The organism is Aquidulcibacter sp., assembly GCF_044346625.1.
Taxonomy (GTDB): domain Bacteria; phylum Pseudomonadota; class Alphaproteobacteria; order Caulobacterales; family Aquidulcibacteraceae; genus Aquidulcibacter.
In genome coordinates this window covers 1-55857 of the sequence record NZ_JBIIYV010000002.1, presented here as the reverse complement: position 1 = coordinate 55857, position 55857 = coordinate 1, and the positions used below count along the sequence as shown (strand labels likewise).

The following is a 55857-nucleotide window of genomic DNA, read 5'->3' as shown; positions in this document are numbered from 1 at the left end:
CGGGCAGCGGCCTCAATGCCCAATTTCGCCCAAGCCAAGGCTTCATCTGCATCATCAAAGGCAGTCTCGGGCATCGCCCGATACGACATCGTCATGATCTCTCCAGTCCCTTTGTCATAGTGAAAGGGCGGGCAGTCATGGGCATTGAACTTCGGATCATTGATCCGGTCGGCCTTTAAATAAATTTCATTGTCAGCTAGCAAAGCAAACATGCGGCCGTCATAATAGACCCCGGCCCCCCCAAACATCTTGCGCACACGAATATCGCCTAAGCCGCTGAACAAGTCCTGTGCGGTGGCGATAAGGGCATCGAGTTCTGGGTTGGCTTTTGCCTTCTTAGCCAAAATCAGGCCTCAGCAGCGGCCGGTACGATGGTCACGCTCTCACCACAGCCACAGGCATCGGTTTCATTGGGGTTTTTGAAAACGAACTTTGAGTGCAACTTCGTGTTCTCCACGTCGACGACCGAGCCGACCAAGAACAAAATTGCATTGGAAGCGACCAAGATTTTGACGCCCTTATCTTCTACCATTTCATCGAGCGGGTCAGGGGCGTCGGCATACGCCATGACATATTCCATGCCTGCGCAGCCGCCGTTCTTGATGCCAACACGCAGGTATGGCTTCTCAGACTTGGCCATCACATCGCGCACGCGCTCTGCGGCAGCGTCTGTCAGGCTCACCACTTGCGGGCGCGGGCGGCGGGTGCGGGTTGGGACGAGCTCAGGCGTATTCATCATGGCCACCTATAACATATTCAAAGCCAAACGGGCTTCATCGCTCATGCGCGCTTGGGTCCAAGGCGGATCAAAAGTAACAATCGCCTTGGCCGAATTGATCCCATTCACCGTCTTAGCAGCATCTTCTACCATAATTGGGAGTTCGCCGGCCACAGGGCAAGCAGGAGCAGTCAAAGTCATGTCGATATCGACATGGCCGCCAGCCTTTAGATCAACTTTGTAGATCAAGCCCAATTCATAGACATCGACCGGAATTTCTGGGTCATAGACCGTTTTAAACGCGTCGATCAGATCGTCCGTCAAGCGGGCGATCTCTTCAGACGGCAAATCGGACGGCTCCCGATCGGGCTGGACGATGGGTGGACTGGACACATCCAGCATATCTCGTGAGGTGGTGGTTTCATCGCTCATGGGGTGACCTTACAGCAAAAAATCGCGCGCTTTTGCAAGCGCTTCAACAAAGGCGTCGACATCTTCGAAACTGGTATAGGCGGCAAAGCTCGCCCGTGCGGTGGCGGTTACGCCGAGAACCTTCATTAGGGGTTGGGCGCAGTGATGACCCGCCCGGACGGCGACACCATAACGGTCCAAAACTTGGGCGACATCATGGGGGTGGGCCCCATCGACGTTGAAGGCGATGATGCCACCCTTGCCCGGCGCGGTGCCATAAAGACTAATGCCATTGATGCCGCGCAAGGACGCTAACGCATGGTCTAACAAGGCTTGTTCATGAGCATGCATTGCCGCTTGGTCCTGCGCCATCATCCAGTCGACCGCAGCACCTAAGCCCACAGCTTCAGTGATGGCAGGCGTGCCCGCTTCAAACCGGAATGGCGGCACATTATAGGTGATCAGCTCTTTCGAAACGATCTCAATCATCTCACCGCCACCTTGCCAAGGCGGCAAGCGGTCGAGGGCCTCTGGTGTACCGTGCAGCACGCCAATGCCCGTTGGCCCATAAATCTTATGCGCGGAGAAGGCGTAGAAATCGGCACCAATGGCTTGAACATCGACACTTTGGTGCACAACGCCCTGGCAGCCATCAATCAGAACTTGCGCCCCGGCTTGATGGGCAAGCGCAACGACGGTCGCAACATCCTGCACGCTGCCCAGCACATTCGACATATGACTGATGGCAACCATTTTCGTACGCGGACCGATCAGGGCTGCAAGTGAGTCCATATCCAGTGCGCCTTGCGGCGTGATCGCAGCCCATTTCAGGACCGCGCCAGAACGCTGGGCCGCCATATGCCAAGGCACGATATTGGCATGATGTTCCATCTCGGAGATCACAATCTCGTTGCCCGGCTTTAGGCTTTGACTGATCCCGGCGGCCACCAGATTGATGGCTTCGGTCGCGCTCTTGGTAAAGACAATCTCATCCGCACTACCAGCATGGATGAAGCGCGCGACTTTGGCGCGGGCATCTTCAAATGCTTGGGTGGCTTCGTTCGCTAAGGTGTGCAGGCCGCGGTGCACATTGGCGTAAGAGGTGCGCTGGAAGTCGGCCATGGCCGAGATGACGCTTTCAGGCTTTTGCGCACTGGCCGCGCTATCAAGATAAACCAAGGGCTTGCCATGGATTGTGCGGGTCAGGATCGGGAATTCCGCGCGCACTTTGGCGACATCAAACGCTGAAGGGGTGGTAGAGGTTTGCGCGTTCATGACGAACTTGCCTCCAACCACGACCGCGCCAGACCCGAAAACCAGTCGCGTACGCCCTCATGATCAATCGCATCAAACACGTCCGTTACAAAGGCTTCTACCAGCAAAGCTTTAGCTTGGGCCTCAGGTATGCCGCGCTGGCGCATGTAAAACAGGGCCTGATCATCCAGCGCCCCAATCGTATTGCCATGGGCGCATTGAACATCGTCAGCATAGATTTCAAGCTCAGGCTTGGCATCAATCTCTGCCCCCTCACTCAACATCAGAGCGTGGTGGTTCTGTCGGGCATCGGTCTTTTGGGCGGCGCGCTCAACCAGGATTTTGCCTTGGAAAACACCGCGCGCACGGTCCTGAACGGCCCCTTTGAACAATTCTCGTGTTTGCCCGTTTGGACCGGCATGGACCACCTTGGTGGTCATGTCCGCATGGGTGCTGCCAGACAGCAGATAGGCACCATGGATCAGACAGCTTGCCCCTTCGCCCGCCAGCAGCACTTGGGTCTCAGCTCGAGCAAGTTTGCCGCCAAACATCAGGGCGATGGCGTGGTAGCGCCCAGTATCTGCGACAGTTACTGATGTGTGGGTCAGGTCAATCGCGCCAGTGCCACCATTTTGCAGATCATAGCGGACCAGTTCAGCGTCTTCGGCAATCTCGATTTCCAAGAGGCCCGTCGACAGACCAGAAGTCGCTAGCCCCGTATCGATCAAGGTAAGCTGTGTGCCTGCTTCCAACTCCAAACGCACGCGCATTGGCGCACCGGGATGACGGCGCAATACGACGGGGCGGGTTTGGCTTTGTGTAACCCGCAACACTACTGCCCTTGGCGCAAAGCCTGCTGCTAGCATGGCGACGGGACCAGCCCCTTCAATCTCTAGGCTATCTTCAGTCTCAATGATCAGACCCTGATCTTTCTCACCCTCAAGGCCAAATCCTTCAGGCGCGAAGTCCAAAACCAATGCATCTTGCAGACATGCAGGGAACAAACCAGCCGACCCATCCGCTTCAGGAATGCCGTCAGCGAGCGCTGCGCGCACATCCGTCCACTTAAACGCTTCAACCCGGCGATTGGGCAGGCCTGCAGCAGCCAATTGCGCCTTTGCCGCTTGCCCAGCCTCTGTGTGCGGCAGGGCGTTCAACAAAGCCTCTTCACCTACCGAAAGTCTCAGTTCAGCCAAGGCCATTAAGCGGCATCCTTGTAGCGATCATAGCCGTCTGCTTCGAGCGCGAGCGCCAATTCCGGCCCGCCGCTATCGACGATGCGACCACCAGCCAGCACATGCACCCGGTCTGGCTTAATATGGTCCAGCAAGCGCTGATAATGAGTGATAACCAGCATGCCTTTATCCGGTCCACGCAGAGCATTCACGCCTTCGGAAACGACTTTGAGGGCGTCAATGTCAAGGCCAGAGTCGGTCTCGTCCAAGATCATGAAGCGGGGGTCAAGTAGCGCCATCTGATAGATTTCCATCCGCTTCTTTTCGCCACCCGAAAAGCCGACGTTCAAAGGCCGCTTCATCATCTCAGGCGTAACGCCCAGCTTCTTGGCGACATCGCGCGACAGCTTCATAAAGTCAGGCACGCTGACTTCGCCCTCGCCACGCGCCTTGCGCTGGGCGTTCAGCGCGGTGCGCAGGAAAGTCAGGGTGGGAACGCCTGGAATCTCGAGTGGGTATTGAAACGACAGGAACAGCCCTTTTGCCGCACGCTCCTCTGGGGCGAGGTCCAATAAGTCTTCGCCATTGAGGGTCGCGGTCCCACCGACGACTTCATACCCGTCACGGCCCGTCAGCGCATAGGACAAGGTCGACTTGCCCGCTCCATTGGGGCCCATAATGGCGTGCACTTCACCTGCAGGCACCTGAAGGGTGAGGCCTTTGATGATGGGCGTGCCGCCGACTTCGACTTGCAGATTGCTGATGTTCAACATGACAGGGTCTTTCAAAGTTTTTTTGGGCCGGAGGCCACAGATAGGAGGAAGGATGGATGGGGTTTTTGACGGCTAAAAAGATTGGGAACCGTCTTCACACGCCCTCCCCGATCGGCTTTAGAATTTCGATCCGATTGCCAAATGGGTCATAGATAAATGCCCGCACATGACCGGGTAATTCGTCATCGTGTTTGACCTTAAACCCGTGTGCGTGGGCCTTGTCGGCAAGGCCTGCAACGTCTGAAACGCGGAAAGCCACATGGGCCTTGTCATTGGCGCGAAAATCTTGCTCGACGCCTAAATGAACCTTGACCCCGCCCGTCTGGTACCAAGCGCCACCGCGTGCGGCCATCGACGCAGGCTTCGGCACTTCGGTGAGGCCTAAGAGGTCGGCATAAAACGCACGCGCGACCGCCTCACCACCCGGCGGGATGGCGATTTGAACATGGTCGATGGCGGCGATGGTGGTCACCCCACACTCCCCTCAAGGCTAATGGCGACGAGCTTTTGCGCTTCCACGGCAAACTCCATCGGCAATTCCTGCAGGACTTCCCGCACAAAGCCATTCACCAGAAGAGCGACCGCGTCTTCAGTCGGGAGGCCACGTTGGCGGCAATAGAATAGCTGATCCTCGCTTAAACGCGTGGTCGTCGCCTCATGCTCAAAGGTGGCATAAGGCGTCTTGGCTTCAACATAGGGCACCGTATGGGCCCCGCATTGGTCGCCGATCAGAAGGCTGTCGCATTGGGTGAAATTGCGTGCGCCTTTTGCTTTGGCATGCGCACTTACCAGCCCGCGATAGGTGTTGTTGCTTTTACCTGCCGAGATACCCTTCGAGACGATGCGTGAGCGCGTATTTTTGCCCAAATGGATCATCTTCGTGCCCGTATCGGCTTGTTGATGGCCATTGGTGATCGCGATGGAGTAAAACGCTCCTTGGCTGTCGTCGCCGCGCAAGATGCAGGACGGATACTTCCAAGTGACAGCAGAGCCTGTCTCCACTTGCGTCCAACTGACCTTGGAACGAGCGCCCCGGCAGTCTGCCCGCTTGGTCACGAAATTATAGATCCCGCCAACGCCATTCTTGTCGCCGGGATACCAATTCTGGACCGTCGAATATTTGATCTCCGCATCGTCGAGCACAACCAGTTCCACCACCGCCGCATGGAGTTGGTTTTCATCACGCATCGGGGCGGTACAGCCCTCAAGATAAGAGACATAAGCGCCCTTATCGGCGATGATCAACGTACGCTCAAACTGACCGGTGTCTGCCGCATTGATGCGGAAATAGGTCGACAGTTCCATCGGACAGCGCACGCCGGGTGGGATGTAGACAAAGGTGCCGTCCGAAAACACGGCACTATTGAGCGTGGCGTAAAAATTGTCGGTCACCGGGACTACTGTGCCCAGATATTGCCGCACAAGGTCTGGATATTCCTTGATCGCCTCGGACATCGAGCAGAAGATCACACCTGACTTGGCCAATTCTGCGCGGAAGGTGGTGGCCACCGAAACGCTGTCGAAGACCGCGTCTACCGCAATGCGGGGTGCGCCTTTGACGCCGGCCAAAACCTCTTGCTCCCGCAAAGGGATACCCAGCTTTTTATAGGTCTCCAAAATCTCTGGATCGAGATCGTCGAGGCTGTCGAGTTCTATTTTGGCTTTTGGGGCAGCGTAATAATAGGAATCCTGGAAGTCGATGGTCGGATACTTGACCATCGCCCAGCTTGGCTCTTGCATGGTCAGCCAACGCTCATAGGCCGCTAATCGCCAGTCTAGCATCCATTGCGGCTCACCCTTTTTCGCCGAAATATAGCGCACAATATCGGTATTGAGGCCCTTGGGGGCCATTTCCATTTCGATATCTGTGACAAAGCCATGCTCATAGTCAGCAATGCTTTCAACGGTTTCGATGGTTTCTTTTACTGCGGGCATTACGTTTTGGTGCCTTTCAGGCGACTTGGGTGGTGACTTTGCGGCCGGCGCGGGCTGCGGCTTCTAGATAGAGCTCGGCCAGTCGCGCCCCATCTTCGATACGGCTAGACCAACCAAAACTGGCGCGGAGTGATGAGGACGCGGCGCTATCGGTATAACCGCAAGCTTTCAGAATTCGGGACATTTTGACTTTGCCAGACGAACAGGCGGAACCCGCAGAAACCGCTGCACCTGCTAGATCCATCGCCATAACTTGGCGGGCCCCTTCCCAGCCATCCACCAGCAAACACGACGTATTGCTGAGACGCCGGACGGTGTGGCTGACAAATTCGACCCCTGACAGTGCTGTTGCCACCGGCAACTCAAAGGCGTGACGGGCTTGGGAAGTCAGATCCTGAAAGGTTTGAACGGCATCATCTGGGCAGGCGACCGTGGCGGCAGCGGCAAAACCTGCAACAGCGGCAACGTTCTCGGTTCCACTGCGCGCACCGCGTTCTTGACCACCCCCAGCGCGACCATTGAAAACATCAATCCCGGGGGCTGCGATCAAAGCTCCTGCTCCCATTGGACCCCCGATCTTATGGGACGAAACAACCAGCCAATCTGCTAGCCCGGCAAATTGAGCGACTGAAACTTTACCCAATAGCTGAACCGCGTCGCATAACAACGCACCGCCTGCCGCGCGAACACGCGTCGAAATCGCATTTAGAGGCTGGGTCGCCCCTGTTTCATTATTGGCCCCCTGCGCAATCACAAGCGGTTGGCCGCCTTGGTTATCTAGTTCTTGGCCTAACCAAGCAGCATCAAGAAGAGCGCCTTGATTGACAGGGATTAGCTGGGCTTCTGGCCATAATTTGACGGCATAGGACCATACGGCATCATGTTCGACAGATGACACATAGACAGGTCCAAAGCCCATCGCTTTCGCGCTTTCCATAGCAAGATGCAGCGCCTCGGTTGCCCCACTGGTGAAGGTCACGGCATCGGCCCCGCATTCAAGGATATGGGCTAGGCTTTCTCGCGCATCTTCTAGGGCGCGCTTAGCCGCACGGCCTTCGCCATGCACCGAGGAAGGGTTGCCGCCAAGATCAATTGCACGCAGCATCGCTTCGCGCGCCTCGGGTCGAAGCGGCGAAGTTGCATTATGATCTGCGTAAAGCCGACCCATTATTCAGCGGCCGCACTTCTATAGCGTGCGATCTCGTCGGCTTTGCCTTGCATTTGGCGCGCTAACACATCGGCCAAAGTCACGGCACCCAAGAATTGGCTGATATGGCGCGACAGCTCGTCCCACAAATCATGTGTCATACAGCGCCGATTGCCACTCAGGCAGCCCGCCCGGGTATGGGCGTCACAGCGCGTTACTTTCAAAGGCTCTTCCACCGCCTGCATGATCGCACCAATCGAGATTTCCTCAGGCAATGAGGCCAAGCGATACCCGCCGCCTGGGCCACGCGCGCTTTCCACCAGGCCGCGACGGCGGAGGCGGGCAAACAATTGCTCGAGATAGGACTGGCTGATTTCTTGTCGCTCAGCAATTTCGCCAAGATTAACAGATCGCGCCGAAGAGCCGGTTTCTGGGCTGTTGAGCGCCAAATCTACCATAGCCATTACGGCATAACGTCCCTTGGTCGACAATTCCATTTCGACGGTCCTTTCAGCGCTTTCTGGACACTTTACAGCGCCATTGCGGAAAATCTTGGCTTTTTGATATAGGCCTATGTTACGAGCCCGTTCCGGTCCTTCACTGGACCTAGTATTCCCGACCCCATAGGTCAAGAATTAAACTGAGCATCATGGCAGAACTTATCCTTACTGGCGCCGCTGGGCGTCTTGAAGCCCGTTACAATCAAGCTGAATCGGAAAATGCGCCGATCGCGCTGATCCTTCACAACCACCCCAAAGCCGGTGGGTCGATGCAAGACCGCGTCACCGTCATGCTGCACAAATTGTTTGTTGAGCGTGGCTTTTCCACGCTTCGCTTCAATTTCCGTGGCGTGGGCCGAAGCCAGGGCAATTTCGATAATGGCCAAGGTGAGTTGTCTGATGCGGCCAGTGCGCTGGATTGGTTGCAAGGCCAGAATCCGGTGGCCCCGGTTACGTGGGTAGCCGGCTATTCTTTTGGGTCTTACATTGCCCTGCAGCTCTTGATGCGTCGTCCTGAAATTGATGGCTTCATCACCGTTGCAACCCCTGCCAACCACTATGACCTCTCGTTCTTGGCACCCTGCCCTTCATCGGGCATGATGTTCTACGGCTCCAACGACCAAGTTTCGCCACCAGCAGACCTTGAACGCTCTGCCTCCAAGATTCGCACCCAAAAGGGCGAATTGGTTGAGTGGGAAATGATCGAAGGGGCTGACCATTTCTACCGCAATGAACTCGATATCTTGCGCGATCGGGCAGCCACCTATCTCGACCGCCGCTTGGCAGAGCCGCGCAAAATTGCGCCTCCCCCTCGCCGCTAAGAAAAAACTTTCCGATGGATTGGAGACCTGAGCACCCATCGCTCAGGTCTTTATTCTTCGCGGTCCAGAAGCAATGGACCCCCAGCTAGCGCCGCCGTTTCTGGACGCTCATCACGAGCCCACGGCCCTTGCCTTGGTGGCGCGGGATAAAAGTAAAGCCGCCAGCCATCGCGCATTAAAAGGGCGCCACTGGGAATATCGCCCCGTCCAAAGGCGTGCGAGTGACCATCAAAGCTCACGGCTAGAACACCGCGCCCCCGGCCTGAATAGACATAGCGCCCCTGCCAATCGCCAGCACCTACGGCGCAAGTTCGTGCGAGACGATGCTCACCCTCGGGCAATAAGCGCGCTGCTTCAGCGGGGCTGACGCCAGCTTTATCCAATAGGCGCGTGGCATCAAATCGCCCGCCTGATGTGCGGCAAAGGCCAGCTGCTTCGCCAGCGGATGTGGCCAGAATGGCTCGCCCTTCTGGACCGATCCACGCAATCGGTTTTGGACTTAAAGCCCAGATAGACAGTCCAACTAAGATGGCAGCAATCGAAAGAAGTCGCAGCCACGAACGCCAAAGTGTCAGCCACAAGATCGCGACAATCAAGATCAAGGGCGCAGTTGAATCGGTCCAAGCAACACGCGCATCTGCTCCGGGTAGGTCCGCAATAAAGTGCGCGATCTTGAGCGTGATACTCAATCCTTCTGCCGCTGCCTGCCAAGACCAGTCATCCAGACTAAACGGCGCAAGGCCTGCCGCGAGGAGTGAAAAGGGCGCGACCCAGAAATCAAGGATCGGTGCGGCCAACACATTGGCAGGCAGCGACCAGACTGACACGCGCCCAAAGGTGGCAGCTGAAATGGGCGCGGTAGCAAGGCCTGCGACCACACTGGTAGCTGCCGCCCCGCCAAGCCACATGGCCCCATGTTGGAATAGGCCAATCTCCGGCATGCCGTCGCGCCGTCGCTCCCAAATCTCCCAGAGGGCCACCAAAGCTGCTGTCGCCAGAAAGCTCATCTGGAAGCCGGGGTCTATCGCGCTTTCGGGCAGAGCGACCAAGACGCAGATTGCGGCGATGGCGAGCCCGCGCATCGAAATGGCTTTGCGGTTCAACAAGATCGCCCCGAAAGCAATTCCCGACATAATGAAGGCTCGCACAGCCGGTGCCTCAGATCCCGTGAACACACAATAAGCCCCGGTGCCACACAAGGCGAACACCGCGGCGATCTTGCGGGCATCTAGCCGTAGGGCGAACACCGGGACCAAAGCGGCAAGCTTCCAAATCGCCAGATAGACCAGACCGCCGAGCAATCCGACATGTAGGCCAGAGACCGAAATCACATGTGACAAGCCAGAAGCCTGCAAAGCTTCAACATCTGCCTCACTCAGCCAAGCCCGGTCACCGGTGGTAACTGCCGCCAAAAATCCAGCACCATCGCTGTCTGTTGCCTCCACAATCGAGCGGGCCGCTTGGGCACGCCAGAGGGCCAAGCGAAATCGGATCGATTGGGTTAAAGGCGGAGACGTATCGAGTAGGCTGCAGGGGCGAAGCGCGTAGCCGACCCCGCCCAAGCCTTGAAACCAAGCCCGTCTCGCGTGGTCATAGGCACCGGGGACAACTGGCCCTGGCGGCGGTCTCAAGATCGCTTGGCACCTGATCTTTTGACCAGGTTTTGGTGGTTCGTCTTGGGCCAAAGCAATGCGAACAGATTTTGGCTGTGCTTCAAACCGCGTCTGGGACAGTGTTTCAACCACAATCTTCGCCCGCCAAGTCCCCCGTTGCGTGCGATCAATTTGCTCCACATAGCCTATGACGACAAAGGGCGCTTTGACATCGGAAACGCGGGGTGCTTTGGCCGCTTCTGCTCGCAACAGACCCGACGCACCACCACCCAGACAAGCCGCAGCAAAGAGACTGAAAAGTCCCAACGAATAGATTGCCGTGGCAAGACGCTGGTCAATACTCCGCTGCGCTATCAGGCTACAAACAAGCCAAATGCCCAAAGCCAGAAATGTGAGGATTACCCAGACCAGGGCGGGATCGTCTGCGCGCACCGAACAGGTGGCGCCAGCACCAAACGCAAAGCCGACAGGCAGCCACAAAACCAGTCGATCACGGTCGTGATCGCGGATTTCCTGTAACCGATCCTGCATCCATCTGCGTAGACACCTTTCACCTTCACAATGGCGTGTTATGAGGCGGCGGAGGCCACGTTTCTTGGCCTGTTTCGTTTCTTGATTTGCCTCTTTTTCAAAAGCCCAAGCCATCATGCATGCTCCTACCGAAACGACAGTCCACACACACGAAGCCACTGGCGCGGATGTTGTGACGCGGTTTGCGCCATCGCCAACGGGCTTCCTCCACATTGGAGGGGCAAGAACGGCATTATTCAACTGGCTTTACGCACGAAAAGCAGGTGGCAAGTTCCTGTTGCGGATTGAAGATACCGACCGGGAGCGTTCGACCGACGCAGCCGTCGAAGCGATTCTCCAAGGTCTTGCATGGCTTGAGTTAGACGCAGACGGCGAGCCCTTCTTTCAGTTTGCCCGCGCCAGCCGTCACCGGGAAGCTGCCGAAAGCCTTGTCGAAGCGGGCAAGGCCTTCCGTTGTTATCTGAGCGGCGAAGAAGAAACAGCCCTGAAAGAAGCGGCACGGGCCCAAGGCCTCGCCTTCCGGTCGCCTTGGCGCAATCCAGATCGGGCAGCGCCTCCTGCAGGTGCACCCTATGTGACCCGTTTGCGCGCACCCAGCGAGAATGAGTTCATTCGCGTGCACGATAAGGTGCAAGGCACGGTCGTGACCGCAGGACGTGAGATTGACGATTTCATCCTCCTCCGCTCCGACCACACACCAACCTACATGCTGGCCGTCGTAGTGGATGACCACGATATGGGCGTCACCCATGTGATCCGGGGCGACGACCATTTGACCAATGCCGCGCGCCAAACGGCGCTGATCCATGCCTTTGGCTGGCAGGTTCCAACCTATGCCCACATTCCCCTGATCCATGGCGATGATGGCAAGAAGCTGTCAAAGCGCCATGGGGCCCTAGGCGTCGAAGAATATCGCGACATGGGCTATTTGCCAGAAGCGATGCGGGCCTATCTGTTACGCCTTGGCTGGTCCAAGGGTGATTTGGATATTGTCAGCACGGAAGAAGCCTTGGAGCTGTTTGACCTTGAAGGCTTGGGCAAGAGCCCTTCGCGTCTCGACTTTGCCAAAATGGGCAGCGTGAACGCCCATTTCATGCGCCTTGCTGATGACCAGCGCTTGGTGACCCTCCTACGTGAGCAAGCCGCGCGGGCTGGCCAGCCAGACATCGACAAGTCGGACGAAGTACTTGCTGCCGCCGTGGCCTATCTCAAAGACCGGGCAAAAACGCTACCAGAGCTTCACGACCAGTTTGCCTTCATCCTAGCGCAGCGGCCGTTGCCCCGTGATGAAAAGACACAAAAGACACTCTCTGAAGAAGCTGTCGCACGGATCGGTCGCATGCACCCGGTGTTGGCGGATTTAGAGACTTGGCATCATACCGACATCAAAGCCGCGTTGGATAAGTTTGCTGAGTCCGAAGGCTTCGGCTTTGGCAAAATCGGCCCACCGCTGCGCGCTGCGCTGACCGGTGGCCTTCCAGCACCAGATTTGGCAATCGCCTTAGAGCTATTGGGCAGAGTTGAAAGCTTAGCGCGTCTTGGAGACGTAATGTAAACTTCTGTCGTGGAAACTGTGGTTACGAGTAAAATACAAGAGGGCATAAACATGGAAAGCAAAGCTGAACCAAAGGGTACCGCTAAACTTGATTTCGAAGGCAAGATGATTGACTTGCCAATTTATGGCGGTGCGACCGGCCCCGATGTGATCGATATCCGTAAACTCTATGCAGAGACGGGTGCCTTTACTTATGACCCAGGTTTCACTTCTACCGCTTCTTGCGAAAGCCAAATCACCTTCATCGATGGCGATGAAGGCATTTTGCTGCACCGCGGCTATCCAATCGACCAATTGGCAGAGCGCTCAAACTTCCTCGAAGTGGCCTATTTGTTGTTGGAAGGCCATCTGCCGAACCAAGGTGAGTTTGATAAGTTCAAGCACGACATCACCTATCACACGATGCTGCACGCACAGTTTGACCGCTTCTTTGAAGGCTTCCGCCGTGACGCGCACCCAATGGCCGTTATGGTCGGCACCGTGGGGGCCTTGTCGGCCTTCTACCACGACAGCTTGAACATTGATGACCCTGTCCAGCGCAAGATCACCCAGCATCGCTTGATCGCCAAGATCCCAACCATCGCAGCACGCGCTTACAAATACTGGCTGGGCCAGCCATTTGTGACCCCGCGCAATGAGTTGAGCTATGCGGCAAACTTCCTGCGCATGTGCTTTGCCGTGCCGGCCGAAGATTATGTCGTGAACCCCGTTCTGGCCAAGGCGATGGAGAAAATCTTCATCCTCCATGCCGACCACGAGCAAAATGCTTCGACGTCAACCGTCCGCTTGGCGGGCTCATCGGGCGCTAACCCATTTGCCTGTATCGCCGCCGGTATTGCCTGCTTGTGGGGCCCTGCCCATGGTGGTGCCAACGAAGCAGCCTTGAACATGCTGAAGGAAATTGGCCATGTGGACAATATCCCAGCCTTCGTCGCGCAGGTGAAAGACAAAAACTCCAGCGTACGCCTTATGGGCTTTGGCCACCGCGTGTACAAAAACTACGACCCCCGCGCGAAAGTGATGCAGCAAGCCTGCCACGAAGTGCTGGCCGAAGTTGGCGTGAAGGACGATCCATTGCTGAAGGTCGCCATGGAGCTCGAAAAAATCGCGCTGAATGATGAGTATTTCGTCAGCCGTAAGCTCTATCCTAACATCGACTTCTATTCGGGCATCACCTTGAAGGCGATGGGCTTCCCAGTTGAAATGTTCACCGTATTGTTTGCTCTGGCCCGCACCACTGGCTGGATCGCACAATGGGACGAAATGAACAGCGACCCTGCCCAAAAGATTGGTCGCCCACGTCAGCTCTACACGGGTGCCGTACATCGCGATTACGTGCCCATTATCAATCGCTAAACTCAACGACAAACTGATCGAACGCGCGGGCCAAAAGCTCGCGCGTTTTTGTTTGTGCGCGAAGCTTCTGATTGACAGAGTCTAATTGCTGCTTAGAGTAGTGGGATAGATTCTTCTGAATTTGGAGCCAATATTGAAAAAGTCTGTGGTTTCCGTCTGTGCGCTGCTACTTGCAAGCGCCGCCCCAACATTTTCGGCAGCCCAAAGCCAGCGGCCAATGATGCCGCATTGGGAGGACTACATTCAATCGGCCAGCTCAATTGCCCGGCCGACCAAGCTTGATAAAGATAAACTAAATCAAGACTTGGAGAAGCAGGGCCGCTGCGCCGCTGCGGCAGTTAAAAACTTGCCTGCATCTGAAGCCGATGGCCGCGCGATGAAGTTGATTGCGGCTTACGACGGTGATTGCAGCACCGGTGTGGGTGCAATTGTCATGACCGTTTGGAAACAGTCGGGCAATGGAGTTTGGGTGCAGCATAATCAGTGGGTGACCTCTGGCGCCGACGTTAATCTTGTGATTGTGCCGAGAGAATTTGCCCCTCAAGTGGATCAAATTGGTCGGTTTGAGTCTCTCTTTCAACTGGAACCGTTTAACGCATCAAAACTTCCAGTTTGGACATCTGGGAAAATCATGCCCAACTTGGCGGCGGGACTGGAGTGGCGTGGCGGCATGGAGCGCGAGCTCTATGAAGCAGTGCGCAGCGGCGATTATCAAATCTTCTGCTCTTACCTTTACACAATGGCCTGCTTCGCGGATCTTCCTGGACGGAGCACGCGCCAGATTCCAATCCTAATCACCCGCGGTTATGCGGACATGTATGAAGCCAAAACGCCAGCCGCAGCCTTGGATGTCCTGCTAGGTAAAACGCCCAGCCTCACGCCCAGCGAAGTGGCTGAAAAACAAAAGGCCGTGGAAGAGATGGTTGATAAAGCGGCCAGGGACGCTGTATCGGCCGCGATCAACCAAGGAACAATGCCAGAATCCCCCACCGCAATTGAAAAGGCGGCTTCTCAGGCAACACCCCCTCCACATAAAAAGCGCTAATCAGAACCCTTCCAAGCATTCCAATCACCACAAGCTTCAGAGTTGCTTCAAACACTAGCACCACAAGTAAAGTTCGCCTAAAGTGACACGCATGCTTGATCATCTCAAATCTTTTGGCGAAGGTGCCGCCCAAGTTCATTATGGGACGCCAGAGCTCACCATTCTGCGACCCGGGAAGTTCGTGCGCTGTGCGGTGACGGGGAAGCCCATCACGCTTGAGGATTTACGCTATTGGTCAGTCGAACTGCAGGAAGCCTATGTGGATGCAGCAGCAGCGACGACGCGCTGGAAGCAAGTGAACGCGCGCGCCTAAATTTCTCGACCAATCTCGCTAGGCGGACCCTTGTATTCGGGGGCCTATTTGGCCTGACGGGCTTAAGCAGCGGATGCGACCGCGCCTTAGCTCGATCCCCTGAATCCCAGCATTCACCCCTTCCCTTCAGCTTTAACGGTACCCCGCAACAATCGGGTTTAGTGATTGGCACCACAGTGCCCGGTGCCCAAATTGATGCCAGTGGCATTACGACCAACGCTGATAGCGACGGCCGCTTTGTTATGGGTTTTGACCGCGACGCCCCTTTACAAGCCATGATTACCATCTCGATGGGTAGCACGATCGCCCGGTTCGGCCTTGATGTTGCGCCACGCGCCTATAAAATTACCAGCGTCAGTGGCCTGCCCTCTGCCACCATCGACCCCCCTGCTGAAGCCCTTGCCAGGATTGAAGCCGATGCAGCCTTGAAGCGGGCAGCGTTTGACAGCAACAACCCCATTGCCCGCGGCTTTGAAGAAGCCTTCCGCTGGCCCTTAGACGACGTGAGGATCACCAGTCCTTGGGGGGCGACGCGCATGTTAAACGGCAAGAGCCAAAGACCGCATTTCGGCATTGACCTTGGCGCGCCCCGAGGTACGCCCATCTATGCCCCCGCCAGCGGTTTTGTTGTGTTGGCAGAGCCCGACATGCATTTTGAAGGCGGCATGGTAGCCATTGATCACGGCCAAGGCCTGATCACGACCTATCTGCATCAAAGTGCGTTGGCGGTTGAGGTGGGACAACGTGTCACACCAGGTACCTTGATCGGTTATGTCGGCTCTAAGGGCCGTGCCACCGGCCCGCATTTATGCTGGCGAATGCGCTGGCGTGGCCGCAATCTGGACCCGAGCTTACGGGTTAGATCCGCCTGATCTCCTGGCCTTCCAACGTCACTGTTGAGTGCCAATCGGGCTGGACATTTTGCGCTGGCCTGCCTAGCGAGACCCGATGCATCGCGCCTCTGCTCCTCTGTCGTGGCTGAAGAAACTCCATCTGTTGGTGGGGCTGCTGGCGATTGCAATCAAGGTCGCCATCCCCGTCGGTTATATGGTGGCACCCCAAGCTTTGGCGGCTGGCCTCACGCCCATCGTGCTGTGTACCTCTGATGGCAATGTTACGGCCTTTATGGATGAGGGTGGACAGATTGTTACCCACGGCGAGGAAGCCCTCGCCAACGACCATCAAGGCCTGCCGTCGGACCATGAAGGCTCTAAGTGCGCCTTTGCAGGCCAAGGGGTGCCATTGGCCGCCCCGCAAGCGGCCAGCATGCCGGTGCTATTTGAAGACGTTGTCTCGGTTGCCACCATTCAACAAAGCTTTGTGGCCCCGGGCTTAGGCCTTGCCGCCCCTCCCCCGCCCAAGACAGGGCCACCTATCCAAGTTTGAGATCACTTAAGCCGCGCTGATGGTTCCCCATCGGCTTGCCTAATCCTCGACTTGGAAACCTAGTATGACCTCCCTTAAAGAAGCGCCACGTGGGCGCAATATGTTCTTCTTGCAGGCCCTGTTGGCGGCAACTTCCCTATCTGCCCCCAGCGCACTCTTAGCCCAGAATTCTCCGGCCTCAGATTCTGAAAAGCCAACCGAAACCATCATCGTAGTCGGTCAACGAGATACCCCGATAACAGTCGTGCCGCGAGGCTTGTCTGTCTCGCTCGGCAAGGCAGACTTTGAAGCCGTCAATGCTATCAATGTCGAAGACTTGATGAAATATGCGCCGAACTTCTTTGTCCGCAAACGTTTTGCGGGCGATGATAATGCGGTAGTGGCCCTGCGCGGGGCCAATACAGTCCAAAGCGCACGGACCATCGTGATGGTCGATGGCTTTCTGGTCTCCAACTTCCTTGGCAATTCCTTCTCGTTCTCACCTAAGTGGAATGTGGTTGGCCCAGCCGATGTGCGCCAGTTCGACATCGTCTATGGCCCCTATTCAGCGCGTTATGGCGGCAATTCGATGGGGGGCGTGGTCTCAGTCACCACAGAGGAGCCCAAGAAGACCGGGGCCTATCTCAACGCCCAAACCATGCTTATGCCATTTGAGGAGTATGGCTTCGACGAGACCTTCACAGGCTATAGTGTTGAGGGCGGTGGCACTTATGTGACGAAAGACGGCAAGCTGCGGCTTCGTGCTGGTTTCCGCCGGTTCGATAATGTCGGCCAGTCCATGACATACAATCTCCTCACCCCCGCAACCGGCACAGCTGCGGCAACGACTGTTACCGGGGCCTTTGTGGACCCAGAGCTTGCAACGCCCGTTTTTGGCGCAGCCTCGCCGGTTGACGTCGTCCAAAATCAAGCCCGCCTTCGGGTTGCCTATGACTTTGCACCCGGCTGGACGGCGGATGCCATGCTGTTTGGCTGGACGACAGACCAAACCTTGCGCGACACCCGCAGCTTCTTGAAAGATGCTAATGGGGCACCTGTCGGGCAAGGCCGCGTGCGCTTTAACAACCAAGTTTGGAATGCCACGGGCCTTACCTCCTCAGAATTTGAGCGTACCGAATATCTTGCAGGCCTTAAGCTTACAGGTGCTTTGGCGGGGTGGGATATCCGGACCAATCTCTCGCGTTATTGGATGCCGATTTGGAATACCAAGACCTCGCGCGACTATCTAACAGGCCAGTCAAATGGTGCGGGCACGTATCAAGTGCAGGACAATCCCGGCTGGTATGCTGCTGACATCACGTTTGACCAGAGCTTTGGCAATCACAATGTCGGCTTTGGCTTCAATGCCAATCGCTATGAGACGGCGCAGGACACCTTCAACGTCACCAATTGGAGCGCGGCGACGGGGCGGACCTTTGCGTCCTCAACCGCTGGCAAGACGGAGTCGCTTGGCCTGTGGGTCGAGGATGCTATTGATCTAACCGACACAGTCACTCTCACACTTGGCGGCCGTTATGACCGTTGGCGTGCTTTTGACGGCTCAATTGCGCGCCAGTCCGGTACCATTCTGCTTGCCGACGCCTATCCAACCCGGACAGACAGTGCTTTCAGCCCAAAAGCTTCGATCCAAGCTGAAGTCACCGAGGGCATCATGGTGCAACTTTCGCTCGGTAGCGCGACCCGCTTCCCGACTGTAGGTGAGTTGTTCCAAGGCCGAATTGACGACATCACGCGTGAGATCGACCCTCAAAGCTTTGATCCCAATCTGCGGCCTGAACGCTCCACTGACATCACTTTGATGGGGCGAGGCAAGATTGGTCCTGTGCAGATTACCGCGAGTGCTTTCTACCAAGATATTGAAGATGCCATTTTCTCCTTCAGTGGCCTCAATCAATTCGGGACCGTCGTTTCTAGCTTCAAGAATGTTGATCTGGTCACGCAATCTGGCGTGGAGCTTATCTTTGAGGCCAAGGACCTTTGGATCAATGGGCTCGATCTGAACGCGAGCGTTAGCAAGATGGACGCCACGACGGTTCGCAATCTGTCCAATCCAGAGACTGTCGGAAACCGCTTCCCGCGTATTCCAGAATGGCGGTCGAGTGGTAACGTGCGCTACAAATTAAGCCCGAAACTGCGCGCCTCATTAGGTTGGCGGCAGGCTACGACGCCAACCTCTGATTTGTTTGGCCGCGAAGGCAGCGTCTATGGGTTCCAGACCGAGTATTTCTTTGTCGATACGCGTCTAACCTATGACATGAATGACAGGGTCCAACTCAATTTAGGCGTGGACAATCTCAATAATGACCAAGCCTATGTCTCGCACCCCCTGCCACAACGAACCTTTGTGTTCGACGTGAAGCTGAAACTGTAGGAGCCTCAAATGACAGACGCTTCAGCCCCAATTCAAACGGCTCAATCCGTACCAGAAAAGCGAGCCCGTCTCTATCGCATGCTATGGCGCTGGCATTTTTATGCAGGCCTGTTCTGCATTCCTTTCATCATCCTGTTGTCGATCACCGGCAGCCTCTATCTGTTCAAGCCCCAGATCGAGGCCGCTTTAGATCGGCCCTATACCAATCTTGTGATGACCGGGCCGAGTGCCCCGGTTAGCCAGCAAGTGCAGGTGGCCCTCAAGCACGTGGAGGACTCCAGCTTTAAATCCTATCGCCTCCCCGATGGACCCAAGGATGCCGCCCAAGTCCTCGTTACCAAAGGCGGCGAGGACACCATCGTCTATGTTCACCCGACGAGCCTAGAAGTTCTCAAGGCGCTTCCCCGAGAAGCGCGCTTGATGGCCGTGGTGCGTACCATACACGGAGAATTGCTGATGGGGGATAACGGCTCGCTTATTGTGGAGCTCGCTGCCTCTTGGGCGATTGTGATGGTGGTAACCGGGCTCTATTTGTGGTGGCCTCGAACGGCACAGGGGCTGCAAGGCGTCCTGATCCCGCGCCTCCAGTCCGGTCCGAAAGTCTTTTGGCGCGACTTGCATGCGGTGACCGGCATGTGGGTATCCTTCTTCGCGATCTTCCTGCTTCTCACTGGCCTGCCTTGGACCAATGTTTGGGGTAAGGGCTTTGATATGGTGCGCGATCTCACAGGCACTGCTGCTGTTTCCAAGGACTGGACCCAAAGCCGGAAAGCTGAGCGCGAAGCGACTGAGCAGGCCTTCTCTCACCACGGGCATGATGCGCCTTATTATGTCGCCAATGTCGACGATATTGCCGCGAGTGCGCGGGCAGCCCGATTGGCCCCACCTGTCACCATCACGCCGCCGAACGCCAGAAATCCCAATTGGATGGCGCGCTCCTCAGCTGGAGACCGCATCAGCCGTGTCGAGATTGCCTATAGCGCGGCAGATGGCAGCGAAATCCGTCGTGAGGCCTTTGGCGACAAGCATGTGATTGATCAGGCGTTGGGTGTCGGCATTGCGGCGCACGAGGGCCAATTGTTTGGTGTGCTCAATCAGCTCCTAGGTGTCCTCACTGCCTTGGGCTTGGTCCTGTTATCGGTGTCCGCCTTTGTGATGTGGCGCAAGCGTGCGCCTGACGGTGTTCTCGGTGCACCACCGCCCATTCCAGATCAGAGGATTGGTGTGGGCCTTGGCCTTCTGATCTTCGTCTTTGCTTTGTTTCTGCCTGTACTGGGGGCCTGTCTGATCCTTGTCGCGATCGCAGAGCGGCTGATCCTAAGCCGTGTCCCCAGCCTGCGCCAGTTTCTCGGCCTTGCCCAACCTGCCCCACTTTAGGAGTTTCTCATGACCTTATCCGTTCGAACCCTACCCCTGATCCTGATCGCTCTTGCAGGATTGGCCGCGTGCGAGCCTGCCAAGACGCCCCCCGCCCCAATGCTGGCTGTTGCCACAATTGATGGGGTGGAGATTAGCGAGCCCCGCTTGCGCGTGCCGCCGAATGGCCGCGACGTCACCGCTGGCTATCTGACGCTGACCAATGGCAGCGATAAGGCGCAGAAATTGGTTGGGGCCAGCAGTCCAAAGGCCGAGCGTATCGAGCTGCACGCCCACCTAAAAGGGGCTGATGGTATGGCGCAGATGCGCCAAGTCCAACAGGTTGAGATTCCCGCCAAAGGAACAGCCGTACTGGCCCCGGGTGGGCTCCATCTAATGGTGTTTGGGATTAAGGACCCTCTGCAACCGGGCGACAGCTTCCCAGTCGAATTGACCTTTGCAGGCAACCGCAAAGTCGGCTTTGCCATGCCTGTCGTCGAGAACCCAAGCCAAAAGACCGAGGGCGACACGGGTCATGGCGGCCATCCGCATTAAGGCAGCCTGAAGCAGCAGGGTAAGGAATTAAAGCCCTGCTGCTGCCAAGCGCCGTTGCTGGCGACCTTCCCGCAGGCCATTGGCGATGGTGAAAGCCAGTTCAATGGCTTGATCCGCATTCAAGCGCGGGTCGCAATGGGTGCGATAGCGGCTCGACAAGGCATCTTCGGTCACAGGGGTTGCGCCACCTGTGCATTCGGTCACGTCATCACCTGTCATTTCCAGATGCACGCCGCCGGGATAGGCCCCTTCCGCGCGCACAATATCCATGAAGTCATTGACCTCACTCGCCACCCGCTCAAAAGGCCGGGTCTTATAGCCAGAAGCCGTCTTCAGCGTATTGCCATGCATGGGGTCAGATGACCAAACCACGCTACGACCTGCATCGGTGACTTTACGGACCAGCTTGGGCAGGCCTGCGGCAATCTTGTCAGAGCCAAAGCGCGCGATCAGCACAATACGGCCAGCCTCATTCTTAGGGTTCAGCTTGTCGAGCAGCGCCAATAATTCATCCGCGTCCAAGCTCGGTCCGCACTTCACACCAATCGGATTGGCGATGCCACGGCAGAATTCGACATGGGCGTGATCGAGCTGGCGGGTGCGATCGCCGATCCACACCATATGGGCAGACGTGTCATAATAGGCCCCTGAACCAAACAATTGGTCTTGCCGCGTCATGGCTTCTTCATAGCCCAACAATAGGGCCTCGTGGCTCGTAAAGAAGTCGACTGTGTCGGTCGCAATGCCAGCTGGTCCGGTTAGACCCAGACCATCCATGAACTCAAGGCTTTCTTCGATCCGGTGGCACAATTTCACATATTCAGCCGAAGCTTTGCCCTGCTTCTTGGCGAATTTCAGGTTCCAGCGATTGACGTTTTCAAGGTCGGCATAGCCCCCAGTCGCCAGCGCGCGAAGTAGGTTCAAGCTTGCCGTGCTTTGATTATAGGCTGCGACCAAGCGCTCTGGGTCGGGAATCCGGCTTTCTGGGGTAAAGGCTGAACCATTGATATTATCGCCGCGATAAGAAGGCAGGGTCACGCCATCAATCACTTCGGTCGGCTCTGAGCGCGGCTTGGCAAACTGGCCTGCCACACGGCCAACTTTCACCACATGCTTGCCACCGGCAAAGGTCAAAGCGACTGCCATTTGCAAGAACACACGGAAATAGCGGGTGATGCGGTCAGCCTCAAACTCCGCAAAGCTCTCGGCGCAATCGCCGCCCTGCAGCAAAAAGGCTTCGCCCTTAGAGACGCGCGCCAATTCTGCTTTCAGCTTCTCAATCTCGGACGCCACCACCAAAGGCGGCTTCTTGGCCAAGCGCTGTTCCACCGCCAGCACGGCGGCTGGATCGGGGTAATCGGTCGGAATGTGGCGGGCGGGCAATGCGCGCCAGGATGAAGGCGTCCAAGTCATGTTTAATTTCCAGTGGAAAGGTTCAAGCTGTCATAGCCTTAGCAAGACCTTTTGTCGAACTTGGGCACCAGTTTGGATGCAGGATTTCAACAAACCTTACCAAGCTTTAACTTGACCGAACAAACCCACGAGTTAGGGGTCGCGGGCTGGATGACGATGAGGGGTTGAATCCACATGACCATTGAACTGACAAAGCGCGAGCTTTCCTTTGGCCTGGCTGGCCTCATGGCGGGCACCATGGCGACGGCCACCCAAGCACAAAACGCTGCACCGCTTTGGCAAAAGCTGATCACCGAGCCCTATCGCGGCAAGCAGGATGATTTGGTGGTGCTCGCCGATGGACGAACGGCCTGGTATGGCAATGGGGCGGGCAAATTGTACCAAAGCCTCGATGGCGGCGATGTCTGGACCAAGATTTGGGATCAGCCGGGCACCTTCATTCGCGCGATGGGTTTTGTCGATACGCAAATTGGCTTTCTAGGCAATGTCGGCACGGACTATTATCCGGGCGTCACCAACCCCCACCCCCTCTATCGCACGACAGATGGCGGCAAGAGCTGGAAGAAGGTGATGGCTGACGGCATTGAGCGGGTGAAGGGCATTTGTGGCATTGATATTCTGCCCACCCGCCGCATCTATCAGGGCGAAGCCAAGGTGAGCAACCTTATCCATGCCGCAGGCCGTGTGGGTGGCCCGGCTTTCATCTTGCGTTCGCAAGACAGTGGCGAAAGCTGGAAAGTCATCGATCTGACCGCCCAAGCCGGCATGATTTTGGACGTCAAATTCCTTAGCCCAACCACGGGCTTTATCTGCGCCGCAAGTTCCAGCGATCTGGAGCAAGCCCAAGCCCTGATCTTGCGTACCGAGGATGGCGGCCAGACGTGGCAAGAGGCTTATCGGGGCACGCGCAATTTCGAGAATTGCTGGAAAATGTGCTTTCCAACCAAGGACATTGGCTATGCGACGGTACAAACCTATGACGATAAAAATGCCAACCAAGTTTTCATCAAGACGACGAATGGCGGCAAAAGCTGGGCCGAAATGCCCTTGATCCAAGATGCCGCTGCCCGCCAATTCGGCATTGGCTTTGTCGATGCCAATCGCGGCTTTATCGGCACCCGCCAACAAGGCTTTGAGACCCAAGATGGTGGCAAGAGTTGGACCCCTGCCCCCAGCATGGGCCCTGCCGTCAATAAGGTTCGCGTGGCCGCTAACGGGAAGACCGCCTTTGCCATTGGCGTGCAGGTCAGCCGTTTAAATCTTTAAGCGCTTAAGGCCCCGCTATGACACAGGCACATAGCGGGGACCTTTAGAGCGATGGCCAGCTATTTCTTCGAGGCCGCGACAGTCTGGCCATCCCGCAACACGGGTGCCCAGCTTGTGACCATGGCTTGAAGTTTCTGAACTTCCGGCCCGGCAAGATTGACGGTGTTTGCCCGACCAAAATGATAGACCATAGCCGCCCGACGTGACGGCGCGACATTGTCGGTCGAGCGGTGGATTAAGTAAGAGTGAAACACGAGGAGATCGCCGGGCTTCATGGTGACGGGAACCGAACGCTCCTCACTCAGCCCCATGATTTCAAGGTAACCTTGATTGGCACCGGGGCGCAGATCAGGCTCATGGCGTTGCAGGGGCCGCTTATGGGACCCCGGGATCACATGCAGACATCCATTTTCTAAAGTGGCTTCTGTGAGTGCCAACCACAGCCCAACTTGAGGCTGCTGGTCAAAGTTGAAGTAGTGGCTATCTTGATGCCACGGCTGGCCCCAAGCGCCCGGATTCTTCAGAATGAACTGTGTTTGAAACACATCCAAATCAGGCCCCAATATGTCACCGACAAGCTCACCCACGGCAGGTGAATGGGCAAAATCGCGGGTATTTCCGACCAAATGTGCGTTAAAAACCTTGGCTACAAAGTCTTCTGGGTTGACGGCATGGGGCGGGGTTTTTGCTTCTGGCTGCACATATAAAGCGCCATCAATGAGGTAGCCGGGATGGCCAGAGTGTGCACTGGGCGGATCAGCGCGGATCAGATCAACCAGTTCATCGCACATGGCTTGAACATTTTCAGCACTGTCAAAACCCCGGCGAATGAAATAGCCATCGGTTTCCCACGCTTCCTGTTCGGCTTTTGTTATAGAGGCCACTTCGAGTTCTCCCGCTTGGTATGTATTCGTCCAAAAATGCTGCGTTTGGCGCAGGGTGTCACGGTTCAATTATCAGAGATACAAACAGGATAAGTGTCCCATTTCGTAGATTAATTGTTTTGTTACCAAGGGTCAATAATGCTTATGAGGCACGATAAGCGCCCTTGCGTAGCAAGATCGCTCAAAGTCGTTTTTGTCTAAAAAGCGCCAATGCAAGCGTCGGCATCACAAAGCGGATGAAATTGATGAAGCACCCAAAGCCGTTTCTGCGTCGCGATCTGAACAGTGTCACTGGGATGGGTTTACCCGACTGGTCTGCAGGGCCGAAGGGCGATTTTGGTGCTATTATCGAGGCTGCCAAAACGGCAGGCTATGCAGGGGTGCAGCACTATTTTCCAGAGCACGTTTTGGCCGCTGGGCTGAAGGCAACCGGCATGGGGCGGGTTTTGACGCCCGAAAACGCGGCTTCCATCGCCAGACAGCACCATGAATTAGGCCTAGACGCGACCACCTTACATGTCGGCACCGGCCTTGAGACAGATTTAGAAATGGATCGATTGGTTGGCGCCGTTCTAGAGGCCTCGGCGCAGCATGATTATCCTCTCTATATTGAGACCCATCGCGCGACGATAACCCAAGACATCCGTCGGACGGTCGATATGGTTGGGCGCTTTCCAGAGGTCAGGTTCAACGCGGACTTGTCGCACTATTATTGCGGCCATGAGATGACCTATGGGGACATTGAAGCCAAGTTTGACTTCCTCATGCCAATTTTTGAGCGGGTTCGCTTCCTTCACGGCAGGATCGCAGACGCGTGCCATGCCCAAGTTAGCATCGCCCCAGGCGATCAGCGCCCCTTTGTTGTCCATTTTCGCGAGATGTGGCGACGCTGTTTTACCGCGTTCAAAGCGGCTTCTGACCACAAGAATGTTCTGATCTTTGCGATTGAGCTTTTGCCTTACAAAGTGCCCTTCGGCGGTCAAACCCATTGGCTCTATTATGCGCATCAAGCACAGAGTGATGGCACAGGTGGCGATGCCTATGACCGCTGGACCCAAGCAGATTTACTCTGGCAAATTGCTTCAGAAGAATTTGAGGCCGCTTGAGCATAGTGCGGGGTAAGAACGCGACCTAGGCATAGTCGGCCTCCCTTCCTTCGGCAGCATCGGCGCAGGCGGCGAAGCGGCAGGGGCCAGCCCTCACGCTGCCCGCACCGCGCGGACATCCTTCGCCACCACTTCTTCCCCGCACGCAGCACAAGCGACATAAGGCGTCAGCACGTGGCCGCAGGTTTGGTGGCGATGGCGGATTTGGGTTTCGGGTTGGCCGTCAACGGCGGTTCGGCCCCATTCGCTCAGCATCAGCATCACGCCATTGAGCGCTTTGCCTTTCGCCGACAAAACATAATCATAGCGAACGGGACGGTCCTGATAGGGCCGCTGCACCAAGATACCTGCCTGAACCAAATGCGCCAGTCGGTCGCGCAAAATCGTGCGTGAGATGCCGAGATTGGCTTGAAAGGCTTCAAACCGATGGACGCCAAAGAAGCAGTCGCGTAGGATCATAAAGGTCCAGCGGTCGCCCAATATGCTCAAGGCCCGGGCGATGGGACAATCGGCTTGGTCAAGCTCGCTCCAACGCATGTGCAAATTCTCTCTCGGTTTCCGTTGCGGAGGCGATTGACGCCAGAAGCGCGCACCGGTTAAGTGAGTTTAGTTTATAAACTGACTATAGTCGTTGAACCGTGGAAAAGGCAAGCATGACCCAAGAGCGCACGAAAGTTTGTCTGGTTGTCGGTGCTGGCGATGGCCTAGGCGGAGCCATTGCGCGCGCCTTTGCCGCCCAAGGCATGATTGTGTGCATGACCAGACGACCCCGAAACCTCGACAGCCTAGAGGCTTTGGCCCAGTCCATCCGCGATCAAGGTGGTCAGGCCCATGCCTTTGGCATTGATGCGCGCGAGGAAGAGCCGATGGTGGCACTGATCAACACGATCGAAGCCGAGATTGGTGATCTGGAAGTTGTCGCGTTCAACATCGGGGCCAATGTGCGCTTTTCCATCACCGACACTACGTCGCGCGTGTATCAAAAGGTTTGGGAGATGGCAGCCTTTGCAGGCTTTGTCGCAGGCCGCGAGGCGGCCCGTGTGATGAGCCCGCGCGGTCGGGGCACCATTATCTTTACCGGCGCGACGGCGAGCTTTAGGGGCCGCGAGGGCTTTTCCGCCTTTGCCGGGGCCAAGCACGCGCTGCGGGCGCTGGCCCAAAGCATGGCGCGCGAGCTGGGGCCGAAAGGCCTGCATGTCGCCCATGTGATCCTGGACGGCATGGTTGAAGGCAATTTTATCAAGAGCCTTCTGCCCGATTATGAAACCCGCTTGGCCAAAGGTGACATAATCCAAGTCGATGAAGCCGCTAAGAATTGGGTCTGGCTGTGGAGCCAAAACAAATGCGCTTGGACCCATGAATTGGATCTGCGGCCTGGAAGCGAAACCTGGTGAGGAAGACATGAAACAGCTTGAATTTATTTTCGATTTTGCGAGCCCAAATGCCTATTTGGCCTACCATGCCTTGGGGCCAATCCTCGATGCGACCGGGGCAGACCTTGTCATCACCCCCTGTCTTTTGGGCGGCATTTTCAAAGCTACCAGCAACCAAGCCCCCATGGTGGCGTTTGGCGGCATTAAGGGCAAAATGGATTATGAGATGCTGGAGATGCGCCGCTTCATCGCCCGTCACCACTTGACCGCGTTCAGAATGAACCCGCATTTTCCGCTGAATTCCATCCACGCGATCCGCGGACTCGTCGCCGCGCAGGCCGCAGGGGTTGGCACGACCTATCTCGAAGCGGTACTCAAAGGCTTCTGGGAAGATGGCTTGAAGATGGATGATATGAATGTGATCGCAGAAGTCCTTGTAAAAGCAGGTCTCGACGGCCCTGCCCTAATGGCGGCCACCGCTGAACCGGATGTCAAGGCAACGCTGGTTGCCAATACCGAAGCAGCTGTTGCCCGTGGCGTTTTTGGCATCCCCAGCTTCTTTGTTGCTGGTGAGCTATATTTTGGAAAAGACCGTTTGGGCCAAGTGCATGAGGCCTTGGCCGCATGAGCGATGATCAAGCCCCTACCCGCTTTGATACGCTTCTAGGCCAGATGACCGAAACAGACGGGCGCTATCACGTCACCGCCGGGCCAGATTGGATGCAAGGCCGCACGCTTTATGGCGGGATCTCAGCGGCCTTGTGTTTACGCGCGGTCCGCATGGCCTATCCAGACCTGCCTGCCCTGCGCTCTGCCTTGATCGCCTTTGCAGGGCCCAGTGCGGGTGACGTTTCGATCAGGCCAAACATGCTGCGGCAGGGCAAGTCTGCCGCCTTTGTCACCGCTGATCTGACAAGCGAAGCGGGCTTTGGCGTGCATGCAACCTTCTGTTTCGGGGCCAATCGGGTGTCGGCAAAGCGGCAAGTGTTGTTGGACATGCCGACCCTGCCAACCCCTGCAGAGGTCTTTCGACCCTTCTCGAAGGATCGACCACGCCCGCTCTTCACCGACCATTTCGACATGCGCCTAGCCAAAGGGGCCTTGCCCGTCTCTGGTGCGACGGATGCCGACATTTATTGGTGGCTGAAAGCGCTTGATAGCCATGAGGATTTTGCAGAAGCGACCCTTTTGGCCTTGGCCGACGCCCCGCCACCTGCGGCCCTCAGCCTGTTTGACAGCTTCACGCCACTGAGCACCATGACTTGGATGGTCGACTTCCTAACCGACGCCCCATCCAGCGCAGACGGCTGGTATGCCGCCCATCTGAAAAGTGAGGCGATTGGGGACGGTTATTCGGCCCAAAACTCTTATCTTTGGGCCTCTGACGGCAAACCCTTGCTGGCCTGCCGCCAGACCATTGCGCTGTTCGGCTGAGAAGGGTTCAGGACGCGTCGCGTGAGAGAATGATAAGGTCATCGCTTCGCGCCGCGAGGTGATCGCCGAGCCGCTCTTTTGGCGGCTCGATAAAGGATTCCACTTCCCCAGTCCGCCGGCACGGCCCCGTATAGCCGACCGAAGTGATAAAGGGCCTAGGCTTTTCTATGGCATTATTTAGGCGCGCCATCAGGGCTGCGCTTGAGAACGGCTTGGCGACAATTTCTGTCACACCCGCTTCGCGCGCCTCATAAATAAAGGTCACGTCGCTGCGATGGGAGAGGAGAATGATCACCACCGCAGGGTTAACCCCCAACTTACCGGAGCGAATGAAGCGCGTAACCGAGATCGCATCCAAATTAGGAATACTGGAATCCAGCAAAATCACCTCAAAGCTATTCGATCGCACGGCGTCGGTAAAGTTCTTGGAATCATAAACTTCTGAGATTTTACTAAAGTGCTGATACAGAAGAATGGATTGGACAGCCGAGCGGAATTGCGGGTTAAATTCAGCCAGTAAGATCGAGACGGCTCTATTTTGAGAGGATGGGCGCATCGGCACCTCGCCTTGTTTTGGTGTGGAGAGAGCACGCACAAAGATGTTACCAATCGGCAGTACCAATGGGTTACAGATTACCTAACGGCTTTAGAGTGTGAGGCAGTTCGGCTGAACTAACCTAGAGAACGGGTGGTACCCACTTCTCTTTCATTGTCACCAGTTCTTCCGCGACAGTGGGGTGAACCGCACAGGTGGCGTCAAATTGCGCTTTTGTCAGGCCGTGCTTCACCGCAATGCCGACGGCTTGGATGATTTCTGCGGCATCTGGCCCAACGATATGACAGCCAATCACCACATCATCGGCAGGCCGCACGATAAGTTTCATCAGCATCCGCGTCTCGTCATTGGGCATGACATAGCGCATGGGCCGGAATGTTGTCTTATAAATATCGACCGGGCCATATTTCGCCCGCGCATCGGCCTCAGACAGGCCAACCGTGCCTGTTGGTGGTTGCGAGAAGACAGCCGTGGCGATCGTGTCATGGTCAAACGACATCGGCGTGCCACCAAACACGGTTGCAGCAAAGCACGCCCCTTCGCGGATCGCCACCGGCGTCAAATTCATCCGATTGGTCACATCGCCAACTGCATAGATGGAAGGCACGCTGGTTTGCGAATAGGCATCAACCTTAATCGCGCCATTGGCCTGGCGCTCCACACCCGCAGCCTCACAGCCAAGGCCATCGCTATAGGGGTCGCGGCCCACGGCTAGCATCAGGGCGTCTGCGTGCACACTCTGGCCATTGGCCAGATGGGCGGTCAGGCCCGCTTCGGTCTTATCAACGCTGGTCAACACGGTATGGGTCACCACCCGAATGCCCTTGCGCTTTAGCTCTCCATGTACGTGCAAGCGCACATCATCGTCAAAGCCGCGCAGCACCGTATCGCCACGATAGAGCAAGGTCACATCGACGCCTAAGCCCTTTAACAAAAAGGCAAATTCAACCGCGATATAGCCCCCGCCAGCAATCAGAATTGACTTAGGAAGTGCATGCAACAGGAAGATTTCATTCGACGTGATGGCATGCTCAATCCCAGGCACATCACTGGGCACAGAAGGCTTGCCGCCTGTCGCGATCAGGATCGTCTTGGCCGTAAACGTCTCCCCGGTGGAGAGCTTGACGCTGTTGGGGCCGGTAATTTCGGCGCGCGCTTCCAAGATGGTGACGCCAGAATTACGCAGATTGCGCGCATAAATCCCGCTCAAGCGGTCCACTTCTGCGCCGACATTGTCTCGAAGCGTCGGCCAATCAAACTTCGCGCCCTCAAACGTCCAGCCATAGCCCGGTGCGATATCGGCCATCTCATGCCCAAATTCTGAGGCATAGATCAAAAGCTTCTTCGGCACACAGCCCCGGATCACGCAGGTACCGCCAATCCGATACTCTTCCGCCACCGCCACCTTAGCCCCAAACGCCGCACTCATCCGCGCCGCCCGCACACCCCCCGACCCCGCACCAATGACAAACAGGTCAAAATCAAAGGCGGTCGCATCGGTCATGGAGGGTCAGCTTTCGTTTGAAGTATTGGCCAAGCATGTAGGGCGCGAGGTGGGTGATTGCTAGGTGGGGGGTGTGGTTGTGGGTGGGCAAGCTGGTCGCGAGCCTGTGCACTTATTTTCCTGAATAGCGTCTCGCGACATTGCTTTAGGGGTCAAAACATCCTCACGCCACTTGGAGTGGACCTCGTGAGGAAGTCCCCCCCCCTAAACCTCCACCATATCCACCCCATCCTCATGCCCAAACAGCACCGTCCGCACGGTGCGGGGAAAGGTGAGGAAGATGCCGTTTTCGATGACGCCGGGGATGGTGTTGAGGGCGGTGGCGGTGGCGGCGGCGTCGGGGATGTGGCCGCAGGCGCAGTCTAGGATGTAATTGCCATTGTCGGTGATGAAAGGCCTGCCGGGGGCACCGGCTTCGCGCAGCTTGATATCGGCGGTCTTGCAGCCCGTGGCGCGCAAAGCGTCAAACACTTTTTTCGCGGTGATGGTAAAGCCAAAACTGGTGACTTCTAATGGCAGAGGAAACGCGCCTAAAACATTGACCAGTTTGGACTTATCGGCAATCACCACCAGATGATCGGTGGCGTGGGCGATGATTTTTTCGCGCAATAAGGCCCCGCCGCCGCCTTTAAGGAGGTTGAGATATTGGTCAACTTCATCCGCGCCATCGACGGTGACGTCGATCCGGTCGGCTTGGTCGACCTCGATTAACGGGATGCCAAGGCTGGCCGCAAGGCGGCGGCTGGCTTCTGAAGTGGGGATCGCGCCAATGGTCAGGCCCTCGCGCACACGCTCACCCAACATAGAGATAAAGTGATTGGCGGTAGAGCCGGTGCCAAGGCCAACGATCATGCCATCTTCGACATATTCGAGTGCCGCCGCGGCGGCCTGCATCTTGGCAAAATCTGGCCCGGTCACGCGCCATCCCCCTTAGATTTCAGCGCTTTAGCGGCGGTCTTGCGAGCGCGGAATTTGGTGGCCCAGCCTTCCAGATTGCGTTGATCAGCGCGCTCTAGCCCCAGCGCCCCTGCGGGCACGTCCTTGGTGATGGTCGAGCCCGAGCCCGTCATGGCGCCTTCGCCAATCGTGACGGGGGCAACCAACATCGTGTCAGAGCCGATAAAGGCATTGGCTCCGATTTCGGTGTGGTATTTGTCGAACCCGTCATAATTACAGGTGACGGTGCCAGCCCCGATATTGGTCTTGGCCCCCACGGTCACATCGCCCAGATAGGTCAGATGATTGGCCTTGGCCCCTGCCCCGATTTTGGCCTTTTTGGTTTCCACGAAATTGCCAATATGGGCATTCTCGCCAATGTCGCTGCCGGGGCGGATGCGGGCAAAGGGGCCGATCAGGGCACCCTTGCGGATGAGGCATTCTTCCAGATGCGAGAAGGCGCGGATAACGGCCCCGGTCTCCACCACCACTTTGGGGCCAAAGACGACATGGGGTTCAATCGTCACATCATTGGCGACCTCTGTGTCGTGGGCGAAATAGACCGTGTCGGGCGCGGTTAAGGTCACGCCTGCGACCATAGCTTCATGGCGCTTCTTGGCTTGGAATTGCGCTTCAGCTTGGGCCAGCTCTACCCGACTATTGACGCCGAGCACTTCATCCTCGGTGCCCGGCACGGCAGTGGCGCGTAGGCCGCGAGCGCGGGCAAGGGCGACAACGTCGGTTAGATAATATTCGCCCTTGGCATTGTCGTTTTTGACTTCCGACAACAGCTCAAACAACAAGGGCGCGGGGGCGGCCAGTACACCCGAATTGCACAGGCGCACAGCCAATTGCGCGGGGCTGGCCTCCTTAGCCTCCACAATCGCATCCAGATCACCAGACGCGTTAAGGATCAAGCGGCCATAGGCGCCTGGGTCTGCGGCCTCAAAGCCCAGAACGGAGACGGCAAAGCCCTGCGCGAGGCTATCAAACACTTGCGCGGCGGTCTCGGTGCGGATCAAGGGTGTGTCGGCATAAAGCACGATGGCGTCGCCCTCAAAACCTTTCAGCGCGTCCTTTGCCGCATTTACGCCATGGGCAGTGCCAAGGGGTGGATCCTGCAGCGCAGTTGTGCCGGGGCCGAGGCTGGCTTCTGCCACCAGCTTGGCATCTGGATTATGGCTGCCGACCACCACAATGATCTTCTCACAGCCGAGGCTTTTGGCCAAAGCAATCGTCCACGCCATCATCGGACGGCCGCCGACAGGGTGGAGGACTTTCGACAAGCTCGACTTCATGCGGGTGCCGTGACCAGCTGCAAGAATGATGGCGGCGCGCGCGCGAGACATGGGATTTCCTTCCAGGAAGCAAGTGCTGATTCGGCTTGTGCCCAAACGTCTAGCCTTCTAGCCGTCGAACAGGCAGACAGGCCAGAGGCTAAACAGAAAAACCTTTCTGGGTCGAGTTGGCGAAAACCAAAGGACGATGGGACATGCGCGGAATAGATGGGCTGGCAATCTCGTTTGATCTAGACGGCACCTTAGTCGATACCGCGCCAGACCTTGTGCGCGCGACCAATGCCGTGATGGTGCGCGCCGGCCTGCCCGAGATTTCCCTGACCAGTGTGCGTGGCATGATTGGCCAAGGTGCCCGGGCCTTGGTAATCAAGGCAGGCCTTGCGGCCGGTGTTAGCTTTGATGAAGAGACATTGGCCATCCACATCGCCCATTTTTTGGAGGTCTATCAAGCGGGCCTGACGCAAGAAAGCCTGCCTTTCGAAGGCGTGATCGATGTTTTGGAAACCCTATCAGCCAAGGGGGCAATCCTCAGCGTTTGTACCAATAAGCCAGCGCATTTGGCCCAGCCAGTTCTCGAGGCATTTGATATGGTGCGCTATTTTAAGGCCATCGTTGCCAATGGACAGGCCGGTGTGAACAAGCCCGATGGTCGCCATTTGACCTATACGATTGAGGCCAGCGGCGGCAGCGTCGACCGGGCGCTGATGGTGGGCGACAGCATCACCGACCTGCAGGCCGCACGCAATGCGTCGATCCCGGTGGTGTTGGCAACTTTTGGCTACACCATAGAAAAAGCGTCCGCCTTGGGGGCGGACGCTGTCTTTGATCATTACCATGAGCTGCCTGATTTGATCGAGCAGCTTTTGATAAAATGATCTATGCGGCTTCAGTCGCAGCGCGACGACGTGGCAAACCATTCACCATGTCAGAGCGCACATCGGTACGGCCCGAACGCATCGCAGGAACGAAACCTTCTTCAACCAGATCAACGCTGACGTCATAGCCACGTTCGCGCCAATACTCTTGAATCTTCAGCTTCAAACGTCGTGCGCCGTCGTTCGTGCAAAAATCGCCTTCCATTTTGGTCCTCATTTTTTTCTGTTATTGATTGGGTGAGACAAACCCATAACGAGCATCGGTTTGTTTTGGATGGCGGCTTTAACTACACAAACCTGTCACATTCAAGGCAAAAATCGACGAATTTTAAGCTTAGTTGAAACACCAAAAAATCATAAGATCGGGGCTTGACATCAGAATTTCTTAACATGTCCCAGAAACGGGAAAAATCGCGGTAGAAACTTCCACATTTTTCCTTATATGTAGAATTTTTTTGGTGAATTTTAGTCGATTTCCATGAATCACAGGAACTCGGGACCCTTGTTTTCGGAGGTAATAGGTGCATTGCAAATTTGCATGGAACCGATTGCGGTCGGTGATTCAGAGCGAAAAACCGTCAAAATGAACGTTCACAGATAAAATCGCGGCCATTCTCGTCTCAGACGTATGCGGATGTATTGATTCCCATCTGCATCGATCTGGGGATAGCGCAGCTAAACTAAAGGCTCAGACCCACCCACAACTTTGATGCGCGAAATCAAGGATTGGCACCTGCCCCTCTTGACGTTACCGGCCCCAACCTTCATGACGCCGCCTCTCGCACTCAATGCCCCTTTGGCGGCACGGCGGACGGGCGATTAGCTCAGCGGAAGAGCACTGCATTCACACTGCAGGGGTCACTGGTTCAATCCCAGTATCGCCCACCATTTAAACGCACCGTTGGAAGGACACCTGGTGTTTGCCAGACGGTATGCGCCCTTCCCTTCTGTTCGATCCAGATTTTCAGTGAAGTCCGCACCAAGTTTCAAAATAGCTATGTGTTGCGCGACGCCGTCGGCGTCGGGAACACCCCGCCGTTCGCCGCAAATGATGGACAGGTTGGCTGTGTCGCGATTGCGCGGCGACTTACTCGTCTTGGGAACCGCAATAAATGGCCCCTGAAGCTACGTTCATTCGGTCAAGGTTGGAATAAGCACCTTGCTGGCGATTGCGTCAGCGAGCTTCGTTACCAGTTGAGTGTTGCCTTCAGTCAGTGTGCCGCCGACCATGAAGCCTGGCCACTCTTTGACCTTGAGCCATCCGTCAGCGGGGCCGTCCGTATCACTTCCAATCATAGCCGGGTTGCCAAAGAACACGAGCAATTTGCGTTTCTGATCGATAATCTTCGGATCGTCCCATTTGGCGCGCAGCCCGTCATAGGTGCGCGGCATCTTCGTGGCAGGCGGATAGTCCGGGTTCTTCAAGCTTACAGAGTAGCCTGGCCTGTGCGCTGTGATGTCTGTCCACACGGCGATGACGGGATAGACCGCCTGCAACGGCTTGGTGCCCCCGCTGGGGAGATCGCCAACCTTCGCCCAGTTCGAGTCCATAGCCTCGTTCACGCATTCAAGCCCCGACTCTGGTAAGTCCGCGCCTCCAGTAGCCGTTTCCGGGCTCACGTAGGCGCTGAAGCTGGTTCTGTCGGCCGGGAGATTGAAGAATGCGGACGACTTCATCGGCGGCGTATCTCCAACCCCCTTCCAGTATTCGGGATGGGAAGAATTTATCAATACCCATGACGTGCCGTTATGCCACCATCGATTCGATCCGGTGAGGTTTGACCCGCCATAGTCGCGATAATAGATGGCTCGAACGCGCATGACATCGAACGCTTTGATGCCGCGCTTCTCCAACTCCGCGGTAAGGTTGGCTTCAAGGTTGAGCGCGTTTGTCTTGACGGCGTTTAAGGTCGACCCCATTGAACCAGTCGCATCAATGCACATGACAATGTCCAATTGGCGAATCTCTGGCCGCGCAATAGCGGCCGTTGCCCGTAAGGTCGAGGAAAAACTGGGAAAGCCGAGGATGCCTACAAAACGCGTCGGGATGACGATATCCGCCCACCCTTCGATACGCTCCTTATCTTCCGTCATCACGAATTCTTTGTGGGAGACCATTGCAAGTTCATTAGATGACAGGTTCGCATTAAAGTGACGCCCTGCAATCTGTGCCCGTTCGCTGTCCTCATCATCCAATCTGGCTGCAGCCAGTGTCCCCGCATCGACAGCCGCCTGAAACTTGGTCTCAATATTGGACTTCTCGGTATAATCCATCGTCATCCCGACCATGAGCACTACCGAGACAGATAGGAGCGCGAACGTTACTGCTAGCGAACCGCGAGCATCTGTATTGAACAATTTGATGCGAGCGAGCAATTTCGAGATAGTCATCTTCCGAAACACCACTAATTGAGATTGAAAAGCATTTTATGACCATAGAGACTTAAAAAATTGAGAATTCAAAGTATCAAATTTTAAGATAACAAATGTATCCCTAAGCAATGCGCTTCGCGCGGTAGGGTGCGTTCCATCAGGAATGCACCGCCTTCAAGCCACGCCTAAATTTGATCAAATTAGTTTTTCGCTAGAGGACTAAGAGTGGCAACACGGTACCAAGCTTAAGGGAAATCGGCGCATTCCTAACGGAATGCATCGTACCTAGCGGCTTGGGCTATTGATTTAACCCTACGTTTAGATATCTCTATACAGGCCTTTAGATCTGAACTTGACGGGATGATGCATGTTAAGCTTGCTGGCTATTCTTTTGAGCTCTTTGGCTATTTTTCTTGGAGCGACTCTGGGTGCAGTAATCTTGGGCTCAATTTTGTATTGCTTGTTTCGCGCGGCCGTGGGTGTTTTTGTGAAAAATTTGAAGGTCCGCTATCTGCTTTCAATCGTGCTCACGACGCTCGGCGTCGTGCCGTTTTCAACTTGGGGCTACGCAATTAGTGGTTCTATGGATTGGATAGTTAGCTTGCTTTACGTTCCAGGACTAATAGTTGTCGCAATCGTGTTTTATCGGCGTGATGTAATCGTCTCAGTCGCAGGTCAAAATCCGTAGCAATGCGCTTTTCGCATTAGGAAATCGGCGCATTCATTGGGGAATGCACCCGACCCAACCACCTAATCTGCACACCGCCCCACTCGCCAATGAAACCCTGTGTGCAACCTCGAGAACCCATGCTAGGCTCCACCTTAGGGCTTCGCTGGTTGGGGGTGGAATGGCTAGTAATCGACATGTGGGTTCGCTTGGTTTGATCTTTGCGATGCTGCTGGCTGTGACTGGATGCGCCAGTGATCCATTGATGCTCAAAATTGTTAGCGCGCCTGAGGCCCTCATTCACGGCAAGCTCAATGCCGCCAGTGACACCAAGCCAATCTCGGATTTACCCGGTGGCGGCATGCTCTATGCGACTGATCGTGCCCCGGTGGGAGTCTCTGAGAGCGGGTTTTATGGTGGAGCCCGCAGTCAAGCTTTGCGGGTCGGTCTGGCAAAGCTGGAAGTGGGCGATAGCGACCTGACTTGGGAAAAGGCGCGGGAGATTTCCATTCTGAAGAATCAGGCGGCCCATTATCCGCTGCGCGTGACGGGCGTGGAAGAATTCGGTGCCCTGGACCCTCGCACACCTTTAACCGAGGATGGGGTGAGCGATGAGGCGGGCGTAGCCCGCGCCCGCTTTGCCAAGGAGATCAATGAACGCTTGGACCAATCGTCCCAAAAGGACGTGTTTATCTATGTGCATGGCTATAAGGTCGTCTTTGAAAATCCGGTGCTGATAAGCTCAGAACTCTGGCATTTCTTAGGCTATGAGGGTGCGTTTATTGCGTTCTCTTGGCCATCGACGCCCAAAAGCACCGCCTATTTTGGTGATATTGACGCAGCAGCAGGTATGGCCCGCAATCTTCGCGAACTGATCGAGTTTGTGGAAACCTCCACCAAAGCAGAACGCATTCATATTTTGGGCTATAGCGCCGGCACGCGCATGGTCGCGCGTGCGATGGAGCAAATCTCGCTGATCAACCGGGGCCGTGAGGCGGACCCCAAGCGCTTGGGTCACAAGCTTGAAAACGTCATGTTGGTCAGCAGCGATATCGACCGGGATGTATTCTCGGCCTATTTGGCCGACGGCATCCTTGGGTCTCAGCGGCATCTGATCATCTATGGATCACAGCGCGACCGCGCTTTGCAGGTGTCTGGCTTGGTCACCGGCCACAAGCGGCTGGGGTCCACCATGACGTCGAGTGAACTGACCCCCGCCTTTCGTCGCTTGCTGACCGACAATAAGGAACGAATTTCCTACATCAATGTCTCCAATGCTGAAGACATTACGCTCGATAACGGACATGGTTATCTCCGCTCCAGTCCTTGGGTTAGCGGCGATATCCTAATGAAGCTCGCCTATCGACTGCCCCCGGAAGAAAGAGGCCTTGTGCGCGACCCGACGACTGGGATCTTGTCGTTTCCGCCAGACTATCTTCAGCGGATGAGCGCAATCCAATCGGCGAGCTTCGCCGCCTTGTGCTCAAACCAGCCCACAACCACGGCACCAATCACCCCAAACTGCAAAACGAAACCGCTGCCGACGCCGTCTAAGAAGTGAGATCAAGGGGGTTGGTTGGGCAGCGTGCGTACCTTTCAGGAGTTAGCTCCATCCAGCGGCTTGGTCTACCCCCTACACCCGCAAAAACACCAACAGCGGCACGATGCTCTCCGTCGCATCTTCCTCATGCGGCACATGGCCAAGATTGTCGAAGGTCGTCAGCGTCGCATCGGGCAGGGCTTTGAGATAATCTTGGGCATTCGCCACAGGGATAAGTGCGTCTTTCTTGCCCCAGAGTAGCAAGACGGGCTGGGTGATTTTGGGTAGGATCGGACGGGGGTCGACAAGCACCGTCTGCTGCATGCGGGCCAACAAGGCGTCTCGGCTGCCTGGGGCCAAGGTTAGGTCGTAATAGCGATCAAAGACCGCCTCGGTCAGGCGTTTGGGGTCTGCGTAGGCGACCTCAATATTGGGCCGATAGAGAGCTCTGGGCAGGACATAGGACATGATGGATAAAAGGGCGGGCACTTCGGCCTTCTGGCCATAGGCAAAGCCGGGGCTTGCAAACCCATCTGGCGAGATCAACACAAGCTTGCTGACCCGGTCTGGGTGCTTGGCCGCAAAGGTCCAAGCAATCCTGCCGCCCAAGGAATTGCCGACAAAGACAGCTTGCTTGATGTCCAGCTTGTCCATCAGCTTGAGGATGAGGGCTTGGGTACGCGCGTCGGTATAATCACCAGTCGGATCTGGATCAGATAGGCCAGCGCCGGGCAGGTCTAAACGCACGACGCGGTACGTGCGCTCTAGCGGCCCGGCCCAAAGGTCCCATGTCTGTAGGCTAGAGCCAAAGCCATGCAGAAGAATGATGGTTGGCGCTGATTTAAGGCCCGTGTCGCGGATATGCAGGCGAAAACCGCCCATATCGACGAGGTCGGTGGGACTGTTCAGATAACGCGCCTCCAGCTCGTCTCGCGAGCGATCCGGGGTCCAGAGCCAGAAGGCTAGGGCTACAAGCAAGATTAGACCGATGGCGCCCGCTCGTTTAAGTGTCATTGCAATCCTGCTTTCATTACCCAATTACGGTCGCACAAATTTGCTTAGAAACCTAGTTGTCATTCTATCTTGGATATTTATGATGGACCCACTTCTAGACCAAGCGAAGGCGTGAGCGGATGAAAAAAGCAATCATTTGTCTGGCCTTGATGGTCAGCGGCTGTGTGTCCCCCTCTGGCTTGTCTGGCACGGTGCCAAACCCAGAAGATCCTAAATATAGCTCGCCCAATTGTCGCGCTATTCGCGCGATGGCGGCGGATTATGACTTCAGGTCTTGGTCGCGCACAGGTTTGGCGCTTGCTGCTGAAAGCTCTCACAAGCGACTAAAGGAGGTGCCCTCAACCAAGTCTGTCGCCACCCATCATGAGCGCGGACCCATGATCGAAGCGGGTGTGCGGGATTTGTGCACGTCCTAGCGCGATAGGCCCCTCACCTTTTTTGACGCGGCTGGTCGCGCCGCCAGTCCCAAGGGGCCCCGAAACTACCCTTCCACATGCCTGCCTTCGCGGCTTTGGCCTCTGCTTCATACGGACGGTAAGCTTTAGAATAGCGTCGAAAGGCCAATGCATGGCCATTGCGCACCATCCAAGCCTGTAGGTCTTCCCCCGCCACAGAACAGCGCGCCACGACACGGTCAAAACGATCCTTGCCAGTCGGCTGACAGGAGACGGCCCGCGCGCCCACCTTATCGGACAAGGCAAATGCCGCACGCTTGCCGCAGCGATAGGTTCTGGCTGCTTGATCTAAACAGGTTTGTGCGGATTCGGGCGCATCAATGCCGAACAGGCGGATGCGCGTGCCTTGAACCTCCAACGTGTCGCCATCAATGACCGAGGCCCGGCCTTGCAGAGGCCCCGCCGATGCTTTGGCCCCTGCCTCTAAGGGAAACGAAAATAGGCCGCCAAAAGCGACTAGACACAAAACACTCTTGGGAACACACATGAACGCGACGCACTATAAAACACAACTAGCTGGCCTGATCATGGTTTGTGCGCCAGTGCAACTCCAGTCCTCGCCCGTTCAGGCTAGCGGCGGGGGTAAGCCGGAACACAATGCCAGCCAGTGCAGCGGCTGTAGCTGTCGCGGTGGCCCCGGTTGGCGCTCTAAGCGCAAAGGTCCTTCTTTGAGCTGGAAGCAGCTCTGCAGGGAATGCAGTAATCCTCCGAGCACCGTGGGGTGCACGATAAAGAACTGAGCGTGCTAAGAAAGGTTATCGGGTTTAGTCGTCAAAACCGACAAAGGTGGTGGCGTCGGCCACGCTCTTGCGCTCTGACACCACCGCATTTGCCGGGAAGGTCTCGTCAGGCCAGCCCAGCGCAATGCTCTTCATAATGACTTGATCGTCCGCAATGCCGGCATGCTCGCGCACGACGGGCGACTGCATGATGCCTTGGCTGTTGATAACCGTGCCCAAGCCCCGCGACCAAGCGGCGTTTACCAAGGCGGTGGCGACTGCCCCACAGTCAAACGGCGTATCATCGCTGCCGTCCAGGACTTTGTCATAGGTGATGATGATGCATACCGGTGCGTCAAACTGACGAAAGCCGCGCAGCACCCAGTCCTGCCGCATGACTTGATCTTCGCGTGCGATCCCCATGGCAGAGAATAATTGTTTAGCGACGCCTACTTGGCGATCCCGGTGCACGCCTGCAAAGGCCCCGCCAATGCGAAACTCGCGCGAGTGCGGCACTCCGGCCAGATTACGCTCGGTATTGCCGGCGCGAATGCGGTCTAAGGGTTCACCCGTCAGCACATAGAAGTTCCAAGGCTGGGTATTCATCGACGAGGGCGCGCGCATGGCCAGCCCCAGAATTTCCTCGATCAGCACTTTCGGCACAGGGTCAGGCTTATAGCCACGAATACTGCGCCGACCCAAAACAACCTGATCGAATTCCATGTGATACCCCTGAGCCATTCTACGCTTAACTTGCTTACCCCTCTCCTACAGGGACTCAGACCGAAAGGTCAAAATGCCGTAGGGGGAACCTGATCTCGCACCCGCCCGAAAACCAAGGCTCTAACGTTTCTGAATTTACAAAGCTCAGAAACACGCCCACATCCCATCAAAAGCGCCCTCGATTTCAGATCAGAAGCAGGCGCAAATGACGGGGGCGGACATGACAGACGGGCTTAACACTCACTCAGACACCACAAGTATGAAGGAAAGTGTCCCACCACCGAGTCTCGCGACAAAGGTTTCGTATGGCTTTGGAGCCATCGCTTACGGTGTGAAAGATAATGGCTTTGGCTTCTTCTTATTGATTTTTTATAGCCAGGTTCTGGGCGTGGATGCGCGCCTTATCGGGCTCGCTATGACGATTGCTTTGTTACTCGATGCTCTCAGCGATCCAGTTGTTGGCTATTGGTCTGATAATTTTAGATCCAAATGGGGCCGTCGCCATCCCTTTATGTATGCATCGGCTCTCCCGGTTGCCGCGTCCTTTTTCCTTCTCTGGAACCCTCCAGAAGGTTGGTCGGATGTGGCTTTGTTTTGGTATGTGCTGGTGATTTCCGTTTTGATCCGCACTTGCATCACTTTCTACGAAACACCCAGTTCCGCCCTAGCCCCCGAGCTAAGCGATAATTACGACCAACGCAGCGGACTCCTCAGCCTCCGCTTTTTCTTTGGCTGGACCGGCGGCAATCTGATGGCCGTAATTATGTTTGTGGTCCTGTTTCCAGCTTTTGCCACACCCACCATCCCAAATGGCCAGTTCAATAAGGATGCTTATTCGACCTATGGCATGATTGCTTCGGTGATGATTTTTGTCGCCATTATGGTCTCGGCGCTCGGGACCCATAAGCGCATTGTTCATCTCAAAGCTCCACCTCCCGTGCGCACTCTGTCGATCGGCCTAATTTTCAAGGAGATTTTCGAAACCTTGTCTAATCGGTCGTTCATCGCTTTGTTTCTTGCAGCCATTTTCGGTTCGATTGCGTCGGGCCTGTCTGCGTCCATGACCTTTTACTTCACCTCCTTCTTTTGGGGGTTCACGCCCCAACAGACTGGATTTTTGACCATCAGCGTCTTTGTTTCCGCTATCATTGGGGCAGTCATGGCCCCTATTGTGACCAAGTCTATCGGCAAGAAGCAGGGAGCCATGATCATTGGGTTGGTTGCTTTTCTAGGAGCCCCTTTACCCATCGTGCTGCGTCTTCTGGGGATCATGCCAGAGAATGGCGACCCAACTCTGTTCTGGATCGTCATGTTCGCCAATATGGTCGATACCGGGTTGATCATTTGCTTCCAAATCCTGTCGGCATCCATGCTGGCTGATCTGGTAGAAGATGCAGAGATCAAGACAGGTCGACGGTCTGAAGGCATTTTCTTTGCGGCATCGACCTTCATTCGCAAATCCGTCCAAGGGCTTGGTGTCATCACGGCTGGCTTTGTCTTAGCGGCTGCGCAATTCCCTGCCGGGGTCAAGCCCGGCCAGATCCCCGAGGAAGCCCTAACCCGCCTCGGCCTATTCTATGTGCCAACCATTCTATTCCTATGGTTGACCATGCTGGCAGTGATGTCGACCTATCGCCTCAAGCGCGAGGATCATGAGAACAACCTGCGCGAGCTTGCGTCGAGACAGAGCCAAACTGCCGACTGAAAGACGGCTTTACACAAGACCGCCCAGCAAAAAGGCCAGCCCGATGGGCTGGCCTTAAAGTGTGTGACTGGAAGAAAAAGCCGAAGCCTAAGCCGCAGCCTTTTCCCCAGCGCTCAAAGCCGCATAGCGCTTCAAATGCCAATCGGCGCTACCGGCTTGGGTGTCGATCATGGTCAATCGCTTGAAGTAATGGCCGATGGCCAACTCATCCGTCATGCCCATGCCACCAAAGATTTGGATGGCGTTTTGGCCAACGAAGCGACCGCCGCGACCGATTTGCGTCTTGGCACCGGCGCAAGCCTTGGCGCGTTCCAGCACGTCTTCTTCACCACAGCGAATGGCGGCGAGATAGGCCATCGAAGTCGATTGCTCGGTCCACATGAACATGTCGACCATGCGGTGTTGCAGCACTTGGAACGAGCCAATGGCGACGCCAAACTGCTTGCGCTGACGGGCATAATCAACCGTCATCGCATGGGCAACGCGCATGCCACCGACAGCCTCGGCGCACAAAGCGGCGATCACATTGTCTTGGGTCTCTTCCAACGCGGGCAGGATCCCGTCGACAGGGCCGATGACGGCATCAGCACCGACCGAAACATTTTCCAGATAGACATCGCTGGCGCGCAGGCCGTCGACGGTTGGATAATCCTTGGTCGACACGCCTGCTGCAGTCTTGGACACCAAGAAAGCCGTCAGACCGGCACGCTCGCGCTGGCCACCTGCCGTCCGGGCGATCACGATCAATGTATCAGCTTGCGGCCCGCCAATGACGACTGACTTATGGCCGTTCAAGACATAGCCTGCGCCATCCTTTTTCGCGGTGGTCGACACATCGGCCAAGTCATAGCGGCTCTTAGGCTCGCTGGTGGCAAGGGCGTAGATCCCCTCACCCGTGGTGATGCGACCGCCATGTTCTTCTTGTTGAGCGGCAGAGCCTGCCACGCGCAACAGATTACCACTGGCGACAACCGATGGGATGAAAGGCTCAACCACCAAGCCCTTGCCGAACTCTTCCATGATGACGAGCGTGTCGATTGCACCACCGCCAAGGCCACCCATGGACTCAGGCAATGGGGCCATCATCAGACCCATCTCAGCCATTTCAGCCCAGATCTCGGGCCGCCAGCCTGCTTCGGAATGAATGGCCTTGCGACGCGTATCGAAATCATACTTTTGCTGGACCAGCTTTGCGATCGAGTCCCGCAGCATGTTCTGTTCGTCGGTAAAATTGAAATCCATGTGGACGTTCCCTGAGTTCGTGCCTGTTCAGGCTCTGCATTATAAGTGAATTGATAGCGCGTTTAGCGCACGATGCTAGAGGGGAAGCGCGGTTTAAGTCAGGCGATTACACATCAAAAACGCAAACAAGCCCGCGATCAGGCGGGCTTGTTCATTGGATTGGATGCGAAGTCTTAGCCCAAACGGGTCAAAGCCGCTTCATACTTCTGCTTTTCAGCTTCGTAAGCGACGCGACGTTCGCGTTGCTCGTCAATCACCTCAGCGGGTGCTTTGGCGACAAAGCCCGGATTATCGAGCTTGCGGGAAACCGTCTCTATTTCCTTGGTGCAACGGGCGATCTCTTTAGACAAACGGGCCTTCTCCGCCCCAATATCCATGACGCCAGCCAAAGGAATGGCGACAATGGCTTCACCCAACACAAAGGTCACACTGCCAGCTGGCGCGGCATCCGCCACCACCGAATAATCCAAGCGTGCCAAGCGGTCGATTTCAGCCTGATAACGCTCAAGGCGTTGTGCGGTTTCTTTAGACGCGCCGATCAAAAGCGCTGGAACTTTAGCACCTGCTGGCACGTTGGTTTCACTGCGCAAGGACCTAAGGCCCGTGACCAAATCGACCACCCAGCCGACTTCAGCGGCGGCGGCTTCATCAATCAGGCTCGCATCGAGTTTGGGCCAAGCTTCATTGATCAACAAGCCTGCCCGCTTGGGGCCGAACTCGGCTGTCTTGTCCCACAATTCTTCGGTCACAAACGGCATGAAGGGGTGGAGAATCTTCAAAATCTGATCAAGCACCCAAGCCACCGTCCGGCGCGTTTCAGACTTGGCTTCCTCGTCTTCGCCATTCAGCAAAGGTTTGACGAGCTCAAGATAGAGGTCGCAGAAAACACCCCAAACGAAGGCATAAGAGGTCTGGGCCGCTTCATCAAAACGATGGGCTGAGAGAGCGGACTCGACACCATGAGCAGTCTTGGTCAATTCCGACACGATCCAGCGGTTCAGCGTGTGGTTCACCGTGCTCGGCTCAAAGGCCTCCCAAAGGCTACATTCATTCATCTGGGCAAAACGGGCGGCATTCCACAATTTCGTGCCGAAATTCCGGTACCCTTCCACCCGCTTATCACTCATGCGGATATCGCGGCCGGGGCCTGCTGCAATGGCGAGGGTGAAGCGCAGCGCGTCGGCACCATAGGTGTCAATCAGAACCGTGGGGTCGATGATATTGCCCTTGGACTTCGACATTTTCTTGCCGTTCTCATCGACCACGCGGGAGTGGATCACAACGGTCGAGAAAGGCGCTTTGCCAGTGAAATGGCAGCCAAACATCATCATCCGGGCGACCCAGAAGAAGATGATGTCAAACATCGTCACCAAGGTACTAGTCGGATAAAAGCGGCTCATCTCCGCCGTGTCTTCAGGCCAGCCAAGCGTCGAAAATGGCCACAGGCCGGACGAGAACCAAGTATCGAGAACGTCTTCGTCTTGGATCAAAGTCACATCGCGGCCATATTTGGCCTTGGCCGCCGATTTGGCTTCGGCTTCCGTTTCTTCAACGAAGATTTCGCCTTCTTCATCATACCAAGCTGGAATCCGATGACCCCACCATAGTTGGCGAGAGACGCACCAAGGCTCGATATTGCGCATCCATTGGTAATAGGTCGCCGTCCAGCTTTCGGGGACGAACTTGGTCTCGCCGCTTTCCACCGCTTTGAGCGCATTGACGGCAAGCTTGGCTGCATCGACATACCATTGGTCTGTCAACATCGGCTCAATCACGACATCGGAACGCTCACCCAGTGGCTGTGTGATCAGCTTGTCTTCGACTTTGAGCATCAGGCCGCGCGCATCAATGTCGGCAACCACGTGCTTGCGCGCCTCAAACCGGTCTAGGCCGCGATAGGCTTCTGGGATATAGTCGGCATCCAACATCCGGCCCTTGGTATCGAGCAAGATGAACATTTCAATATTGTGGCGACGGGCAACCTTATAGTCGTTGAAGTCATGCGCGCCGGTGATCTTCACCGCACCGGAGCCAAAGTCCGGGTCTGGGTATTCGTCGGCGATGATGGGAATCAAACGATCTGCCAGCGGCAGTAAGCAGCGCTTGCCCACAATCGACGCATAGCGCTTGTCATTGGGATGAACCGCAACCGCGCCATCGCCCAGCATGGTTTCTGGGCGCGTGGTAGCGATCGAAATATAGTTGCGGGTTTCAAACTCTGTTGGCTCGCCGTCTTCGTCAAACGCGATGGGGAACTGATAGGTCTCGCCATTTTCCAGCGGATATTTAAAGTGCCAAAAATGCCCTGCCCGCTCTTCATTGACCACTTCTAGGTCCGAGACGGCGGTTTCAAAGTGCGGGTCCCAATTGACCAAGCGCTTATCGCGGTAAATCAGACCTTCCTTATGGAGTTGGACAAAGACCTTGCGCACAGCCGCAGACAAGCCCTCATCCATGGTAAAGCGCTCACGGCTCCAGTCGCACGACGCGCCTAAGCGCTTGAGTTGGGTGGTGATTGTCCCGCCGCTTTCGGCCTTCCAAGACCAGACGCGCTCTAGAAATCTTTCCCGCCCCAATGTCCGACGATTTTCATTGGTGCCGCTTTGCGCCATTTGACGCTCAACCACCATTTGGGTCGCAATCCCGGCATGGTCTAGGCCAGGCTGCCATAGGACCGACTTGCCGCGCAGCCGCTCAAAGCGGCACAAAATGTCTTGCAGCGTGCAATTCAGCGCGTGGCCAATGTGCAGAGAGCCGGTAACATTCGGGGGCGGAATAACGATGGAGAAAGTCTCAGCGTCTGGATCGGCCTTGGGCTTAAACGCGCCGGATTGTTCCCACGCCGCATAAAGGCGAGGCTCAGCAGCTTGAGCGGAAAAATGACTTTCTAACATGTGTGTCCCGAGTAAAATGTGATGTGGGCGGCGGGGATAAGCCCCACTGGCACCAAACAAAAGTGACGTTGGCATACCATGCCAACGTCGTTCTTTTGAAGACTTTCTGCTGTTGGAAGCGGCCTGAAGGGCCGAAAGAACAGTCTTAGAAGGAGCGACGGGCGATCCGTGCGACTTCGGCTTCGACTTTTTCTTCCACAATGCGGGGCAAATTCGCGTCAAGCCAGTCTTTCAACATCGGCTTAATAAGCTCGCCCACCATGGCTTCCACCGTATTGCCCGAGATAAACATGCCGGGCAGCGTGGTGTTGGGGGCCAATTTCGCAAACACAGTCGATGTCTTGTCCGCAATCGGATTGCTGACGAGACCTTGATCGAACGGGAATTGGGTTGGTGCAGGCTCTGGAGCCGGCGCATAAACTGGGGCTGCAACTGGTGCTGCAGCGACTGGCGCAGGTGCAGGTGCGGGCTCAGGCTCTTCCCAGCGATCTTCGACAATAATTTCTTCCAGCGCGACCTCGGGCTCATCCTCCACAGGCAAGGCGTCAAAGTCGAAGTCTGGCGAGACCGTTTCCGGCATTTCCATAACAGGCTCGTTCAGCTCCAGAACTTCGTCACCGAAATCTGGTTCCGCGATAGATGCGGCTTCAGCTGCTGGAGCTGCACTATCATCTTCAGAAATAATCCGGCGGATCGAGGCCAGGATTTCTTCCATAGTCGGTTCGGCTTGTGCGTCTGCGGCGCTCATAATATCCCCATGGTGTGCGAATCGCACATGAAGTTCAGTAAGCTAGCTTGGATTGCCAATCAAAGTCTAGCGATGCCCCGAATCTGACAACAATTCGTTAAAAGGCAAATGCAAGTGCGATTGAAAAGCCCGGCAATTGAGGAACCGTCGCATCAAAAACCACGCGCCCAGCAACGATTGTTCCACTCTTGGTAAAGATATTGGCTGTACCCATTGGTCCCTTCAGAACGACGACGCACAAGCGGCCCTGCTCTGCCAAAATGTTTGTCCAAGCATCTGGGAAAGCCTCAACCCCGCCATCGACGAAAACAACGTCAAACGGGCCGGCAGGCGGAGCGTCCAGTGCCCCAACCACACTGTTAACCCCAGCGACCTCAACAGCCACATCGTCCAGCATTGTGACCGTACAGCCCAAGGCGGCGAAAACAGCAGCGCTATAGCCGCCGGCACCGCCAATTACCAAAACCCGCTCGCCTGCTACGACGTTCGCGGCTTGAGCCAATTTCGAAAAATCCCTTGGCTTCCATAACCAACGGCCAGACGGTGTCGGGGATGTCACTTCGGCATAAGCAAAGGCACGCTTTTCCGGGACGACAAAGGTTTCTCGTTCCACAACGCGCATTGCGCTTTGTAATGCCAGATCACTAACATCATTGGTACGAACTTGGCTTTCGATCATCGTGTCGCGTGCTGCCGCAAAATCCATGTCGGTCCCCGTACCCTTGCTTTAAGCTATTCAATCCAGCGTGCGGACTCATTACAAGGAATTGGGTCTTGCGGGCAAGAATGGATAACTGTCCAAAGTCGTCAGCATCGCGCTTTAGTTGCAGCGCCAACCTGCAGACATTCATTGCCGCTTAAGGCCTCCTCTGTTACATCCCCCGTCCACCCGCTTGCTTCTGCGTCTAGAAGGCCTCGTGGCGGAGTGGTGACGCAGCGGATTGCAAATCCGTGTACCCCGGTTCGATTCCGGGCGAGGCCTCCACCCCCCCTTTTTCCTTTAGCCGATCTTGTGATTAATCCGTGGCGCTCGTTGGGATGTCATCGCCCATCAGATAGCGTGGCCCAGCCCCATGTTTTCTGGCTTGGTCCTCGGGATTGAATAGCGCACAGGTCTCTAAGGACAGGCAGCCGCAGCCAATACAGCCGTCCAAGCGGTTGCGCGTTTTGGTTAGCGCCTGAATTTTGGTGTCGAGCGTCTCAGCAATGGCTTGGCTGATGGCGCGCCAATCGCGAGCATTCGGCGGACGCCCCTGGGGCAAACGGTCAAGCTGTGCTTTGATCTCATCCAAGCTCAACCCCAGTTGTTGGGCGATCTTGATGAAGGACAAGCGGCGAATATCAACGCGCTGAAAACGCCTTTGTTGACCCGAGCTACGGTGTGCGATGATCAGACCACGGGCCTCATAGAAGCGGATTGCCGAGACAGAGAGGCCGACCCGATTGGCGATTTCTCCGATGCTCAAAACGTCATGTGCCTGCACTGCGATTTCCCTGAATTTAAATCTTGACCTCAATCTAGGTTGAGGTTGCATAAACCCATCTGTCAAGTCAGCGCTCACGCTAGGAGCTTCTCAGATGACCCAGTCTTTTCTTGAACACGTCAATGTCACAGTCGCCGATGCAGATCATTCTGCAGCATTGTTAGCCAACTTGTTTGATTGGCACATCCGCTGGTCTGGCCCTGCCCGCGATGGCGGCTATACGGTCCATGTCGGCACCGCAGACCAATATCTTGCTGTTTACCAGCCAAGAGAGGGCCAGAGCCAAGATTTTCCAAAGGGGGTGCCGCTGAACCATCTCGCGGTCGTTGTAGAGGATTTGGATGCGGTTGAAGCCAAAGTAGTCACCCAAGGCCTCACGCCCTTCAACCATGGCGATTATGAACCTGGTCGCCGCTTCTACTTCTTCGACAATAATGGCATTGAGTTTGAGGTCGTGTCCTATAGCTAACGTGGCGGGCCTCTGCCACGACGTAGACAAGGCGGTCGTCTGCGGGATTTTCCTGCCGATGTAGGCCCAGCGGGCCAAGTCGCGTAAAATGCGACTGCTTTGTCGAGATCATTGCTGCCAACAACGATTTGGCTGAACATGGGGTTCTCGGGTGAAATTGAGCTTACCGCGATCTTCCTGAATATCTCAAACAGATGTCGCTGTGTCCAACTAGCGGCCCCCTTACAGTCCCCGCTATTCCCTGGCGCCCACACGCACCCCAGATGTCACCCAATCGGCAATGCGCTGATCACCAAAAGGAAACTCATATGCTTATCGATCAGCTCAATTGGCGCTATGCAACCAAGAAAATGGACCCGAGCAAAAAAGTCAGCGAAGACAAGATTGCGAAGATCCTTGAGGCCATTCGTCTCACCCCAACTTCAAGCGGTTTGCAGCCTTACGAAGTAATTTTGGTCACCAATCCAGAAGTCCGCGCGCAAATTCAGGCCGCGGCATGGAATCAGGCCCAGATCACGGAAGGCTCGCATGTTTTGGTTTTTGCCGCTTGGGACAATTATACCGTTGAGCGCATCAATCACATGTTTGACCTCACCAACGAAATCCGCGGCTTTAAAAACGATGGCTGGGAAAATTATCGCAACATGTTGTTAGCGACCTATCCACAGCGCGATGCGGAAGCCAATTATCAGCATGCTGCCCGTCAGGCTTATATTGGCTTAGGTGTCGCGATGGTTGCTGCCGCTGAAGCCCACGTGGATGCCACGCCGATGGAAGGCTTTGACCCAACAGCTGTGGACAAGATTTTGGGCCTTCGTGAACGCGGTCTACGCAGCGTTGTGATCGTGCCTTTGGGCTATCGTCAAGAAGAAGGCGATTGGCTGGTAAATCTTACAAAAGTGCGCCGCCCCACCGCCGATTTCGTCACAGAAGTGCACTAGTAAAGCAGAGCTGCCTACCCATCAGTAATGATCAAATTAACCGAACATTAAGGTTAGAATCATATTAACTGCTCTCATCTTCTTCGGAAGATACCCCACCATACCCGATCTTAACGGGGGGCCCGCAACGGCTCCCCGCTTTTTTTTGGTGCTATGGTTTAAGGTGCCTTAGGTGTCATGATCTGCAGCTTGCTGCATTCAATCGGCATCAAAGGCTTGCACGATCCGAAGGTGGCGCTATAAGGCGCGCCTTCAAGTGTTCCCCGATAGCTCAGTTGGTAGAGCAAGCGACTGTTAATCGCTTTGTCGTAGGTTCGAGCCCTACTCGGGGAGCCACTTTCCTCACCCCCTCAAAATCCACTTGAAGCAAGAGATCGACGCAAGCGCGGTCGAGGATGTATGGCTGTCTGGCCAAGACCGCGGCCTAGGGAATTTCGGCCACTACCTGAGCATTCATGCGGGCCTGCATCTCCCACAATTCGGCATAGACCTCGCCCTTGGCCAAGAGCGCTTCGTGGCTGCCCCGTTCGGCAACTTTGCCATCAGCGAGCACGATGATTTCATCTGCATCAGCCACAGTTGATAAGCGATGGGCGACCACCAATGTTGTGCGGCCTTTGGCAGCATCTTCTAACGCTTCGCGAACTTCGGCTTCAGTAACCGAGTCGAGGCTGGAGGTTGCTTCATCGAGCACAAGGATCGGCGGATTTTTCAAGAGAGCACGAGCGATGCCGACACGCTGACGCTCCCCCCCCGACAGTTTCAAGCCGCGCTCACCCACTTTGGTTTGAAGTCCCATCGGTGCTGCCGCGATCAGGCCCTCTAAGCGCGCCATTTTGGCTGCCTCGTCGATTTCCTCAGGCGTGGCATCTGGACGCCCATAGGCGATGTTATAGGCCAAAGTGTCATTAAACAGCACAACGTCTTGGGGCACGAGGCCAATGGCGGCGCGCACGCTTTCTTGGGTCACGTCGCGCAAGTCCTGGCCATCAATGCGAACAGCCCCGGCCTGGGGATCATAGAAGCGAAATAGCAGGCGCACGATCGTGGACTTCCCCGAACCAGACGGACCAACAATTGCGACGGTCTTGCCGCTGGGGATGGTAAAAGAGACGTCGGATAGCCCCGCATGGCGACCGTCATGCACAAAGGCGACACGGTCAAATTCTACCTCACCTTGGCTGACGTCTAAAGCTCTCGCTGACGGCTTGTCTGCAATATCAGGGCGTTCATCAAGGAGCGCATACATGGCTTCCATGTCGATGGAACTTTGTTTGATTTCGCGCCATGCAAAGCCCAGAATATTGAGTGGCCCATACAGATTCAGCATAACAAGCGTCACAGCGGCAATATCGCCTGCCCCCATCGTGCCACGAGAAATCGCATAGCCTGCGGCGGCCACCATGGCTGCCAGACCCAAATTCTGGATAAATCCTTGCGCAGCGTTTAGGCCTTGGAGGGTGGCGTTGGATTGCACGGAGGCTTTGGCATAGGTTCGAACCGCTTGATTATAGCGCTCGGTCTCTCGCGCTTCAGCGGCAAAGGCTTTGACCGTTTCGAAATTCATCAAGGAATCGACTGCCCGGCCTGTTGCTTCGCTGTCGGCATCATTCATATCGCGACGATATTGCAAGCGCCATTCCGTGATCGCCAAGGTGATGATCGTGTAGACCACGACCGTTGAAGCCGCGATCAGGGCAAAGAACCAGCCATACCGCAGGCCTAAGACTGCTGCTGCCATCACCAGCTCAATCAAAGTTGGCCCAATATTGAAGGCAACAAAGCGGGTCAAAAAGTCGATCGCGCGAACACCGCGTTCAATCGTGCGCCACACCGCGCCCGTGCGCTTGGATTGATGGAAACGGATCCCAAGGGCATGAACATGGCCGAAAACAGCAACCCCTGCCCGTCTTTGTGCTTCTTCACTGACAGGCTGGAAAATGGTGTCGCGCAATTGGGGGGCACCCGACCCCAAGAACCGCATCAACGCCCATGCGCCAATCGCCATCAGAAACACAGCATCCCAGGACGGATTGTTTCCACTGCTCAGGCCATTCACGGCATCAGCCAGCACCAAAGGGGCACCGACAATGAAAACCTTGGAAATGAGCGTAAGGCCAAGGGCTAGCCCCACTCGAAAACGCAGCTCTGGTGTATCCAGGCCACCGATCAAACGCACGAGGCGCGCTAAAGCCCGCCCGATGGGTGAAATCTCATTTGCTGCGTCGGAAGCTGTGCGTTCACCTTTTCTCATATCTAGCACATAGGCAATCTTCGCAGGGATTGAACAGCCTAAATGTGTTTGCTGGCAAGGCCTGATGCACAATTGTCAGGAAACATGCATATAGCGCACGCAAAATTAGGTGTGACCCTGAAGTGAGTCGGGCGCACATTCGGACGTCCGCTTAAGGAACACGGCATGACCAAACTGAAATCTGTCTGCGTCTATTGTGGTTCATCCAACAAAGTAGATCCTGCATTTCTCGAGCTTGCTACGAGGATGGGCCAAGAAATTGCCAAACGTGGCGTTCGCCTTGTCTATGGCGGCGGCAATGTTGGCTTGATGGGGGCATCGTCTCGTGCAGCGCATGAGGCAGGTGGCGAAGTTCTTGGCATTATGCCGCACTTTCTGACCAAGTGGGAAAAGCCTAATCCCGCTTTCGAGACCCGTATGGTTGAGACAATGCACGAGCGCAAATGGGGTTTGTTTGCCGAATCCGACGCGTTCATCGTCCTGCCTGGCGGCATAGGCACTTTGGAAGAAGTTGTTGAGACACTGTCTTGGCAGCGTTTAGAGCTCCATCAAAAGCCGGTCGTGTTTGTTGGGCGCGCTTTTTGGCAACCTTTTGTCGATTTGATTGAAGCCACGATCGAGACGAAATTCACGCCTGAGGCATTTCGCGACTCCTTCTTCTGCGTGGATACACCAGAAGAAGCGATGGACGGGTTAGAATCCGCGCTCGCGACGGCGTAAAGCCACGCTTATTGCACCTCTAACAATTCCCTGTTGACTGCGTTGCCGTCCTCCGGCGCGGCGGCACACGTTTGGCCGCAAATTCGGGGCTAACAACTAACCTCGAAACTCAAAATACGTAAAAGTAAATTTGATTAGATTTTTTATACATTGAGATTAAATTTTATGGAAAATATAATTAAATTTTTATATTATACACTTTATCGACGAAACTGGTCAGTTTTTAGTATATAAGATATTGATTTTTATATGTTTTTAATCGTTAACTGTAATTGAATGTTTATTTTGAATTTGATTCGTTTTATTACTTAAGTCGCAACTAAGTAAACACTTTACTTTTCGGTAAATTTGTCCGACAAACTCTTAAGATGGTGCCCTGTGGGGGGCTAGCAAGCTCAAGGGTTTGGATGCTTCACGGCGATCCTTCGAGGGCTGAGTTCGGCTCGCGGTTGATTGGATACAAAGTGTCAGCTTGGGGGCATGGGCACCGGCCGTAACGCAGCTGGGGGAAAAGAGGCTGTAGGTTGATGGAAGTGGATAACTTTATGCTTGCGCTGCAAGAGGATGAAAGTCTGGGCAGAACAGCGATGGAATCTGACGGCAGCACTCCTGCCGGTGGCCGTGCTTTCGACAATCAAGTCCAACGCTATCTCAAGGTTGCTGTTCGTCGCCATGACCTGACAGCTCGCAGAAATCGCACGCTTGCAAGCGTTCTGCTGGAATGGACTGAGGTTGGTTTTGCAAAGGCACAAGTTGCCAGCATCGCGAACCGTGCCGGCATGTCGACGGCAAGCCTTTATCAGCAGTTCCAAGACAAGAGGATCCTGTTTTGCGAAGCCCTCAGCTTCGGCCATGCAATCCTGCTGGATGCGCTTGCAACCTATCGCAAAGATCCAAATCCGATCCGCGACTTAACAGCCATGCTTTGCAATTACGTTGAGACATTATCCCAACCCGCACCACAGCAAATGCTAATTGCCCAAAGCTCTATGTTGCTCGATCCAGAGTTCCAAGCAGATGTCAGCGCAATCGCAAACGAAAATCATGCCAAGATCAAGCAGATCTGGTACGCCAAGGTCCAAAAATGGGCTGACGCGGGCTGGGTCCGGCTGGATCAATTTGAGGCGCAGAGATGCCATCTTGCAAGTGCCTTTGAAATACAGGCAGTCCCTTGTTTCAAATTGGGGCCAATAGCGAATGCGCCTGATGGCAATTGGCCAGCCGATGTCCAACAAGTCGTTTGCGATTTTTTCAAGCTCTATGGCACTGAAAAATTCAAGCAGCAAAAAGTCTTCTCTAATTCGGATTTCGACATAGCAGCTTTTTAAGTTTTATTGACTCCTAAAGGACAAAAAATGATCAGCCTTTACTTAGCTAACCAACTCGCTCGACTTGCACTCTATTTGGCGAACCGACCCGAGGAAAGGCTCAAAAAGGGTTAGTCATGACTGCTGCGCCAGCTCATCCTAAGCCGAACCTGTTTTTCGAACAGCAGATATCCGAACTATTGTCGGTGACGATGTCTCGTCAAGATGACGGCACGCGCTCATATCTCGTCTTGGCTGCAGTTCTGCAAGAATGGGCGGAAGTGGGTTTCTTAAGCGCCCAAATGCCAAGCATTGCTGCGCGCGCTGGTCTAACGTCTGCGACCCTCGATCGATTATTCCCCAACCGCGCTGATCTACACCTGGAAGCATTGGCTCTTGGACAACAATTAATTGTCGAGGCGATGAAAAAATGTCCGTCGCACCCAGATCCGATGTTGGACTTGCTTGAATTGGCACAGCACTATGCGTCCATTTTGCAAGAACCCTATTTCAAACAATTCTCGCTATGCCAAACCATCTTGATTCGGATGGATTCCCACGTGAGAGAGCTGGCCAGTATCATCGCGTTGGCTGGCAACGCCGAACTCAAGCAGTTTTGGCACGATCGCATCGCTTCGTTGATACAAGAGGGTCTTTTGCGCCCTGCCTCTCTCAACCATATGATTTTCCGCCTAACCGCTCCAATCGAAGCCCAGACATCGCATTGGTATCAAACGAGCCGCAGCAGTTATACTCCCGACGGTGAGTGGCTCCAAGAGATTACCAACATTGTTGAGAACTTCTTTGCGATTTTCGGCACCGAGAAGTATCAGTCTCTGCGTCCAAGTTTTGCTCGCGACTGGCCTGATTTAACTACTGAGCTTGATATGCAAACGCTGCGTAACAATCGGGCAGTTGATGCAACCGCAGAGCCTTAGAAGTTACCAAAGCTCAATCACCCTGAGCACTGATTGCAGAAAATCGTATAGTTTTTAGTTACTTAAGCGAAGCCGGGAGATCACGTCCCATTTGGTGGTGTAACACGCGGTGACAGCTAATCCCCCTGCGCAGCGCTCGTCACATAGCTGGCGGAGCGGGGGGATTGGCGGTTGGTCATTGATCATTCTGGTTTAGGATTGGGT

Annotated in this window: 54 protein-coding genes and 3 tRNA genes (1 of these 57 only partly in view); 28 read left to right on the top strand and 29 right to left on the bottom strand. The window is 55.6% G+C overall.

All coding sequences use genetic code 11. The annotated features are described in order from the left end of the window. The 10 genes from ACIQ20_RS01370 to ACIQ20_RS01325 all read right to left on the bottom strand — a co-directional run. Window positions 1–344, bottom strand: the 5' portion of a protein-coding gene (locus tag ACIQ20_RS01370; RefSeq protein ID WP_395776679.1) for a TfoX/Sxy family protein. 13 nt of this gene lie to the left of the window's left edge; the window shows 344 of its 357 coding nt (coding positions 1–344); it begins with the start codon at window positions 342–344; the stop codon falls past the left edge of the window. Between the two features lie 2 nt (window positions 345–346). Further along, complete coding sequence (locus tag ACIQ20_RS01365; protein WP_395776677.1) at window positions 347–736, bottom strand: HesB/IscA family protein; 390 nt, start codon at window positions 734–736, stop codon at window positions 347–349. A 9-nt stretch (window positions 737–745) separates the two neighbouring features. Continuing rightward, window positions 746–1120, bottom strand: a complete 375-nt coding sequence (locus ACIQ20_RS01360) for a DUF59 domain-containing protein (RefSeq protein ID WP_395776852.1) — start codon at window positions 1118–1120, stop codon at window positions 746–748. Between the two features lie 39 nt (window positions 1121–1159). Beyond that, complete coding sequence (locus ACIQ20_RS01355; RefSeq protein WP_395776675.1) at window positions 1160–2404, bottom strand: aminotransferase class V-fold PLP-dependent enzyme; 1245 nt, start codon at window positions 2402–2404, stop codon at window positions 1160–1162. Continuing rightward, on the bottom strand, window positions 2401–3585 hold the full coding sequence (sufD, locus tag ACIQ20_RS01350) for a Fe-S cluster assembly protein SufD (RefSeq protein WP_395776673.1): 1185 nt from the start codon (window positions 3583–3585) through the stop codon (window positions 2401–2403). Before sufD ends, ACIQ20_RS01355 begins: the two co-directional genes overlap by 4 nt. Then, complete coding sequence (gene sufC / locus ACIQ20_RS01345) at window positions 3585–4331, bottom strand: Fe-S cluster assembly ATPase SufC (RefSeq protein WP_395776671.1); 747 nt, start codon at window positions 4329–4331, stop codon at window positions 3585–3587. Before sufC ends, sufD begins: the two co-directional genes overlap by 1 nt. 94 nt (window positions 4332–4425) lie before the next feature. Continuing rightward, the gene (locus tag ACIQ20_RS01340) at window positions 4426–4803 is read right to left on the bottom strand and encodes a VOC family protein (RefSeq protein ID WP_395776669.1); all 378 of its coding nucleotides are present in this window, start codon (window positions 4801–4803) and stop codon (window positions 4426–4428) included. After that, entirely contained in the window at window positions 4800–6266 is a 1467-nt protein-coding gene (gene sufB, locus ACIQ20_RS01335; RefSeq protein WP_313586984.1) for a Fe-S cluster assembly protein SufB, read from the bottom strand. The genes ACIQ20_RS01340 and sufB overlap by 4 nt, the downstream gene beginning before the upstream one ends. Window positions 6267–6282: 16 nt before the next feature. Beyond that, complete coding sequence (locus ACIQ20_RS01330) at window positions 6283–7434, bottom strand: cysteine desulfurase family protein (protein WP_395776667.1); 1152 nt, start codon at window positions 7432–7434, stop codon at window positions 6283–6285. Next, window positions 7434–7910: an Rrf2 family transcriptional regulator gene (locus ACIQ20_RS01325; RefSeq protein ID WP_395776665.1), complete on the bottom strand. Its 477-nt coding sequence runs from the start codon at window positions 7908–7910 to the stop codon at window positions 7434–7436. The genes ACIQ20_RS01330 and ACIQ20_RS01325 overlap by 1 nt, the downstream gene beginning before the upstream one ends. 152 nt (window positions 7911–8062) lie before the next feature. Here ACIQ20_RS01325 and ACIQ20_RS01320 point away from each other — a divergent pair, with 152 nt between their 5' ends. Further along, the gene (locus ACIQ20_RS01320) at window positions 8063–8734 is read left to right on the top strand and encodes an alpha/beta hydrolase (RefSeq protein ID WP_395776663.1); all 672 of its coding nucleotides are present in this window, start codon (window positions 8063–8065) and stop codon (window positions 8732–8734) included. A gap of 50 nt (window positions 8735–8784) precedes the next feature. On the opposite strand, the gene ACIQ20_RS01315 is transcribed toward ACIQ20_RS01320, so the two are convergent. Then, a complete protein-coding gene (locus tag ACIQ20_RS01315; protein WP_395776661.1) occupies window positions 8785–10878 on the bottom strand; it encodes a ComEC/Rec2 family competence protein in 2094 nt (697 codons plus the stop codon). 115 nt (window positions 10879–10993) lie between these two features. Here ACIQ20_RS01315 and gltX point away from each other — a divergent pair, with 115 nt between their 5' ends. The 9 genes from gltX (at window position 10994) to ACIQ20_RS01270 (ending at window position 20815) form a co-directional block, all read left to right on the top strand. Then, entirely contained in the window at window positions 10994–12433 is a 1440-nt protein-coding gene (gene gltX, locus ACIQ20_RS01310; RefSeq protein WP_395776659.1) for a glutamate--tRNA ligase, read from the top strand. 51 nt (window positions 12434–12484) lie between these two features. Then, window positions 12485–13789: a citrate synthase gene (gene gltA, locus ACIQ20_RS01305; RefSeq protein WP_395776657.1), complete on the top strand. Its 1305-nt coding sequence runs from the start codon at window positions 12485–12487 to the stop codon at window positions 13787–13789. A 217-nt stretch (window positions 13790–14006) separates the two neighbouring features. Continuing rightward, window positions 14007–14834 (top strand): hypothetical protein, encoded by an 828-nt coding sequence (locus ACIQ20_RS01300; protein WP_395776655.1) that lies wholly within the window; start codon window positions 14007–14009, stop codon window positions 14832–14834. Between the two features lie 91 nt (window positions 14835–14925). Further along, on the top strand, window positions 14926–15147 hold the full coding sequence (locus tag ACIQ20_RS01295) for a DUF2093 domain-containing protein (protein ID WP_313586998.1): 222 nt from the start codon (window positions 14926–14928) through the stop codon (window positions 15145–15147). Window positions 15148–15308: 161 nt separating this feature from the next. Next, complete coding sequence (locus ACIQ20_RS01290; RefSeq protein ID WP_395776653.1) at window positions 15309–16019, top strand: M23 family metallopeptidase; 711 nt, start codon at window positions 15309–15311, stop codon at window positions 16017–16019. A 76-nt stretch (window positions 16020–16095) separates the two neighbouring features. Further along, window positions 16096–16533, top strand: a complete 438-nt coding sequence (locus tag ACIQ20_RS01285; RefSeq protein WP_395776651.1) for a DUF2946 family protein — start codon at window positions 16096–16098, stop codon at window positions 16531–16533. A gap of 64 nt (window positions 16534–16597) precedes the next feature. Further along, on the top strand, window positions 16598–18904 hold the full coding sequence (locus ACIQ20_RS01280; RefSeq protein ID WP_395776649.1) for a TonB-dependent receptor: 2307 nt from the start codon (window positions 16598–16600) through the stop codon (window positions 18902–18904). Between the two features lie 9 nt (window positions 18905–18913). Then, a complete protein-coding gene (locus ACIQ20_RS01275; RefSeq protein WP_395776647.1) occupies window positions 18914–20281 on the top strand; it encodes a PepSY-associated TM helix domain-containing protein in 1368 nt (455 codons plus the stop codon). Between the two features lie 9 nt (window positions 20282–20290). Next, on the top strand, window positions 20291–20815 hold the full coding sequence (locus tag ACIQ20_RS01270; RefSeq protein WP_395776645.1) for a copper chaperone PCu(A)C: 525 nt from the start codon (window positions 20291–20293) through the stop codon (window positions 20813–20815). Window positions 20816–20842: 27 nt separating this feature from the next. Here ACIQ20_RS01270 and ACIQ20_RS01265 read toward each other — a convergent pair whose 3' ends face one another. Next, window positions 20843–22228: a class II 3-deoxy-7-phosphoheptulonate synthase gene (locus tag ACIQ20_RS01265; protein WP_395776643.1), complete on the bottom strand. Its 1386-nt coding sequence runs from the start codon at window positions 22226–22228 to the stop codon at window positions 20843–20845. Window positions 22229–22402: 174 nt separating this feature from the next. Between ACIQ20_RS01265 and ACIQ20_RS01260 the strand changes: the two genes are divergently transcribed. Then, window positions 22403–23494: a WD40/YVTN/BNR-like repeat-containing protein gene (locus ACIQ20_RS01260; RefSeq protein ID WP_395776641.1), complete on the top strand. Its 1092-nt coding sequence runs from the start codon at window positions 22403–22405 to the stop codon at window positions 23492–23494. 59 nt (window positions 23495–23553) lie between these two features. Here ACIQ20_RS01260 and ACIQ20_RS01255 read toward each other — a convergent pair whose 3' ends face one another. Further along, entirely contained in the window at window positions 23554–24378 is an 825-nt protein-coding gene (locus ACIQ20_RS01255; RefSeq protein ID WP_395776639.1) for a phytanoyl-CoA dioxygenase family protein, read from the bottom strand. A gap of 245 nt (window positions 24379–24623) precedes the next feature. Here ACIQ20_RS01255 and ACIQ20_RS01250 point away from each other — a divergent pair, with 245 nt between their 5' ends. Beyond that, on the top strand, window positions 24624–25484 hold the full coding sequence (locus tag ACIQ20_RS01250; RefSeq protein WP_395776637.1) for a hypothetical protein: 861 nt from the start codon (window positions 24624–24626) through the stop codon (window positions 25482–25484). 93 nt (window positions 25485–25577) lie between these two features. Here ACIQ20_RS01250 and ACIQ20_RS01245 read toward each other — a convergent pair whose 3' ends face one another. After that, complete coding sequence (locus ACIQ20_RS01245; RefSeq protein WP_395776635.1) at window positions 25578–26021, bottom strand: winged helix-turn-helix transcriptional regulator; 444 nt, start codon at window positions 26019–26021, stop codon at window positions 25578–25580. Window positions 26022–26137: 116 nt separating this feature from the next. On the opposite strand from ACIQ20_RS01245, the gene ACIQ20_RS01240 reads away from it, so the two are divergent. From ACIQ20_RS01240 to ACIQ20_RS01230, 3 genes are read left to right on the top strand one after another with little or no spacing between them, the layout of a single operon-like run. Beyond that, window positions 26138–26878, top strand: a complete 741-nt coding sequence (locus tag ACIQ20_RS01240; RefSeq protein ID WP_395776633.1) for an SDR family NAD(P)-dependent oxidoreductase — start codon at window positions 26138–26140, stop codon at window positions 26876–26878. Between the two features lie 7 nt (window positions 26879–26885). Next, on the top strand, window positions 26886–27485 hold the full coding sequence (locus tag ACIQ20_RS01235; RefSeq protein ID WP_395776631.1) for a 2-hydroxychromene-2-carboxylate isomerase: 600 nt from the start codon (window positions 26886–26888) through the stop codon (window positions 27483–27485). After that, entirely contained in the window at window positions 27482–28291 is an 810-nt protein-coding gene (locus tag ACIQ20_RS01230; protein WP_395776629.1) for an acyl-CoA thioesterase, read from the top strand. The genes ACIQ20_RS01235 and ACIQ20_RS01230 overlap by 4 nt, the downstream gene beginning before the upstream one ends. Before the next feature lie 7 nt (window positions 28292–28298). Here ACIQ20_RS01230 and ACIQ20_RS01225 read toward each other — a convergent pair whose 3' ends face one another. The 4 genes from ACIQ20_RS01225 to glmU form a co-directional block, all read right to left on the bottom strand. Beyond that, the gene (locus ACIQ20_RS01225; protein ID WP_395776627.1) at window positions 28299–28847 is read right to left on the bottom strand and encodes a response regulator transcription factor; all 549 of its coding nucleotides are present in this window, start codon (window positions 28845–28847) and stop codon (window positions 28299–28301) included. Between the two features lie 121 nt (window positions 28848–28968). Continuing rightward, window positions 28969–30351 carry a glutathione-disulfide reductase gene (gor, locus tag ACIQ20_RS01220; protein WP_395776625.1) on the bottom strand — a complete coding sequence of 461 codons (1383 nt, stop codon included), beginning with the start codon at window positions 30349–30351 and terminating at the stop codon, window positions 28969–28971. 204 nt (window positions 30352–30555) lie between these two features. After that, on the bottom strand, window positions 30556–31269 hold the full coding sequence (rpiA, locus tag ACIQ20_RS01215; protein WP_395776623.1) for a ribose-5-phosphate isomerase RpiA: 714 nt from the start codon (window positions 31267–31269) through the stop codon (window positions 30556–30558). Next, window positions 31266–32636 (bottom strand): bifunctional UDP-N-acetylglucosamine diphosphorylase/glucosamine-1-phosphate N-acetyltransferase GlmU, encoded by a 1371-nt coding sequence (gene glmU / locus ACIQ20_RS01210; protein ID WP_395776621.1) that lies wholly within the window; start codon window positions 32634–32636, stop codon window positions 31266–31268. Before glmU ends, rpiA begins: the two co-directional genes overlap by 4 nt. 143 nt (window positions 32637–32779) lie before the next feature. Here glmU and ACIQ20_RS01205 point away from each other — a divergent pair, with 143 nt between their 5' ends. After that, window positions 32780–33460 carry an HAD-IA family hydrolase gene (locus ACIQ20_RS01205; protein ID WP_346382405.1) on the top strand — a complete coding sequence of 227 codons (681 nt, stop codon included), beginning with the start codon at window positions 32780–32782 and terminating at the stop codon, window positions 33458–33460. Window position 33461: 1 nt separating this feature from the next. On the opposite strand, the gene ACIQ20_RS01200 is transcribed toward ACIQ20_RS01205, so the two are convergent. Continuing rightward, window positions 33462–33665 carry a hypothetical protein gene (locus tag ACIQ20_RS01200; RefSeq protein WP_290804814.1) on the bottom strand — a complete coding sequence of 68 codons (204 nt, stop codon included), beginning with the start codon at window positions 33663–33665 and terminating at the stop codon, window positions 33462–33464. 608 nt (window positions 33666–34273) lie between these two features. Here ACIQ20_RS01200 and ACIQ20_RS01195 point away from each other — a divergent pair. Beyond that, a tRNA-Val gene (locus tag ACIQ20_RS01195) sits at window positions 34274–34348 on the top strand. A 243-nt stretch (window positions 34349–34591) separates the two neighbouring features. Here ACIQ20_RS01195 and ACIQ20_RS01190 read toward each other — a convergent pair. After that, window positions 34592–35851 (bottom strand): TadE/TadG family type IV pilus assembly protein, encoded by a 1260-nt coding sequence (locus tag ACIQ20_RS01190; protein ID WP_395776619.1) that lies wholly within the window; start codon window positions 35849–35851, stop codon window positions 34592–34594. 349 nt (window positions 35852–36200) lie between these two features. Here ACIQ20_RS01190 and ACIQ20_RS01185 point away from each other — a divergent pair, with 349 nt between their 5' ends. Then, the gene (locus ACIQ20_RS01185; protein WP_395776617.1) at window positions 36201–36521 is read left to right on the top strand and encodes a hypothetical protein; all 321 of its coding nucleotides are present in this window, start codon (window positions 36201–36203) and stop codon (window positions 36519–36521) included. 160 nt (window positions 36522–36681) lie between these two features. Continuing rightward, window positions 36682–38061, top strand: a complete 1380-nt coding sequence (locus ACIQ20_RS01180) for an alpha/beta hydrolase (RefSeq protein ID WP_395776615.1) — start codon at window positions 36682–36684, stop codon at window positions 38059–38061. Window positions 38062–38133: 72 nt separating this feature from the next. On the opposite strand, the gene ACIQ20_RS01175 is transcribed toward ACIQ20_RS01180, so the two are convergent. Then, entirely contained in the window at window positions 38134–39054 is a 921-nt protein-coding gene (locus tag ACIQ20_RS01175) for an alpha/beta fold hydrolase (RefSeq protein ID WP_395776613.1), read from the bottom strand. A gap of 119 nt (window positions 39055–39173) precedes the next feature. On the opposite strand from ACIQ20_RS01175, the gene ACIQ20_RS01170 reads away from it, so the two are divergent. Next, on the top strand, window positions 39174–39470 hold the full coding sequence (locus tag ACIQ20_RS01170) for a hypothetical protein (RefSeq protein ID WP_395776611.1): 297 nt from the start codon (window positions 39174–39176) through the stop codon (window positions 39468–39470). Between the two features lie 13 nt (window positions 39471–39483). Here the strand turns inward: ACIQ20_RS01170 and ACIQ20_RS01165 are convergent, their stop codons facing one another. Together ACIQ20_RS01165 and ACIQ20_RS01160 are read right to left on the bottom strand one after the other, a co-directional pair. Further along, on the bottom strand, window positions 39484–39996 hold the full coding sequence (locus tag ACIQ20_RS01165; RefSeq protein WP_395776609.1) for a thermonuclease family protein: 513 nt from the start codon (window positions 39994–39996) through the stop codon (window positions 39484–39486). A 277-nt stretch (window positions 39997–40273) separates the two neighbouring features. Beyond that, the gene (locus ACIQ20_RS01160) at window positions 40274–40951 is read right to left on the bottom strand and encodes a nitroreductase (protein ID WP_395776607.1); all 678 of its coding nucleotides are present in this window, start codon (window positions 40949–40951) and stop codon (window positions 40274–40276) included. 220 nt (window positions 40952–41171) lie between these two features. Between ACIQ20_RS01160 and ACIQ20_RS01155 the strand changes: the two genes are divergently transcribed. Further along, entirely contained in the window at window positions 41172–42656 is a 1485-nt protein-coding gene (locus tag ACIQ20_RS01155) for an MFS transporter (protein WP_395776605.1), read from the top strand. A gap of 87 nt (window positions 42657–42743) precedes the next feature. On the opposite strand, the gene ACIQ20_RS01150 is transcribed toward ACIQ20_RS01155, so the two are convergent. The 4 genes from ACIQ20_RS01150 to ACIQ20_RS01135 form a co-directional block, all read right to left on the bottom strand. Beyond that, complete coding sequence (locus ACIQ20_RS01150; RefSeq protein ID WP_395776603.1) at window positions 42744–43898, bottom strand: acyl-CoA dehydrogenase family protein; 1155 nt, start codon at window positions 43896–43898, stop codon at window positions 42744–42746. 173 nt (window positions 43899–44071) lie between these two features. After that, window positions 44072–46792 (bottom strand): valine--tRNA ligase, encoded by a 2721-nt coding sequence (locus ACIQ20_RS01145; protein ID WP_395776601.1) that lies wholly within the window; start codon window positions 46790–46792, stop codon window positions 44072–44074. 145 nt (window positions 46793–46937) lie between these two features. Continuing rightward, window positions 46938–47540: a DUF2497 domain-containing protein gene (locus ACIQ20_RS01140; protein WP_395776599.1), complete on the bottom strand. Its 603-nt coding sequence runs from the start codon at window positions 47538–47540 to the stop codon at window positions 46938–46940. Window positions 47541–47637: 97 nt separating this feature from the next. Next, window positions 47638–48246 carry a protein-L-isoaspartate O-methyltransferase gene (locus ACIQ20_RS01135; protein ID WP_395776597.1) on the bottom strand — a complete coding sequence of 203 codons (609 nt, stop codon included), beginning with the start codon at window positions 48244–48246 and terminating at the stop codon, window positions 47638–47640. A gap of 205 nt (window positions 48247–48451) precedes the next feature. Here ACIQ20_RS01135 and ACIQ20_RS01130 point away from each other — a divergent pair. Further along, a tRNA-Cys gene (locus ACIQ20_RS01130) sits at window positions 48452–48525 on the top strand. Window positions 48526–48556: 31 nt separating this feature from the next. Here ACIQ20_RS01130 and soxR read toward each other — a convergent pair. Continuing rightward, window positions 48557–49024 (bottom strand): redox-sensitive transcriptional activator SoxR, encoded by a 468-nt coding sequence (gene soxR, locus ACIQ20_RS01125; protein ID WP_395776595.1) that lies wholly within the window; start codon window positions 49022–49024, stop codon window positions 48557–48559. Between the two features lie 94 nt (window positions 49025–49118). Between soxR and ACIQ20_RS01120 the strand changes: the two genes are divergently transcribed. From ACIQ20_RS01120 to ACIQ20_RS01110, 3 genes are all read left to right on the top strand, one after another. Beyond that, entirely contained in the window at window positions 49119–49493 is a 375-nt protein-coding gene (locus ACIQ20_RS01120; RefSeq protein WP_395776593.1) for a VOC family protein, read from the top strand. Between the two features lie 308 nt (window positions 49494–49801). Continuing rightward, window positions 49802–50434, top strand: coding sequence for an NAD(P)H-dependent oxidoreductase (locus ACIQ20_RS01115; protein ID WP_395776591.1), 633 nt, complete (start codon window positions 49802–49804; stop codon window positions 50432–50434). Between the two features lie 260 nt (window positions 50435–50694). Continuing rightward, window positions 50695–50770 (top strand) — tRNA-Asn (locus ACIQ20_RS01110). 88 nt (window positions 50771–50858) lie between these two features. Here the strand turns inward: ACIQ20_RS01110 and ACIQ20_RS01105 are convergent. Next, entirely contained in the window at window positions 50859–52688 is a 1830-nt protein-coding gene (locus ACIQ20_RS01105) for an ABC transporter ATP-binding protein/permease (RefSeq protein ID WP_346383214.1), read from the bottom strand. 165 nt (window positions 52689–52853) lie between these two features. On the opposite strand from ACIQ20_RS01105, the gene ACIQ20_RS01100 reads away from it, so the two are divergent. The 3 genes from ACIQ20_RS01100 to ACIQ20_RS01090 all read left to right on the top strand — a co-directional run bounded on the left by ACIQ20_RS01100 (window position 52854) and on the right by ACIQ20_RS01090 (window position 55653). After that, complete coding sequence (locus ACIQ20_RS01100) at window positions 52854–53408, top strand: TIGR00730 family Rossman fold protein (protein WP_395776589.1); 555 nt, start codon at window positions 52854–52856, stop codon at window positions 53406–53408. Between the two features lie 545 nt (window positions 53409–53953). Further along, a complete protein-coding gene (locus ACIQ20_RS01095; RefSeq protein WP_395776587.1) occupies window positions 53954–54736 on the top strand; it encodes a TetR/AcrR family transcriptional regulator in 783 nt (260 codons plus the stop codon). 116 nt (window positions 54737–54852) lie between these two features. Continuing rightward, on the top strand, window positions 54853–55653 hold the full coding sequence (locus tag ACIQ20_RS01090; RefSeq protein WP_395776585.1) for a TetR/AcrR family transcriptional regulator: 801 nt from the start codon (window positions 54853–54855) through the stop codon (window positions 55651–55653). Window positions 55654–55857: the final 204 nt, after the last annotated feature.

What these genes read in the sequence shown, in the direction of transcription:
- ACIQ20_RS01365 (WP_395776677.1), bottom strand. Translation starts at nt 736, where the DNA reads ATGAATACGCCTGAGCTCGTCCCAACCCGCACCCGCCGCCCGCGCCCG.
- ACIQ20_RS01360 (WP_395776852.1), bottom strand. Translation starts at nt 1,120, where the DNA reads ATGCTGGATGTGTCCAGTCCACCCATCGTCCAGCCCGATCGGGAGCCG.
- ACIQ20_RS01355 (WP_395776675.1), bottom strand. Translation starts at nt 2,404, where the DNA reads ATGAACGCGCAAACCTCTACCACCCCTTCAGCGTTTGATGTCGCCAAA.
- sufD (WP_395776673.1), bottom strand. Translation starts at nt 3,585, where the DNA reads ATGGCCTTGGCTGAACTGAGACTTTCGGTAGGTGAAGAGGCTTTGTTG.
- sufC (WP_395776671.1), bottom strand. Translation starts at nt 4,331, where the DNA reads ATGTTGAACATCAGCAATCTGCAAGTCGAAGTCGGCGGCACGCCCATC.
- sufB (WP_313586984.1), bottom strand. Translation starts at nt 6,266, where the DNA reads ATGCCCGCAGTAAAAGAAACCATCGAAACCGTTGAAAGCATTGCTGAC.
- ACIQ20_RS01330 (WP_395776667.1), bottom strand. Translation starts at nt 7,434, where the DNA reads ATGGGTCGGCTTTACGCAGATCATAATGCAACTTCGCCGCTTCGACCC.
- ACIQ20_RS01325 (WP_395776665.1), bottom strand. Translation starts at nt 7,910, where the DNA reads ATGGAATTGTCGACCAAGGGACGTTATGCCGTAATGGCTATGGTAGAT.
- ACIQ20_RS01320 (WP_395776663.1), top strand. Translation starts at nt 8,063, where the DNA reads ATGGCAGAACTTATCCTTACTGGCGCCGCTGGGCGTCTTGAAGCCCGT.
- ACIQ20_RS01315 (WP_395776661.1), bottom strand. Translation starts at nt 10,878, where the DNA reads ATGCAGGATCGGTTACAGGAAATCCGCGATCACGACCGTGATCGACTG.
- gltX (WP_395776659.1), top strand. Translation starts at nt 10,994, where the DNA reads ATGCATGCTCCTACCGAAACGACAGTCCACACACACGAAGCCACTGGC.
- gltA (WP_395776657.1), top strand. Translation starts at nt 12,485, where the DNA reads ATGGAAAGCAAAGCTGAACCAAAGGGTACCGCTAAACTTGATTTCGAA.
- ACIQ20_RS01300 (WP_395776655.1), top strand. Translation starts at nt 14,007, where the DNA reads ATGATGCCGCATTGGGAGGACTACATTCAATCGGCCAGCTCAATTGCC.
- ACIQ20_RS01295 (WP_313586998.1), top strand. Translation starts at nt 14,926, where the DNA reads ATGCTTGATCATCTCAAATCTTTTGGCGAAGGTGCCGCCCAAGTTCAT.
- ACIQ20_RS01285 (WP_395776651.1), top strand. Translation starts at nt 16,096, where the DNA reads ATGCATCGCGCCTCTGCTCCTCTGTCGTGGCTGAAGAAACTCCATCTG.
- ACIQ20_RS01280 (WP_395776649.1), top strand. Translation starts at nt 16,598, where the DNA reads ATGACCTCCCTTAAAGAAGCGCCACGTGGGCGCAATATGTTCTTCTTG.
- ACIQ20_RS01275 (WP_395776647.1), top strand. Translation starts at nt 18,914, where the DNA reads ATGACAGACGCTTCAGCCCCAATTCAAACGGCTCAATCCGTACCAGAA.
- ACIQ20_RS01270 (WP_395776645.1), top strand. Translation starts at nt 20,291, where the DNA reads ATGACCTTATCCGTTCGAACCCTACCCCTGATCCTGATCGCTCTTGCA.
- ACIQ20_RS01265 (WP_395776643.1), bottom strand. Translation starts at nt 22,228, where the DNA reads ATGACTTGGACGCCTTCATCCTGGCGCGCATTGCCCGCCCGCCACATT.
- ACIQ20_RS01260 (WP_395776641.1), top strand. Translation starts at nt 22,403, where the DNA reads ATGACCATTGAACTGACAAAGCGCGAGCTTTCCTTTGGCCTGGCTGGC.
- ACIQ20_RS01250 (WP_395776637.1), top strand. Translation starts at nt 24,624, where the DNA reads ATGAAGCACCCAAAGCCGTTTCTGCGTCGCGATCTGAACAGTGTCACT.
- ACIQ20_RS01245 (WP_395776635.1), bottom strand. Translation starts at nt 26,021, where the DNA reads ATGCGTTGGAGCGAGCTTGACCAAGCCGATTGTCCCATCGCCCGGGCC.
- ACIQ20_RS01240 (WP_395776633.1), top strand. Translation starts at nt 26,138, where the DNA reads ATGACCCAAGAGCGCACGAAAGTTTGTCTGGTTGTCGGTGCTGGCGAT.
- ACIQ20_RS01235 (WP_395776631.1), top strand. Translation starts at nt 26,886, where the DNA reads ATGAAACAGCTTGAATTTATTTTCGATTTTGCGAGCCCAAATGCCTAT.
- ACIQ20_RS01230 (WP_395776629.1), top strand. Translation starts at nt 27,482, where the DNA reads ATGAGCGATGATCAAGCCCCTACCCGCTTTGATACGCTTCTAGGCCAG.
- ACIQ20_RS01225 (WP_395776627.1), bottom strand. Translation starts at nt 28,847, where the DNA reads ATGCGCCCATCCTCTCAAAATAGAGCCGTCTCGATCTTACTGGCTGAA.
- gor (WP_395776625.1), bottom strand. Translation starts at nt 30,351, where the DNA reads ATGACCGATGCGACCGCCTTTGATTTTGACCTGTTTGTCATTGGTGCG.
- glmU (WP_395776621.1), bottom strand. Translation starts at nt 32,636, where the DNA reads ATGTCTCGCGCGCGCGCCGCCATCATTCTTGCAGCTGGTCACGGCACC.
- ACIQ20_RS01205 (WP_346382405.1), top strand. Translation starts at nt 32,780, where the DNA reads ATGCGCGGAATAGATGGGCTGGCAATCTCGTTTGATCTAGACGGCACC.
- ACIQ20_RS01200 (WP_290804814.1), bottom strand. Translation starts at nt 33,665, where the DNA reads ATGGAAGGCGATTTTTGCACGAACGACGGCGCACGACGTTTGAAGCTG.
- ACIQ20_RS01190 (WP_395776619.1), bottom strand. Translation starts at nt 35,851, where the DNA reads ATGACTATCTCGAAATTGCTCGCTCGCATCAAATTGTTCAATACAGAT.
- ACIQ20_RS01185 (WP_395776617.1), top strand. Translation starts at nt 36,201, where the DNA reads ATGTTAAGCTTGCTGGCTATTCTTTTGAGCTCTTTGGCTATTTTTCTT.
- ACIQ20_RS01180 (WP_395776615.1), top strand. Translation starts at nt 36,682, where the DNA reads ATGGCTAGTAATCGACATGTGGGTTCGCTTGGTTTGATCTTTGCGATG.
- ACIQ20_RS01175 (WP_395776613.1), bottom strand. Translation starts at nt 39,054, where the DNA reads ATGACACTTAAACGAGCGGGCGCCATCGGTCTAATCTTGCTTGTAGCC.
- ACIQ20_RS01170 (WP_395776611.1), top strand. Translation starts at nt 39,174, where the DNA reads ATGAAAAAAGCAATCATTTGTCTGGCCTTGATGGTCAGCGGCTGTGTG.
- ACIQ20_RS01165 (WP_395776609.1), bottom strand. Translation starts at nt 39,996, where the DNA reads ATGTGTGTTCCCAAGAGTGTTTTGTGTCTAGTCGCTTTTGGCGGCCTA.
- ACIQ20_RS01160 (WP_395776607.1), bottom strand. Translation starts at nt 40,951, where the DNA reads ATGGAATTCGATCAGGTTGTTTTGGGTCGGCGCAGTATTCGTGGCTAT.
- ACIQ20_RS01155 (WP_395776605.1), top strand. Translation starts at nt 41,172, where the DNA reads ATGACAGACGGGCTTAACACTCACTCAGACACCACAAGTATGAAGGAA.
- ACIQ20_RS01150 (WP_395776603.1), bottom strand. Translation starts at nt 43,898, where the DNA reads ATGGATTTCAATTTTACCGACGAACAGAACATGCTGCGGGACTCGATC.
- ACIQ20_RS01145 (WP_395776601.1), bottom strand. Translation starts at nt 46,792, where the DNA reads ATGTTAGAAAGTCATTTTTCCGCTCAAGCTGCTGAGCCTCGCCTTTAT.
- ACIQ20_RS01140 (WP_395776599.1), bottom strand. Translation starts at nt 47,540, where the DNA reads ATGAGCGCCGCAGACGCACAAGCCGAACCGACTATGGAAGAAATCCTG.
- ACIQ20_RS01135 (WP_395776597.1), bottom strand. Translation starts at nt 48,246, where the DNA reads ATGGATTTTGCGGCAGCACGCGACACGATGATCGAAAGCCAAGTTCGT.
- ACIQ20_RS01120 (WP_395776593.1), top strand. Translation starts at nt 49,119, where the DNA reads ATGACCCAGTCTTTTCTTGAACACGTCAATGTCACAGTCGCCGATGCA.
- ACIQ20_RS01115 (WP_395776591.1), top strand. Translation starts at nt 49,802, where the DNA reads ATGCTTATCGATCAGCTCAATTGGCGCTATGCAACCAAGAAAATGGAC.
- ACIQ20_RS01105 (WP_346383214.1), bottom strand. Translation starts at nt 52,688, where the DNA reads ATGAGAAAAGGTGAACGCACAGCTTCCGACGCAGCAAATGAGATTTCA.
- ACIQ20_RS01100 (WP_395776589.1), top strand. Translation starts at nt 52,854, where the DNA reads ATGACCAAACTGAAATCTGTCTGCGTCTATTGTGGTTCATCCAACAAA.
- ACIQ20_RS01095 (WP_395776587.1), top strand. Translation starts at nt 53,954, where the DNA reads ATGCTTGCGCTGCAAGAGGATGAAAGTCTGGGCAGAACAGCGATGGAA.
- ACIQ20_RS01090 (WP_395776585.1), top strand. Translation starts at nt 54,853, where the DNA reads ATGACTGCTGCGCCAGCTCATCCTAAGCCGAACCTGTTTTTCGAACAG.